The organism is Pseudomonas sp. TNT2022 ID642, assembly GCF_028656995.1.
Classification (GTDB): domain Bacteria; phylum Pseudomonadota; class Gammaproteobacteria; order Pseudomonadales; family Pseudomonadaceae; genus Aquipseudomonas.
Map to the genome: position 1 here is coordinate 57,672 of NZ_JAMDGW010000016.1, position 56,657 is coordinate 114,328.

Consider the following 56,657-nt stretch of genomic DNA (forward strand, 5'->3'; position numbering starts at 1 on the left):
TCGTAACCCCACTCGGAAAAAACGTTCTGGTTGTATTGCGATTTATGCAGTAATTCATCGGCAATGATCTGGCGCTTGCGCAAAAGCGCCAGTTTGCCCTTCAAGTATCCGGCGTTCGAACGATGTTGTTCGGGGGTGACCTGCGTCCTCGGCGGCATGTCGATCAATTTGCGCCGATCACCGGCCCGCATGATTCTGCAAAGCGTTTCGAATCGCCTTAGCTGAATCTTGAACAGATCTGCTTCGTAAGTGGTGATGCCTTGATAGAGCAGGAGTGAGATCTGTTCCCTCAGGTAGAAATCGAGGCATTTGTCCACAGCGGCCAGATGTCTGTGGTATTGAACTTCATATTTAACGATGGCAGTTCGTTCGCCCTCTTGACCGTTCAGCGCGTACCAGGCGCTTTGCAGCTCTCTGGCGAGAGCTGCAGACTCATCCATCATTTTCGTATGGCCATCCAGCTCCGCGTTCAGGTCATCGGCCGAGCGAAGGAGCAGCGTTTCTCCCGAGGCCGGTAGCGGCCTCCAGATCTTGCTTTGCGGGTCAAGCTGCAGCACCGGACCTGAAGGATCCCGCTCACTCGTCAACGTGGCTCGATAGAGGCCCATATCCGGATCAATCGCCACCAGGACGGAGTGACCGTCCGGCACATCGACGTAACGGCGTCCCTTGACGATGCGAAAACCCTGTGTGTCGGCAGCAGGCAGGCGGACGTCGGCGCAAATCCAGTAATCCTCCAGCGGTCGTCGTGCAGATTTCGACACCATGGCAGCCCCGGTCGGTGACCGGCTGACTGTTACGCGAGGCTGCAAATCGGTTCTGACCGGGGTGCCCGATGTTTCTCCAGGTCTGCTGGTGGATGAGCTTGCGACCACGGTTTGCGGGTTGTTGGGCGTCCGCGGATTCGAGCTGCTCGACTGTGTGGCTCGTGTTGGGGTGTTGCTGGTAAGGGTGCCTTTAGCAGGCAATTTTGGTGACATGTCTTCATCCTTGAAGGGGTGTCGTATCAGCAGTTCGAGCTGTGGACTGATGATTGGCGAGTTTGATCAGATGTTTTCTGGCATTTGACGTTTTGTCCGGTACGTGTGATGCAGCGTGAAGAGAAACCGACCGCCGTCGTCGGAATTGGTCAAAATTTGTGCTATATTCCGCGCCCGCGATTTTTCACTTCAACACCGGTCGTCGACATGCAAGCAGCCAAGCCGTTATTTGACTATCCAAAATATTGGGCCGAATGTTTCGGGCCAGCGCCATTCCTGCCGATGAGCAGGGAGGAGATGGATCAGCTTGGCTGGGATTCGTGCGACATCATCATCGTCACCGGTGATGCCTACGTCGATCACCCGTCGTTCGGCATGGCGATCATCGGCCGGCTGCTGGAGTCGCAAGGCTTCCGCGTCGGGATCATTGCGCAGCCGAACTGGCAGTCCAAAGACGACTTCATGAAGCTCGGCGAGCCGAACCTGTTCTTCGGGGTTGCGGCGGGCAACATGGACTCGATGATCAACCGCTACACCGCGGACAAGAAAATCCGTTCCGACGACGCCTACACGCCTGGCGGCATGGCCGGCAAGCGTCCGGATCGCGCGAGCCTGGTCTACAGCCAGCGCTGCAAAGAAGCCTACAAGCATGTGCCGATCGTACTCGGCGGTATCGAAGCCTCGCTGCGTCGCATCGCCCACTACGATTACTGGCAGGATCGCGTGCGTAACTCGATCCTGATCGACGCCAGCGCCGACATCCTGCTGTACGGCAACGCCGAACGCGCAATTGTCGAAGTCGCTCAGCGTCTGTCTTATGGCCACAAGATCGAAGACATCACCGATGTGCGCGGCACCGCGTTCATCCGTCGCGATACGCCGAAAGACTGGTACGAAGTCGACTCGACGCGTATCGACCGTCCGGGCAAGGTCGACAAGATCATCAACCCGTACGTGAACACCCAGGACACCCAGGCCTGCGCCATCGAGCAGGAAAAAGGTCCGGTTGAAGATCCGCAGGAAGCCAAGGTCGTTCAGATCCTGGCCAGCCCGCGCATGACCCGCGACAAGACCGTGATTCGTCTGCCGTCGGTTGAAAAGGTCCGTGGCGACGCCGTTCTGTATGCCCACGCCAACCGCGTGCTGCATTTGGAAACCAACCCGGGCAACGCCCGCGCGCTGGTGCAGAAGCATGGCGAAGTCGATGTCTGGTTCAACCCGCCGCCGATTCCGATGACCACTGAAGAAATGGACTACGTGTTCGGCATGCCGTACGCACGTGTTCCGCACCCGGCGTACGGCAAGGAGAAAATCCCGGCCTACGACATGATCCGTTTCTCGGTGAACATCATGCGTGGCTGCTTCGGTGGCTGCACCTTCTGCTCGATCACCGAGCACGAAGGCCGGATCATCCAGAACCGTTCCGAAGAGTCGATCATTCGCGAAATCGAAGAGATCCGCGACAAGGTTCCAGGCTTCACCGGGGTCATTTCCGACCTCGGCGGCCCGACCGCGAACATGTACCGCATCGCCTGCAAAACGCCGGAAATCGAATCCGCGTGCCGCAAGCCGTCCTGCGTGTTCCCGGGCATCTGCCCGAACCTGAACACCGACCACTCGTCGCTGATTCAGCTGTACCGCAGCGCCCGTGCGTTGCCGGGTGTGAAAAAGATTCTGATTGCCTCCGGCCTGCGTTACGACCTCGCGGTCGAGTCGCCGGAGTACGTCAAAGAGCTGGTGACGCACCACGTTGGTGGTTACCTGAAGATCGCCCCGGAACACACCGAGGAAGGTCCGCTCAACCAGATGATGAAACCGGGCATTGGCAGCTATGACAAGTTCAAGCGCATGTTCGAGAAGTACACCAAGGAAGCGGGCAAAGAGCAGTACCTGATTCCGTACTTCATCGCCGCCCACCCGGGCACGACCGACGAAGACATGATGAACCTCGCGCTGTGGCTCAAGGGCAATGGCTTCCGCGCTGACCAGGTGCAGGCGTTCTACCCGTCGCCGATGGCCACCGCCACCGCGATGTACCACTCGGGCAAGAACCCGCTGCGCAAGGTCACCTACAAGAGTGATGGCGTGACTATCGTCAAGAGCGAAGAGCAGCGTCGTCTGCACAAGGCGTTCTTGCGTTATCACGACCCGAAAGGCTGGCCGATGCTGCGTGAAGCGCTGATCCGCATGGGCCGTGGCGACCTGATCGGTTCGGGCAAGGATCAGTTGATCCCGACGCACCAGCCGGCTACCGACAGCTACCAGAGCGCCCGTCGCAAGAACTCGACGCCGGCCGGCAGCCATAAAGTGGCGAAGGAAGGCAAAGAGAAGACCACCAAGATCCTCACTCAGCACACCGGCCTGCCACCGCGTGCCAGTGATGGCGGTAATCCTTGGGACAAGCGTGAGCAGGCCAAGGCAGCGGCGTTTGCCCGCAACCAGCAGGCAGCCAAAGAGCGTAAAGACGCTGCGAAAGGCAAAGGGCCGAAGCCGACCCGCAAGCCGGTGGTACCGCGCTAAACATCGCTTGAGCTGAGCAGAACGCCAACCTTCGGGTTGGCGTTTTGCATTTCTGGGGCTGGATATTGCGTTGTCCGGGAGATCCATCCCCCTCACCCCAGCCCTCTCCCCCATGGGGGGCGAGGGGGAAGGGAGCCGATCGCTGTGCTTTTCAAAATCGAAGTTCGACTCAGGACTTTCACGTCGGCGTATCTCTAACAGCCACCTCGGTCAGTCCCCTCTACCTAGGGCGGTCCGACGTTTCGGGAGGGTCAGGGTGAGGGGCTCTTCACAGCAGATCTCCATGCTTCTCAAAATCCGGGGTCGACTCAGGACTTTCACGTCGGCGTATCTCCAACAACCACGTCGGTCAGTCCCCTCTCCCTATGGGCGGTCCGACGTTTCGGGAGGGCCAGGGTGAGGGGCTCTTCGCAACATTTACGTGCAATCAGCCCAAACCATTTCCCCGCATCGCCCGATTTTGGTGCTGTACTGCCCTAAGCATTCCGGGAAAGCGCCCAAGCCCTCTGCATGGCATAAGTCTTGCGCGCTTTCGAATACGCTTAGGCTCGCAGGAGGCACGCCGTGTCGATTCATGTCGCATTGCATCACGTCACGCATTACCGCTACGACCGCGCTGTCGAACTCGGCCCGCAGATCGTTCGCCTGCGCCCGGCCGCCCACAGCCGCACGCGGATTCTGTCGTATGCGCTGAAAGTCTCGCCCGAGCAGCACTTCATCAACTGGCAGCAGGATCCGCAAGGCAACTACCTTGCCCGATTGGTGTTCCCCGAGAAAACCAATGAGCTGCGCATCGAAGTCGATCTGCTCGCCGAGATGGCCGTGTTCAACCCGTTCGACTTCTTCCTCGAACCCTACGCCGAGAAAATCCCCTTCGCCTATGCCGCCGATGAGCGCAAGGAGCTGGCGCCGTACCTCGAAACCCTGCCGCTGACGCCGAAATTCAAGGCCTATCTGGACGGAATCGACCGCACGCCGTTACCTGCGGTGGATTTTCTGGTGGCGCTCAACCAGCGCTTGAGCGAAGACATCGGTTACCTGATCCGCATGGAGCCGGGCGTGCAGACGCCGGAACACACCCTCGAACATGCCTCCGGCTCCTGCCGCGACTCGGCGTGGCTGCTGGTGCAACTGCTGCGTAACCTTGGATTGGCCGCGCGATTTGTCTCCGGCTACCTGATTCAACTGACCGCCGACGTGAAAAGTCTCGACGGCCCGTCCGGCACTGACGTCGATTTCACCGACCTGCACGCCTGGTGCGAGGTGTATTTGCCAGGCGCGGGCTGGATCGGCCTGGATGCGACTTCCGGGCTGTTTGCCGGTGAAGGGCATATCCCGTTGGCCTGCAGTCCCGATCCGTCCTCGGCGGCACCGATCAGTGGCTTGGTCGAGCCGTGCGATTGTGTGTTCAGCCATGAGATGTCGGTGGAACGGATCTGGGAGGCGCCGCGCGTCACCAAACCCTACACCGATGAGCAGTGGCTGGCGATTCAGGCACTCGGCCGACAGATCGATGCCGACCTGCTGGCGGATGACGTACGCCTGACCATGGGTGGCGAACCGACTTTCGTTTCCATCGATGATCCGGACGGTGCCGAGTGGAATACCGCCGCGTTGGGCGCGGACAAGCGCCGGCTCTCTGCCGAACTGTTTCAGCGCATGCGCAAACACTACGCACCGAAAGGCCTGGTGCATTTTGGTCAGGGCAAGTGGTATCCCGGCGAGCAACTGCCGCGCTGGTCGCTCAACTGCTACTGGCGCCGCGACGGCGTGCCGATCTGGCACAACGATGCCTTGATCGCCGATGAGCAGCAGGATTACGGCGCCAATGGCGAATTGGCCGGGCGCTTCCTCGCCAGTGTCGCCGAGCGACTGAAGTTGCCTACGCGTTTTGTGTTTCCGGCCTACGAAGACAATTTCTATTACCTCTGGCGTGAGGGCACCTTGCCGAGCAACGTCAGCGCCGAAGATTCACGTCTGGAGGAACCGCTGGAGCGCGCACGCCTGCGTAAAGTCTTCAGTCAGGGCCTCAACAAAGTCATTGGCCAAGTGCTGCCGCTGGCGCGTACGGCCAAGGGCGATCAATGGCAGAGCGGGCGCTGGTATCTACGTGACGAGCACTGCCGACTGGTGCCCGGGGATTCGCCGCTGGGGTATCGCTTGCCACTGGGTTCGCAGCCGTGGGTGAAGGCTGCCGAATATCCGTTTATTCATCCGCAGGACCCGAATCAGGAGTTCCCTGAGCTTCCGGAAACCGCGCAGCTCAACCGTCACGGCGAACCGGCGGCGCCTGACGAACGCGCGCCGAAAATCGACGAGTCCGCTGACTGGCTGACCCGCACTGCATTCTGCGCCGAGGCTCGCGAGGGCCGCTTGTACCTGTTCATGCCGCCGCTGGAGCGCGTCGAGGATTATCTGGAACTGGTGGCCGCCATCGAAGCGACGGCTGAAGAACTGCATTGCCCGGTGTTGCTGGAGGGCTACGAGCCGCCGAGCGATCCGCGTCTGAGCAACTTCCGCATCACCCCGGATCCCGGTGTGATCGAGGTGAATGTGCAGCCGTCGGCGACCTGGGACGAATTGGTCGAACGCACCGGGTTTCTCTATGAAGAGGCACGGCAAACCCGACTGACCACCGAGAAATTCATGATCGATGGTCGCCACACTGGCACCGGCGGCGGTAACCATTTTGTGCTCGGTGGTGCGACGCCAGCGGATTCACCGTTTCTGCGTCGCCCGGATCTGTTACGCAGCCTGATCAGTTACTGGCACAACCATCCGTCGTTGTCGTATCTGTTTTCCGGATTGTTCATCGGCCCGACGTCGCAGGCGCCGCGTGTCGATGAGGCGCGCAATGATGCACTGTACGAACTGGAAATCGCTTTCGCGCAAATGCCGGAGCCGGGCGAGGAGTGCGCGCCGTGGCTGGTGGATCGTCTGCTGCGCAACTTGCTGATCGACGTCACCGGTAACACTCACCGAGCCGAGTTCTGCATCGACAAACTGTACTCACCGGATGGCGCCACCGGACGTCTCGGCTTGCTGGAACTGCGCGCCTTTGAAATGCCGCCGCACGCGCGCATGAGTCTGGCCCAGCAGCTGTTGCTGCGGGCGCTGGTCGCACGTTTCTGGCGTGAGCCTTATGCGCCGCCGAAACTGGCGCGTTGGGGCACCGAGCTGCACGATCGTTTCTTGCTGCCGCACTTTATCGAGCAGGACTTCGCCGACGTCATCGTGGAGCTGAACAACGCCGGTTATCCGCTGCGCGCGGAATGGTTTGCCGCGCATCTGGAGTTTCGTTTTCCCAAGGTCGGCGATTACGCCGTCAACGGCATCGAACTGGAGCTGCGTCAGGCGCTGGAGCCTTGGCATGTGCTGGGCGAGGAGGGCGCGGCAGGCGGCACGGTGCGTTACGTCGACTCATCTCTGGAGCGTCTGCAGGTCAAGCTCAAAGGGCTGCCGCCGCAGCGTTATTTGCTGACCTGTAATGGCATCGCGGTGCCGTTGCACCCGACCGGGCGCGTGGGCGAGTTCGTCGCGGGTGTGCGTTACCGTGCGTGGCAACCGGCCAACTGTCTGCAACCGACGATTCCCGTGCACGCACCGCTGGTGTTCGATTTGCTCGACACCTGGATGGGCCGTTCGCTGGGTGGATGTCAGTACCACGTCGCCCATCCGGGCGGGCGTAATTACGAGACGTTGCCGGTCAATGCCAACGAAGCGGAGAGCCGGCGCATGGCGCGATTCTTCCGCGTCGGACACACGCCGGGGAAACTTCCTGTACCCAACGTGGAAATCAGTGACGAGCTACCGATGACAATCGATTTGCGACGTTTCTAAGTCCTGCGCGACACGCGGATTTTTCGTATATCCGCGTGTCATGTGCCTGCGTTAGTCTGACCGTTCCTTGCTGTCTGCCGAGCTTTCCATGCCTGACCTGCTAGACCGCTACCCGCTCACGGCGGGCACTTATCACGAACTGCTCGATGGCAGTGGCGCGGTGCGCCCGCACTGGCGGCGGCTGTTCGATCAGTTGCAGCGCAGTACTCCGGCCCAACTGGTGCAGCGGCAGGCATTGCTGGCGCGGCAAATTCAGGAAAACGGTGTCACCTATAACGTTTACGCGGATCCCAAGGGAGCTGATCGTCCGTGGGAGCTGGATCTGCTGCCCCATGTGATTGCAGCAGATGAATGGCAACAGTTGTCGGCAGGCATCGCTCAACGTGCCCGACTGCTCAACGCTGTGCTGGCGGACTTGTACGGCCCGCAACGGCTGATCAGCGAAGGCTTGTTGCCGGCAGAGCTGGTCTTTGGTCACAACAATTTTCTCTGGCCGTGTCAGCGGATCGCGCCGCCGGAAGAGATATTTCTGCATCTGTACGCCGTGGATCTGGCACGCACGCCGGACGGACGTTGGTGGGTCACGGCGGATCGCACACAAGCGCCGTCGGGTGCCGGGTATGCCCTGGAAAACCGCACCATCGTGTCCCGTGCCTTTCCCGAGTTGTACCGGGATCTGAAGGTGCAGCATCTGGCGGGCTTCTTCCGCACCTTGCAGGAAACCCTCGCGCGGCAGGCGCCAAGTGACGATGACGCGCCGCTGGTGGTGCTGCTCACTCCGGGGCGTTTCAACGAAAGTTATTTTGAACATTTGTATCTGGCTCGCCAGCTGGGTTACCCGCTGGTCGAGGGCGGTGACCTGACGGTGCGCGATGCCACGGTCTACCTGAAAACCCTCAGTGGCTTGCGTCGGGTGCACGCAATCATGCGCCGGCTCGATGATGATTTCTGCGATCCGCTTGAGCTGCGTACGGATTCGGCGCTCGGCGTGCCCGGTCTGCTCGAAGCCGTGCGTCAGGGGCGAGTCCTGGTTGCCAACGCGTTGGGCAGCGGCGTTCTGGAGTCGCCGGGTTTGCTGGGTTTTCTGCCGAAGATCAACCAATACCTGTTCGGCGAAGAGCTGATCTTGCCGTCAATCGCGACGTGGTGGTGCGGCGAGCCACCGGTGCTGGCGCAGGCCTTGGAAAAACTACCTGAGCTGTTGATCAAACCGGCGTTTCCCTCGCAAAGCTTCACGCCTGTATTTGGCCGTGATCTGAGTGAAAAACAGCGTCACACGCTTGCCGAGCGCATGCAGGCGCGCCCTTATGCCTACGTTGCGCAAGAATTGGCTCAGCTATCGCAAGCGCCGATCTGGCAGGCCGAAAATGGTCAACTGCAACCGCGGGCGATCGGCATGCGCATGTACGCCGTGGCCGGTGGTGATGGCTATCGTGTGCTTCCCGGAGGTCTGACCCGGGTGGCCGCCGAGGCGGATGCCGAAGTGGTATCGATGCAGCGCGGTGGGGCGAGCAAGGACACTTGGGTGCTTGGCGATCGTCCACCCAGCGGCGAGCAATGGAAGAGCCAGCGTAATGTCGGGGTGCACGATCTGGTGCGGCGCGATCCGTATCTACCCTCGCGAGTGGTGGAGAACCTGTTCTGGTTCGGCCGTTACTGCGAACGCTGCGACGACAGTGCGCGGCTGCTGCGCATCATGCTTGCGCGGTATGTCGATGGTGATGACCCGCAAGCGTTGCAGGCGGCGGTCGATCTCGGTGAGCGCTTGACGTTGTTGCCGGATGAAGGAGAGCTGCCCGAGCGCTTGCTCGCTGCATTGCTCGGTGAAGACTGGTCGTTCAGCCTGCGTTCCAACCTGCAACGCTTGCAGTGGGCGGCCTCACAGGTGCGCGGCAAGCTTTCGCGGGAGAACTGGCAGGCGCTGGTGGAGTTGCAGCGCGAAGCGATGGAACTGGACACCGACGAGCCTGACTTCGGCGAACTGCTGGATTTCCTCAACCGGCTGGTGATGTCGCTGGCGGCGTTGTCCGGGTTTGCCCTGGACGACATGACCCGCGACGAAGGCTGGCGCTTTCTGATGATTGGCCGGCGTATCGAGCGACTGCAGTTTCTCAGCAGCAGCCTCGCGGCGTTTCTGCGTGGCGCTGGTGCTTTCGATCAGACGGGCCTGGAGTGGTTGCTGGAGTTGGGCAACAGCAGCATCACCTATCGCTCACGTTATCTGGCCGTGGCGCAATTGATTCCGGTGCTCGACCTGTTGCTGCTCGACGAGCAGAACCCGCACGCGGTGTTGTTCCAGTTGAAACTGGTCACGCGCACGTTGAAACGTTTGAACGATGATTTTGGCGTGCCACGGGAAGCGGGGTTGCCGCGACTGGTCGAGCGTCTGGCGCGATTCGATCTGGGTTGTCTGGAGAATCCATTGTTCGGTGAGTCCAGCGTACGAGCGGCTTTGAGCGGTCTGGCGGATCTGCTGCAAGAGATTGCCGAAGCCAGTGGGCAGGTCTCGGATCGCTTGGCTCTGCGTCATTTCGCTCATGTCGATGACGTTAGCCAACGCACGGTGTCCGTCTGATGAATGCTCGATACCAGATCTTCCACGACACCTGTTATCACTACGACAGCCCGGTTTCCCTGGCGCAGCAACTGGCGCACTTGTGGCCGCGAAAATGCGATTGGCAGCGTTGTACCGCACAGCAATTGCTGATCAGTCCGGACCCGACCGCACGGCGCGATGAGCTGGATGTGTTTGGTAATCCGTTGACCCGACTGGCCTTCGAGCGTCCGCATGACGAGTTGCAGGTCAATGCACAACTCACGGTGGAAGTGCTGGCGCGGCCTGTACTGGATTTCAATCAGTCGCCCGCCTGGGAGCTGACCCGCGATGCGCTGACCTACAGCAGCCAGCCGTTGTCCGCTGCGTTGCTCGAAGCCTGTCGCTACCGGTTCCAGTCACCGTACGTGCATTTGAAGCGCAGTTTCGTCGAGTTTTCGCAAAGCTGTTTTCCGCCTGGACGACCGTTGCTGTTGGGCGTGCAGGACTTGATGCAGAAGATCTTCAGCGAGTTCACCTTCGATGCTGAAGCAACCCAAGTGGCGACCCCGTTGGTGGAAGTGCTGGAGCGGCGACGCGGGGTGTGTCAGGACTTCGCGCACTTGATGCTGGCGTGCGTGCGCTCGCGAGGGCTGGCGGCGCGCTACATCAGTGGTTATTTGCTGACGCAGCCGCCGCCGGGGCAGCCACGCTTGATCGGCGCCGATGCGTCGCATGCGTGGGTGTCGGTATTTTGTCCGGTGCTGGGCTGGGTGGATTTTGATCCGACCAACAATGTGCAACCGGCGCTGGAGCACATCACGTTGGCGTGGGGGCGGGATTTTTCCGATGTGTCACCGTTGCGCGGGGTGATCCTCGGCGGCGGCAATCATGATCCGGAAGTGCGCGTCACGGTAATGCCGCTGGATTAACCTGATCAAAACTGTGGGAGCGAGCCTGCTCGCGAATGCTTTCTTTCAGTAAGTGATTTATCGACTGACACGACGCTTTCGCGAGCAGGCTCGCTCCCACATGGGAATTTGGGTGTGCTTGGGAAGGGGGAGGGCTGTGAGGGCCAGCAGTGAAACTGCCAGCCCCGTCACAAATCCGCAGGGTCTGATTCGATCATCAAACCCGGTGGGGTTCAGGCGTCGGGCGCCTGATCTTTCGGTTTTTCAGTCGCATCGGTTGCATCAACATCATCTTGCGTCGCCACTTCACCGTCAGGGTTCAGTGCTGCTTCTTCAGCGGTTTGTTTCTTGCGCTGAAGCTTTTCCTCTTTCTTCTGTTCCTTTGCCAGGTCTCGTTGACGTTTGGCGAAGGAGTAATTGGGTTTGGCCATGGGCGATCCTCTTGGGTCGAAGGTGAGGTTGAGCGGCGCATATTCTGCCCTGTATCGGTGCCTCGTGGTTAGCCGGGTTTTTGGTCGACCCACTTGGGCGTGATGGTCGGCTTCCAATTATCCAGGGCATCGAGCAGTGTTTGCGGCGATTCGCTCACTTGCAGCATGTCACGGTGTGGCGCGCGAACGAAGCCTTCACCGACGATATGGTCAAGAAATGCAGTGAGTTTGCTGTAGAAACCGTTCACTTCCAGCAGGCCCAACGGTTTGCCGTGGTAGCCGAGCTGGCCCCAGGTCCAGACTTCGAACAACTCTTCCAGTGTGCCGAGGCCGCCGGGCAGGGCGATAAACGCATCGCTGAGTTCAGCCATGCGCGCCTTGCGCGCGTGCATGCCGTCGACCACTTCCAGACGCGTCAGACTTTTGTGACCGATTTCCTTGTCCATCAGGCTCTGCGGGATGATGCCGATCACTTCGCCGCCAGCGGCCAGCGCCGCATCGGCGACAATGCCCATCAGACCCACAGCACCACCGCCGTAGACCAGGGTCAACTTGCGTTCAGCCAAGGCCCGGCCAAGGGCGATGGCGGCTTCGGTGTAAGCCGGATCAGTGCCCGCATTGGCACCGCAAAATACACAAACGGATTTCAGAGACATGCTTTTCTCCTGGGTCAATCCGACACAGGGTAATGGCTGGCACGCCTCGATCCAAGGGCTAAACTTCGCGTTCCGGCGATTCAAAGGTGCCGCTGGCGCCACAGGCGTAGGCGGCGAGCAAACTGCACAACAGACCGTTAAAGAACATGACAGACACTCCGTCTCAGTAGATGTGCCGATCATAGGGCCGGCCGGGGAATCTGGCCGTTAGATTGTCTCGATGAGTGTCATAGCCTGAAAGTTGTATACAATTTTTGACTCAAGTCATAGGAACTTGCGAAGATTTCAGGCAGTCTTTCCACCATTCGTGTTTTTGTTAACCCTGCCTTGGAGATTCACCATGTTTTCCAAAGTTGTTGCGGTATCCCTGCTGGCGCTGGCCAGCAGCCAATTGATGGCTGCCGAGTGCAAAACCACCGTTGACTCCACCGATCAGATGTCCTTCAACACCAAGGAAATCGTGATCGACAAGAGCTGCAAGACTTTCACCGTTGAACTGACTCACTCCGGCAGCCTGCCGAAGAACGTCATGGGCCATAACCTGGTAATCAGCAAAGAAGCGGACATGCAGCCAATCGCCACTGATGGCCTGGCTGCTGGCATCGACAAAAACTACCTGAAAGATGGCGATGCTCGCGTGATCGCGCACACCAAAATCATCGGTGCCAAGGAAACTGACTCGGTAACCTTCGACGTGTCGAAGCTGGCCGGCACTGATAAATACGGCTTCTTCTGCTCGTTTCCAGGCCACATCTCGATGATGAAAGGCACCATTACTGTCAAGTAAGCCGGTCAACCGCGTCATCGTTCTTCGCGAGCAGGCTCGCTCCCACAGGTTTGCGCCATCAATGTGGGAGCGAGCCTGCTCGCGAAGGGGCCATCCGTATCAATGAAAGCAATGGCCAAAGAAAAGCCCGCTGAGAATCACTCCTCAGCGGGCTTTTTCATTCCGTCAGCGCTTAAGGCGCAAACGGCATCACGCGTTTGTGATGAGTCTTGTTGTAGGTCGCGACGATGATGTCGAACGCTTCCTGACGCACCGGCTCACCGTGCAGGAACGCATCGATCTCGGCATAGGTCACGCCGTGCGATGCTTCATCCGGTTTGCCTGGCGACAGGTCTTCCAGATCCGCCGTTGGCACTTTCTCGACCAGCGACTCCGGCGCGCCAAAGCTGCGGGCAATCGCGCGCACCTGATTCTTCACCAGGCCGCTGAGCGGTGCCAGGTCGCAGGCGCCGTCACCAAACTTGGTGAAGAAACCCATCACCGCTTCCGCCGCATGATCAGTGCCGATCACCAGACCGTGCGCCGCGCCAGCGATGGTGTATTGGGCGACCATACGCATGCGTGCCTTGGTATTGCCGAGCACAAAGTCCACCGACACCGCGTGCTTGCCTTCAAACGCCGCCACTTCACTGGCCAGCGATTTCACCGCCGGGCCGATGTTGACAGTGTGACGTTCGTCCGGGGCGATGAAATCTACTGAGGCCTGGGCGTCGTGCTCGTCGAACTGGGTTTCGTACGGCAGGCGCACGGCGATGAATTTGTAGCTGTTGTCGCCGGTCTGGTCGCGCAGCTCGCGCATCGCGCGCTGGGCCAACAGGCCGGCGGTCAGCGAATCGACACCACCGCTGATGCCGAGCACCAGCGTCTTGAGCCCGGAATTGACCAGACAATCCTGAATAAAGGCAATGCGCCGGGCGACTTCGGCCTGCAGGGCCTGGTAGTCGGCGAACGGCGGTTGCACCTTGAGCTGTTCAGCAATCTCACGCTGTACGGCTTGCATGAATTCACTCCTTGCTAGATAGACTGGAATCGGCAGGAACCTGGAACACGTGTCGCAAATAGGCGACGAAATTCGGGTCTTTGCAGTGGGACTTGCCTGGCTCGTCGGAGATTTTCGCCACCGGTTGGCCGTTGCAGGCAGTCATTTTAAGCACGATGCTCATCGGTTCGACACCCGGAATGTCACAGGTGAGGTTGGTGCCGATGCCGAAGCTGACGTTGATCCGGCCGTGCAGCGCGCGGAAGATCTCCAGCGACTTAGGCAGGGTCAGGCTGTCGGAGAACACCAGGGTCTTGCTCATCGGGTCGATGCCGAGTCTGTGATAGTGGGCGATGCATTTTTCGCCCCACACCACTGGGTCACCGGAGTCGTGGCGCAGACCATCGAAAAGCTTGGCGAAGAACAGGTCGAAATCGCCGAGGAAGGCATCGGTGGTGATGCAATCAGTCAGGGCAATCCCCAGCAAGCCGCGGTATTCGCGGACCCAGCAATCGAGCGCGGCGATCTGGCTGTCGATCAGCCGTGGACCCAGTTGCTGGTGCGCCATGATCCACTCGTGGGCCATGGTGCCCAGCGGTTTCATGTCCAGTTCTCGCGACAGATGCACGTTACTGGTGCCGACAAAACGGCCGGGGAAGTCGTGCTTGAGCACATTCACAACTTCGGCCTGCACACCGTACGAAAAGCGGCGGCGGGTGCCGAAATCGGCGACCTGCAGTTGCGACAATTCGTCGGCCGAGGCGTTGGCGGTCAGCCAGTCGAACTTGCGGTAGAGCTGCTCGCGCGCTTGTTCGAGCACGGTTTCACGGTAGCGATAGCGGTTGCGTACTTCGCTGACGATCGCCAGCAACGGCACTTCGTAGAGGATTACGTGCAGCCATGGTCCACGCAGGCGGATGAACAACTCGCCGTTTTCGATCCCGGTGTGCAGATAGCGCAGGTTGAAGCGGAACAATCCGAGAAAACGCAGGAAATCCGGTTTGAGGAAGCTGATGCGCTCAAGAAAACTCAGTTGATCGGCGCTCAGGCTCAGCTCGGCCAGACGCTCGATCTGAAAACGGATCTCGGCCAGATAGGGGCGCAGATCCTCGCTGTTACGGCAACGGAACTCCCATTCGACTTCGACGTTGGGGTAGTTGTGCAGCACCGCCTGCATCATCGTCAGTTTGTAGAAGTCGGTGTCGAGCAGGTTCTGCACGATGCGATCGGCAAACACGCTCTCGCTCATAACGGGGTCTCCAGGTGCGCCGCGCCTGTGCGCGGTCTCAATCAATGGCGCTAGTGGCGCATATCAGCGGTGGGGATTGCCAGTGCTTTTTTGATTTCAGGTGAAAGATCCGCTGAGGCCATACACCTTAGCCCGCAAAAATTGTTCATTTTCGGTTGTACCTCAAGTGCGGCGTGAAGCACTTGTTCAAGACAGTCCCAGCTCTTTATATACTCGGCGAGCAGAGAGTGTCTTGGTATCAGCTTGGTTTCAACTGCTTTAATCATGGCCGCTCTTATCATTTCGTTGGTTGCAATTTTATACATGGATGAAGCTTCCCTTGAAGGAGATCTGTTCCAGCGTATCAACACCATCCTGAAGTAATACATAGGCAGGCAGTATTAGTCGATAGAAGTCAGAGTCGTTGGTTCCTTTAATAGTGACTGAGGTGAACGTCTCCAGGAGACTGGCGGCCGCGCGGATTCTGAAGCAGGCGTCTTCAAATAACTGATCAGGTGCGGCATGCGAGTCTATAAAGAAGGTGGGAATGTTAGTTGCGTTTGCTTTGAGCGGATGAAATCGATTCATGGGATAAGCTCTTTCAGATTGTTTTAGACGTGACAGGTCGAGGAATCTAATATTATTTTAGTTCGATGGTTGGATTTATTGGTTTGCCTTCTGCAGAGCCATTACTTGGTTTAATGGCTCTGCATCTGTTCTATCTAAGCCTGAGCAATCTGTTTGCTGATTCCCGGGGGGGCAGAGGGCTCGCCAAGTTTCATTGTGCTTGAGCGGCAAGCTAACGGTGGCCACGCCACAGGATCAAGATCCAGATCAAGAAATAATTTTGAATCGAAAATGGGTGTCTCGACTCCGGCGCGGCGTTGGTCATCGTAATCACGCAAGATGCGCAGGCATATCTTGAAAAGCAGGGCCATCGTTATCAGGTTGACGAGTGCCAGTAACGTCATGGTGATATCTGCAAAAGCCAAAACAGTGGAAAGATCTTCTATCGATCCCCAGAATACTAGAGTCAACACTAGCGCACGATAGAGAATCAGCACTTTACGCGGTTCGTCAAACATGAAGCGCAAACTGTTTTCTCCCAAGTAGTAGTTGTAAAGCATCGCCGTGAATACAAACAACGCAAGTACCACGCTGATAAACATCCGCCCCCATTCTCCTACAACGGCTGCCAACGAGTTTTGTGCCAGAGCGATCCCGTCACCTTCAAGGCCCTGAGTGTAGAAACCGGACAGCAAAATCATTAGTGCAGTGCATGTGCAGATTACGAATGTATCGATGAAAACACTCAGTGCTTGTACGACGCCCTGTGCAACCGGATGACTGACCTTCGCTACTGACGCAACGTTGGGAGCGCTACCCAGTCCTGCTTCGTTGGAAAATACACCGCGTCTGACACCCATGATAATTGCACTTCCAATCAAACCACCAAGCGCCTGATCCAGACCGAGTGCGCTTTTGATAATGGTCACTAGCATTGTCGGAACTTGATCGAACTGCAGAATCAACACGTAGCCCGTTACGCCGATATAGGCGAGGACCTTGATAGGAACCAAAAGGTCGGCTACTGCTGCTATGCGCTTTATCCCGCCGATGAGGACGACGCCCAGCATCAAGGAAAGTGCGAGTCCTGACCACATGGGGGGCAGACCAAACGCATCCTTTAGCGAGTGAGATACTGCATGGGACTCGAGTCCATTGATTGCAAAGCCGAAGGTCACCAGTATTAATACAGCCGCTATTATCCCGAGCCAGCGTTTGCCCAGACCGTGCTGGATGTACCAACACGGACCCCCTCGATAGAGACCGTTTTCGTCGTTGCGTTTATAGAGCTGGCCCAGCGTGCATTCGAAGAGGCTGCTTGACATACCCAAAAGTGCGGTCATCCACATCCAGAATACGGCGCCTGGCCCACCCATGCTGACGGCAATCCCGACCCCAACGATATTGCCGGTACCCACGCGTCCGGCAAGACTGAGTGTGAGCGCCTGAAATGAACTCAATTGATGGCTGCCTGCGCGCCAACTTCCGTGTAAAACACCGAACATGTGGCCGAAATATCTAATTTGAACAAATCCCGATCGGATAGTGAAATAGCTTCCCAATCCAAGAACTAAAGGTATTAATACCTTGCCCGACAAAAAATCGTTGATGACGTCTAGCATTCAAAGCTCCTTGCTATATAGAGTGCTGGCGAATTAATGGTGTCGTCAGTCCTGAAGGCTTTCAGGTGGCGTAATATCCAGCCATATTTCATTCGGCGCAATTTCGCAAGTTGCTTAAAAGTGATGCGAGTTGCTGCTATGGTTGCCTCTTCTTGATTTTTGTTGGGCTACTGTATGTGTGAGTTTCTTTCGGCAAACTTGAGACTGCTGTGCAGTCACTACCGATCTGTCGCGGAGGTTTGTAGGAAAGTTCGCATTAATCGTGGGCAATTCAATAAGTACCTTTGTGGGAAAAGCGTCCCCACACCTTTTAATCTCAAACGAATCTGCGACTTCTTTGGTGTGGAGGAGTTTGAGATTGGACTTCCAACGGAGCAATTCATCAGCCTGATTTGTGTGAAAGCCCGTAAGAATCAAGCCTTGGGCGAGGTAACTGCGCCACAGATAATGCATGAGCATCTGCGTCTGAAGTCTTCAGCGGAACTGAAAGCCCACATCGGTTATTACTACGAGTATTACCACGCAATGACTGACCCCGGCTCCATTCTGTGTTCGCTCGTCCATGTGCGGGGGGAGGGGGATGACGTCGTCTACGAGAGAAACGAGCGCTTACAGATAGCCGGGGCGGGGGAAGATTTTGAACGGTATCAATATCTGGGTGTTGCTTATTACCTGCGTGATCGCTTGTTTTTCATCGATTATGAGTCGCTTACCTCCAACGAAATCAGCCAGACCATTCTCATCCCAAGTTTTAAAAGCTGTATTACACGGCTCAATGGTTTGAAAATAGGGGTTTCAGCGGCTGATCATCGTGCTCCTGCGTGCTCGAGGGTTGTCTGGGAATATCTGGGACAGGAAATCAATCGCGTCGATGCCTATCGACGCGTTCGGTTGTACAAGCCTGATGATTGCGCTATCGATGACGATCTGCGCGCGCGTCTGGCTCAGACTCAGGTTGTTGAGGGCCTGTTTGTTATCGCCTGACAGAACCCATAGCAGGCTGCGATCTCTTGATGTTGGCTTTTTAAGATCAAAGGATCGCAGCCTCGTTGCACTCGACAACTCCTACAGGGCGATCGGTCAGGGATTGTCGATCTGTTCGAGCATCCACTTCACAAAGTCCCGTACCTTGGGCACTTCCGCCGCATGCTCCGGGTATGCCAGGTAATAGGCATCAGTGCTGGGCATGGCATGCTCAAAAGGAATGACCAGTTTGCCGTCGGCCAACTCCTCTTCAACCAGAAACCGCGGCAACAGCGCCACACCACAGCCAACCTGCGCGGCACGAATGCACATATAAAAGGTTTCGAAACGCGGCCCGTGGTAGCTGTGTTCGGTCTGGTAACCCTGACTGTCGAACCAGTCGTGCCACGCTTGCGGGCGCGAGGCATTTTGCAGGAGGACCAGATCGGTGAGTTGCGTCGGATCAGTGAATGGCTGGTCCGGCAGGCTGCCCGGCGCGCAGACCGGAACAAGCTCTTCGCCGAACAACTTCAGGCATTCAGTGCCGGGCCGCGAGCCTTGGCCGAAATAAAACGCCAGATCGCTGCGCCCTTGCAGCAGATCATCCGCTTCCTGCTCGTTGCACAGATCCAGATGGATCGAAGGATGGCGTAGCCGCCAGCCTTTCAGGCGCGGCACCAGCCAGCGCGCGCCGAAGGTTGATGGCGTAGACACGCGCAGGACTTCAGTCTCACCGCCGTAGGAGCGCAGGTAATGCGTCGACATTTCCACTTGGGTGAGGATTTTTCTTACTTCAACCAAGTACAAATCCCCAGCCGGGGTCATCTGCAAGCGCCGCCGCACCCGGCGGAACAACAAGTGCTGCAACAACTCCTCAAGCTGCGCGACCTGTTTGCTCACCGCGCTCTGGGTCAGGTTCAGTTCCTCGGCAGCGCGGGTGAAGCTCAAGTGCCGGGTCACGGCCTCGAAGCACTGCAACGCGGTGATCGAGGGCAAGTGGCGTTTGTTCAGCATGACCGATCCTTTTCTTGTCTTTCTAGCGCAGCATGAATAAACGGAATGATATCTCGCGTAAAGGTCGTTTGTTGCCTTGCCATTGTGACGCTACAACTAAAGGCCTGCCCGGTCGCGAAACAGTGGCCGCACACATTCAGTTTTTTGCTTGAGGAGTGACCCATGGTTGCCGCATTGCTTGATCGTCTTGGTGTGAACCCGGCCCTTTATCAGAACGGCAAAGTGCCGGTGCATTCGCCGATCGACGGCAGCCGCATTGCCGCCGTGAACTGGGAAGGCCCGGCCGAAGTCGAGCAGCACATCAGTCGCGCAGATCATGCGTTCGAGCAATGGCGCAAGGTGCCGGCCCCGCGTCGCGGTGAGCTGGTGCGTCAGTTCGGTGAAGTGTTGCGTGAATACAAGACCGACCTCGGCGAACTGGTCTCTTGGGAGGCGGGCAAGATCACTCAGGAAGGTCTGGGTGAAGTGCAGGAGATGATCGACATCTGCGATTTCGCCGTCGGTCTGTCTCGCCAGCTGTACGGTTTGACCATCGCCTCCGAGCGTCCGGGCCACCACATGCGTGAAACCTGGCATCCGCTGGGCGTGGTCGGGGTGATCAGCGCGTTCAACTTCCCGGTCGCAGTGTGGGCGTGGAACACCACGCTGGCGCTGGTCTGCGGCAACCCGGTGGTGTGGAAACCGTCGGAGAAAACTCCGCTCACCGCGTTGGCCTGTCAGGCGCTGTTCGATCGCGTGGTGAAGAACTTCACCGATGCCCCGGCGAACCTGTGTCAGGTGATCATCGGTGGTCGCGATGCCGGTGAAGCGCTGGTCGATGATCCGCGTGTCGCGCTGATCAGCGCCACTGGCAGCACGCGCATGGGCCGCGAAGTGGCGCCGAAAGTCGCCGCGCGTTTTGCTCGCAGCATTCTTGAATTGGGTGGTAACAACGCGATGATCCTCGGCCCGAGCGCCGATCTGGACATGGCCGTGCGTGCGATTCTGTTCAGCGCCGTCGGTACCGCCGGCCAGCGTTGCACCACCTTGCGCCGTCTGATCGCTCATGAGTCGGTCAAAGAAGAAATCGTCACCCGTCTCAAAGCTGCGTACTCGAAAGTGCGCATCGGCAACCCGCTGGAAGGCAATCTGGTCGGTCCGCTGATCGACAAGCACAGCTTCGAAAACATGCAGGACGCGCTGGAGCAGGCGTTGAGCGAGGGCGGCCGGGTGTTCGGTGGCAAGCGTCAGCTCGAAGATCAATTCCCTAACGCTTACTACGTCTCGCCGGCCATCGTTGAAATGCCGGAGCAAAGTGACGTGGTCTGCAGCGAAACCTTCGCACCGATTCTGTACGTGGTCGGTTACAGCGATTTCCAAGAGGCGCTGCGCTTGAATAACGCGGTGCCACAAGGCCTGTCGTCGTGCATCTTCACCACGGACGTGCGTGAAGCCGAGCAGTTCATGTCGGCGGTTGGCAGCGACTGCGGCATCGCCAACGTCAACATCGGTCCGAGCGGTGCGGAAATTGGTGGCGCGTTTGGTGGCGAGAAAGAAACCGGTGGTGGCCGTGAGTCGGGCTCGGACGCCTGGCGCGCGTACATGCGCCGTCAGACCAACACCGTGAATTATTCGCTGGAGTTGCCGCTGGCGCAGGGCATCACGTTCGACTGAGGATTGAGAGAAAGCGGAAAAGATCGCAGCCTTCGGCAGCTCCTACACAGGTGGCGCCAGGCTGCGGTTTTGTAGGAGCTGCCGAAGGCTGCGATCTTTTGGTGGCCCTGCAAGCGCATTTGGTTAGGTTTCTGTTGGAGTCTGGCAATGCCGTTACGCGAAGAATGTCTGTGGGAAAAACTCACGCCGCAAAGGCCGGATAACACCGCGCTCAGGGGCGAAGTCAAAGTCGATGTCTGCGTGATCGGCGCCGGGTTCACCGGGTTGTCGGCGGCGCTGCATCTGTTGGAAAAAGGCAAAAGCGTCTGCGTGCTGGAAGCTCATCGCGCGGGGCATGGCGGTTCCGGACGCAACGTCGGGCTGGTCAACGCCGGCATGTGGATTCCGCCGGACGAGATAGAAGCCGGTTTCGGCGAAGCGGTCGGCAGTCAGCTCAACCGCATGCTCGGGGCCGCCCCGGCGCTGGTCTTCAGCCTTGTGGACAAGTACAACATCGATTGCCAGTTACGCCGCGAAGGCACGTTGCACATGGCGCACAACGCCAAGGGCGAGGCGGATTTGCGCAGCCGCGAGCAACAATGGAAACGTCGCGGCGCACCGGTTGAACTGCTGACCGGCAAGGCCTGCGAGCAAGCCACCGGCACGCAAAAAATTGCCGCCGCATTGCTCGATCGCCGCGCCGGTACGCTCAATCCGATGGCGTATGTCACCGGGCTGGCCAATGCGGTGAAAGGTCTTGGCGGGCAGATGTTCGATCATTCGCCGGTCACTCGCCTTGAGCGTCAGGGCTCGAACTGGTCGGTGCAGACCGAGCACGGTTCGGTACTGGCCGGGCAAGTGGTCATCGCCTCCAACGCCTACACCGAAGGTGACTGGACCGAACTCAAGCGCAACTTCTTCCCCGGTTACTACTATCAGGTCGCGTCGGTGCCGCTGACCGAAGACGCCGCGCAGGAAATTCTCCCGGGCGGGCAGGGTTCATGGGACACCCGTCAGGTGTTGAGCAGCATCCGCCGCGACAAAGAAGGGCGCTTGTTGCTCGGCAGCCTCGGTAACGGCAATCAGAAACCGACGTGGTTTCTCAAGGCTTGGGCCGACCGCGTGCAGCAGCATTACTTCCCCAATCTGAAACCTGTCGAGTGGGAATGCACCTGGACCGGGCGCATTGCGTTTACACCCGATCACCTTATGCGCCTGTTCGAACCTGCACCGGGACTGGTGGCCGTCACTGGTTACAACGGTCGTGGCGTGACCACTGGCACGGTGGTCGGCAAAGCCTTCGCCGACTATTTGTGCAACGGTGATCCGCAAGCCCTGCCGATTCCCTTCGCACCGATGCAGCCCCTGGCCGGCGTCGGCTTGCGCAGTTGCCTGTACGAGGCCGGGTTCTCGCTGTATCACGCGGGCCAGTGCCTGCGCATTGTGATTTGAGTGTTGAAATATGTTGCCGGAAGCGGCGCTTTTCGATGTAGCGACTAGCCTGTAATGGTGCGGGTTGTAGCAGTCCCGCACCAGCAGTGTGCAGTTCGGTGACGCGGGCTGTTACAGGCTGGTTGCACGTCGTTTGGCGCCGCGGTTGCAATGATGGCGCGTGCGGGTTGCGCCTGAAAAAATAAATGGTTTCACCTTCCGCGGTTTAGACGGTTGCACGCCCAATGAAAATGGGAACGAAACAGTCGAAATAACAAGAAAGCAGCGACTTTTTGAAGAATAAAAAACCGATGGCACGGCCCTTGCTCTGAGCATTCAGTGAAGTGAAGTCGCAGTGCCAACTAAAAAAAACCTTGGAGCACCACCTCATGTCCCAGACGTTTTACAAGAAAGGCTTTCTGGCCCTCGCAGTGGCTACTGCATTGGGTGTTTCTGCGTTTGCTCAAGCTGATGTGAAAATCGGTGTAGCGGGTCCAATGACGGGCGCCAACGCAGCATTTGGCGAGCAGTACATGAAGGGTGCACAGGCAGCGGCTGACGCAGTCAACGCGGCGGGTGGCGTCAACGGGGAGAAAATCGTTCTGGTCAAAGGCGATGACGCCTGCGAGCCGAAGCAGGCCGTGACGGTCGCCAAGGACCTCACCAACCAGAAAGTCGCCGGCGTGGTCGGTCACTTCTGCTCCTCTTCGACCATTCCAGCGTCGGAAATCTACGACGAAGCCGGGATCATCGCGATCACCCCGGGTTCGACCAACCCGCAAGTCACCGAGCGCGGCCTCAGCGCCATGTTCCGTATGTGCGGGCGTGACGACCAACAGGGCATTGTGGCCGGCGACTACATCGTTGATGTGCTCAAGGGCAAGAAAGTCGTCGTGCTGCACGACAAAGACACCTACGGCCAAGGTCTGGCGGATGCCACCAAGGCACAACTGGTCAAGCGCGGCGTGACGCCTGTGTTGTACGAAGGCCTGACCCGTGGCGAAAAAGACTTCAGCACTATCGTCACCAAGATCCGTGGCGCCGGCGCCGATGTCGTCTACTTCGGTGGTCTGCACCCGGAGGCCGGCCCGCTGGTTCGCCAACTGCGTGAACAAGGCCTGAAAGACGTCAAGTTCATGTCCGATGACGGCATCGTGACTGACGAACTGGTGACCACCGCCGGTGGTCCGCAATTCACCGATGGCGTGCTGATGACCTTCGGCGCCGACCCGCGTCTGTTGCCTGAGAGCAAGACCGTAGTGGACGCATTCCGCAAGGCCGGTACCGAGCCTGAGGGTTACACCCTGTACGCCTACGCTTCGGTGCAGACCCTGGCTGCCGCGTTCAACGGTGCCAAGTCCAACAAGGGCGAAGAGGCTGCGGCCTGGCTGAAGAAAAATCCGGTGAAAACCGTGATGGGCGAAAAAACCTGGGATTCCAAGGGCGACCTGAAAGTCTCCGACTACGTGGTTTACCAGTGGGACAAGGACGGCAAATATCACCAGCTGGAAAAACAGAAGTAAGGGCTGACGCGACCCTTTGAACTCCGCAAATCCCTGTGGGAGCGGGCTTGCCCGCGATGACGGCCTGACAGTCGACAACTGTGTTGAATGTTCTACCGCTATCGCTGGCAAGCCAGCTCCCACAAGGTCCTGTGGTGATCGAACCGTTCGCGCTCTGACATTGCTCCGACGTAAATCTGTATTTTTCCTAGAAGAACCGCACATCACGGTGTGCAGGTTCTCACTGCGTGAGATTGCGTTATGGATGGTATTTTCCTGCAGCAACTGGTCAACGGCCTGACCCTCGGGTCGGTCTATGGCCTGATCGCCATCGGCTACACAATGGTCTACGGCATCATCGGCATGATCAACTTCGCCCACGGCGAGGTTTACATGATTTCTGCTTACCTGGCGGCAATCAGTCTGGCTCTGCTGGCGTACTTCGGTATCGAATCTTTCCCGCTGCTGATGCTCGGCACACTGATCTTCACCATCGTCGTCACGGCGGTGTATGGCTGGGTCATCGAGCGAGTCGCTTACAAACCCCTGCGCAACTCCACCCGACTGGCTCCGTTGATCAGCGCCATCGGTATCTCCCTGATCCTGCAAAACTATGCACAGATCGCCCAAGGCGCCAAACAACAGGGCGTTCCGACGCTGCTCACCGGCGCATGGCGGGTCGAAGTCGGCACCGGCTTCGTGCAACTGACGTACACCAAAGTCTTCATTCTGGTGGCCGCATTCGTCGGCATGGGCCTGCTGACCTACATCATCAAGTACACCAAGCTCGGCCGCATGTGCCGCGCTACCCAGCAAGACCGCAAGATGGCTTCGATCCTCGGCATCAACACCGATCGGGTCATTTCCTATGTGTTCATCATCGGTGCAGCCATGGCGGCGCTGGCCGGCGTGCTGATCACCATGAACTACGGCACTTTCGACTTCTATGCCGGCTTCATTATCGGCATCAAGGCGTTCACCGCGGCGGTGCTCGGCGGGATCGGTTCGCTGCCCGGGGCCATGCTCGGCGGGATCATTCTCGGCATTTCCGAGTCGCTGTTCTCCGGTCTGGTCAACTCCGACTACAAAGACGTGTTCAGCTTCTCGCTGCTCGTACTTGTTCTGGTCTTCCGGCCGCAGGGCCTGTTGGGCCGTCCTCTTGTGTCGAAGGTGTAAGCGATGTCTTCAACCACTCAAAAATCCATCGATATCAAAAAAAGCCTGGTTGAGGCGATTCTTGCCGGCCTGATTGCCCTGATCGTTTTCGGCCCGATTGTCGGCGTTGTGCTCGAGGGTTACAGCTTCAACCTCGAGCCGACCCGCGTGGCGTGGATCATCGGCATTGTCATGGTCGGTCGCTTTGCCCTCAGCCTGTTCCTGCAAACGCCCAAGGGCCTGAAAATTCTCGACGGATTCGAGAGCACCGGTTCCGGTGTGCATGTGTTGCCGTCCGATCACAAATCCTCACTGCGCTGGATCATCCCGCTGCTGATTGTGCTGGCCGTCATCGTGCCGTTTGTCTCCAACTCCTATCTGCTCGGTGTGGTTATCCTCGGGTTGATCTACGTGTTGCTGGGGCTGGGGCTGAACATCGTGGTCGGTCTGGCCGGTCTGCTCGACCTTGGTTACGTGGCGTTCTACGCCATCGGTGCCTACGGTCTGGCGCTCGGTTATCAGTATCTCGGTCTGGGCTTCTGGACGGTGCTGCCGCTGGCGGCGATCACTGCCGGGCTGGCCGGGTGCATCCTCGGCTTCCCGGTGTTGCGTCTGCACGGCGACTATCTGGCAATCGTGACCCTGGGCTTTGGTGAAATCATTCGCCTGGTCCTCAACAACTGGTTGTCGCTGACCGGCGGCCCGAACGGTATGCCGGCGCCACTGCCGACGTTCTTCGGTCTGGAGTTCGGCAAACGGGCGAAGGATGGCGGGGTGCCGTTCCATGAGTTCTTCGGCATCGCCTACAACCCGGACGTGAAGTACTACTTCATCTACGCGGTGTTGTTCCTCGTGGTCTTGGCCGTGCTGTACATCAAGCATCGTCTGGTGAAAATGCCGGTCGGTCGCGCCTGGGAAGCCTTGCGGGAAGATGAAATCGCCTGCCGCTCGATGGGGCTCAACCACGTGCTGGTCAAACTCTCGGCGTTCACCATCGGTGCGTCGACCGCAGGTCTCGCCGGTGTGTTCTTCGCGACCTACCAGGGCTTCGTCAACCCGACCTCGTTCACCTTCTTCGAATCGGCACTGATCCTCGCCATCGTCGTGCTCGGCGGTATGGGCTCGACCATCGGCGTGGTGATTGCGGCATTCGTACTCACCGTCGCTCCGGAATTGCTGCGCGGCTTCGCTGAATATCGCGTGCTGCTGTTCGGCATCCTGATGGTGTTGATGATGATCTGGCGACCACGCGGGCTGATTCGCATCAGCCGTACCGGGGTCACTCCACGCAAAGGTGCCATTCACTATGAGAGGACTGCGCCATGAGTGAAGTCGTACTCTCTGTTGAAAAACTGATGATGCATTTCGGTGGCATCAAGGCCTTGAGCGATGTCAGCCTGAAGGTCAAACGCAACTCGATCTTCGCCCTGATCGGCCCCAACGGCGCCGGCAAGACCACGGTGTTCAACTGCCTGACCGGGTTCTACAAAGCCTCGGGCGGCAAGATCGAACTCAATGTGCGCGGCCAGCAGACCAACGTCATCCAGTTGCTGGGCGAGTCGTTCAAACCGACCGATTTCGTCTCGCCGAAATCCTTCCTCAGCCGCATGTACTACAAGATGTTCGGCGGTACGCACCTGGTGAACCGTGCAGGCCTGGCGCGAACCTTTCAGAACATTCGCCTGTTCAAGGAAATGTCGGTGCTGGAAAACCTGCTGGTGGCCCAGCACATGTGGGTCAACCGCAACATGCTCGCCGGCATCCTCAACACCAAGGGCTACCGCAAGGCCGAAAGCGACGCGCTGGACTGCGCGTTCTACTGGTTGGAAGTGGTCGATCTGGTGGACTGTGCCAACCGTCTCGCCGGTGAACTTTCCTACGGTCAGCAACGCCGTCTGGAGATCGCCCGAGCCATGTGCACGCGGCCGCAGATCATCTGCCTGGACGAACCGGCCGCCGGCCTCAACCCTCAGGAAACCGAAGCGCTGAGCGCGATGATCCGGCTGCTGCGCGACGAGCACGATCTGACCGTGGTGCTGATCGAACACGACATGGGCATGGTTATGAGTATTTCCGACCACATCGTGGTGCTGGACCACGGCATCGTCATCGCCGAAGGCGGGCCTGAAGCGATCCGCAACGATCCGAAAGTGATCGCGGCCTACCTGGGCGCCGATGAAGAGGAAGTGGCATGACCCAACCGATCCTCGAACTCAAAGACCTCGACGTCTTCTACGGTCCGATCCAGGCCCTCAAAGGTGTTTCGCTGCAGATCAACGAAGGGGAAACCGTCAGCCTGATCGGCTCCAACGGCGCGGGCAAATCGACGTTGCTGATGTCGATCTTCGGCCAGCCACGGGCGGCGGGCGGGCAGATCCTTTATCAAGGCGTCGACATCACCCACAAGTCCTCGCACTACATCGCCTCCAACGGTATTGCGCAGTCGCCGGAAGGGCGGCGGGTGTTCCCCGACATGACCGTCGAGGAAAACCTGCTGATGGGCACCATCCCGATTGGCGACAAGTACGCGAAAGAGGACATGCAGCGTATGTTCACGCTGTTTCCACGGCTGGAAGAGCGACGTAACCAACGGGCGATGACCATGTCGGGTGGTGAACAGCAAATGCTCGCCATTGCCCGTGCGTTGATGAGCCGGCCGAAGTTGCTGCTGCTCGATGAGCCGAGCCTGGGCCTGGCGCCGATTGTGGTGAAGCAGATCTTTGCGACCCTGCGCGAATTGGCGAAAACCGGCATGACCATTTTTCTGGTCGAGCAGAACGCCAACCATGCGCTGAAGCTGTCGGACCGCGCGTATGTGATGGTCAACGGTGAGATTCGCCTGACCGGCACGGGTAAAGAACTGCTGGTGAACGAGGAGGTGCGTAACGCCTATTTGGGCGGGCACTGATTCCTCGACGTTATGCACAGCCCCGGCGACGAAAGTCCCGGGGCTTTTTCATTCCGCAAACATACCGCACGCCTGTGTAGGAGCTGCCGAAGGCTGCGATCTTTTGATGTTGTCTTTAAAGATCAAAAGATCGCAGCCTTCGGCAGCTCCTACAGGGAATTGATCAGTGATTTCAAGTCTTGCGTGGAATTGTGGAAAACAAATTCCCGAAGCTGCCAAAGCGCGACATATAGACGCTGCAAATGGCTGTTTTTGCGCAGTTTTGACTTGTCCCCGGTTACTGTGGAGCTGGCTGTGAATAACGTGGGTGTATCTGGCTGGACGCCTTGTAAACCGTGGCTTTCAAGTGTGTGGTTGTTTTTTGATCAGGCGTTTTTGAGAGGGCTGAAGACGTCGTTGTCAATCTTTTTCTAGACATTGCCAATCGGCCGGTTCCGGGTGAACAATCCTGTGGATAAGTCTGTGATTAAACTCTGGAAAGACCGCGCTGAGCGCCGTAATTACTGGCCTCGCGCAATCACTGTGCTAAACGTCCGTTCGTGCAAAATGCCATGTCCGGCACATCCGCCACTTCAGGGTCAAGCAAAAAACTTTCTATTTCGCCCGCAAAGCCTTGTGTGGCGCGGCTTTGCGCGTTTGCACTTGCCCCCGAAAACTGTGGAAGGGACTGTGGATAACATGCGTGCACATGGCTACAGGCCACGGTGGCTATAGCGTTGGTGCGGTTGGTCGTTTTTTGTACAGCTTGTGGGTGTTGCCCGTGAATGCGCGGGCGGGCATGCTGCCTGCTGATTTTCTATTCCAAGGGCTGCCCCGGCGGCCGAAGCAAGGAGAACACGATGTCCAACACCCTGTTTATCACCGGCGCGACGTCCGGATTTGGTGAAGCCTGTGCCCGCCGTTTTGCCGAGGCTGGCTGGAAACTGGTGCTGACCGGCCGTCGTGAAGAACGCTTGAATGCGCTGTGTGCGGAGTTGTCGAAGCAGGCTGAAGTGCACGGTCTGGTCCTCGATGTGCGTGATCGCAAGGCGATGGAGGAGGCGATTGCCAACTTGCCGCCATCGTTCGCCAAGCTGCGTGGCCTGATCAACAACGCAGGTCTGGCGCTGGGCGTGGACCCGGCGCCGAACTGCGATCTGGACGATTGGGACACCATGGTCGACACCAACGTCAAAGGCCTGATGTACGCCACGCGCCTGCTGCTGCCGCGCCTGATCGCCCATGGCCGTGGCGCCGGCATCGTCAACCTTGGTTCCATCGCTGGCAACTATCCGTATCCGGGCAGTCATGTGTACGGCGCGACCAAGGCGTTCGTTAAACAGTTCTCGCTGAACCTGCGCTGCGACTTGCAGGGTACCGGTGTGCGGGTGAGCAACATTGAGCCGGGGCTGTGCGAAAGCGAGTTTTCGCTGGTGCGTTTCGCGGGTGATCAGGAGCGTTACAACGCGACTTACGCCGGTGCCGAGCCGATCCAGCCACAGGACATCGCCGAGACGATTTTCTGGGTGATGAATGCGCCGGCGCATATCAACATCAATAGCCTGGAATTGATGCCGGTGAGCCAGACCTGGGCCGGGTTTGCCATTGAGCGCAATAAGGCCTGACACCGCGTTACGGCCAATCGCTGGCAAGCCAGCTCCCACAGGTTTATTGGCGTACACAAATCTTGTGAACGGCTCGATACTTGTGGGAGCTGGCTTGCCAGCGATGAGGCCAGAACAGGCAAAAAATGGCGATAAGGTAAACTCCCCTCGCAACAACCCAACCGCACCCCGCGGTTTTCAAGGTTTTTCGAGGAGTCAAAGTGAGTAACCGAGGTGAGCAGGCACTGCTCAAACAATCGACCATTCTGATGTTTGCCGTGGCGATTGCCGGGATCGTCACCGGTTTTGTTTCAGGTTCGCAATCCATCCTGTTTGATGGTTTTTTCTCGCTGATCGCAACGTTCATCAAAGTTCTGATGCTGATCACCGCCAAGCTGATCGCCAAGGAAAGCAACCACCGTTTCCAGTTCGGTTTCTGGCACCTGGAGCCGATGGTGCTGCTGATCGAAGGCAGCTTCCTGATGTTGATCGCGATCTACGCGTTTCTCAACGGAGTGTTCGGCATCATCAACGGTGGCCGCGACATCGAGTTAGGACTGGTGATCATTTATGCCGCGGTGTTTACCGTGGTCGAATTCGCCTACTTCTTCTACGTACGGCAGCGTAACCGCAAGCTCAAATCCAGCCTGATCCAGTTCGACAACATCAGTTGGCTGGTGGACGCGATGCTGTCGGTAGGCCTGTTGATCAGTTTCCTTGCGGCGTTGCTGCTCAAGTCCCAGGGTTATGGCCAGTGGGCGGTGTATGTCGATCCGCTGATTCTGATCGTGCTGGCGCTGACCATGTTGCCGCCGGCGTTCAAGATCCTTGGCCCGGCGCTGCGCGATGTGCTGGGGATTGCCCCGGACACGCTGGATGATCAGGTGCGCCAAGTGATGGACGCGGCGAAAACCGAGCATGGTTTCAACGATTACGTGTCGTACGTGCAGAAGCACGGGCGGGCGCGGTTTATCGAGATTCATGTGGTGTTGCCAGCGGATTATGCGCTGAGCCATGTCGGGCAACTGGATGCGTTGCGCGAGGAGATTTCGGCGAAGCTGGGCACGCCGGATGCGGCGCGCTGGCTGACGATCAGCTTTACCGGCGACAAGAAGTGGATCGTGTAGAGACCGCATAACGGCTAATCGTCGGATCGCCGCCCGGAGCAGGCTCACTCCTACATTTGGAATGCGTTCCCCTGTAGGAGTGAGCCTGCTCGCGAAAGCTATTTATAAATCAGCGAAGATATTCAGCAATGCCGCTATAGCAAGTCGCCAAGTGATACGGCGTAGTAGAAGGCATGTCCTTGCGGCTCACTTCGCCCAACTCATCCCGGCACTCATGCCAGCCACCGGCATGCAGAAACCGCTGCTGCAACGCCTGTAACTGGCGCAGCACCACCGCTTCACTGCCCTGACGCAAGGTCAGCGCGCGCAGATATTCCGCCTGAGCCCAGATCCGCTGGGTCGAGTCTCGCGGGCGTCCATTCGTTTCCAGATCGAGCATCGCCCGCACCGCGCCGGATGACTGCACCACACCGTATTGCTCGGTGAAGGCAAACGCGCGGTCGAGCGCGGCGTGCAATTTCGAACCGCGCAGCAACGGCGACGATTCGAGCAAGAAATACCATTCGAACTGGTGCCCCGGCTCATACCAGTTATCCACAGCGCCAAGCGGCTTTTCCATCAACACGCCATATTGCGGATCGACGAACTGCTTGTGCATGGCTGTGCATAACTCCAGCAATGCCTGCTGCGTCTGGGGATCTTCGCGAACCGCCAGGGTGGCCAGAAACGCTTCGGCCAGATGCATCAACGGGTTTTGCAGCGGACCGGTCTGCAGGGTGATCCAGTCGCGTTCCAGGCAGGCTTCGTACAAGCCATCACCGGTGGCAAAGCGTCGGCCGATGATTTCCAGCGCCGCATTCAACGTCGACTCAGCCAACGGATCGCCGGACTTCTCCCAGTAATGCGCGCAGGCGAACAGGATAAAGGCGTGGGTGTAGAGATCCTTGCGCTGATCCAGCGGCTTGCCCTGCGCATCGATGCTGTAGAACCAGCCGCCATGCTCGGCATCATGAAAGTGCCGCTGCAAGGAGCGGAACAGCGCCGCCGCGCGTACGTCAGCGTTATCCACAACCCCGATCAGACTGGAAAACAGGTACAGCTGTCGTGCGCAGGCCATTGCCCGGTAGCGCTGCGGTGGCAGCGGTTGGTGCGCGGCGTCCAGCGCCTCATAGGGCAAGGCCATGTCGGCGTTCCAGCCCGGGCCTTGCCAGAGGGGCACTATGACGTTGACGAAGTGCTGTTGCACAGCGCCGAACAGGGCGGTCAATTCAGGCAGGGAAGTGGAGCGGGAAGCGTGGGGCATGGGCGGACGTCGTCACGGGCTGGGGCGATTGCGCGACATGGTAGCAGAGCGGCGGGCTTTAGAGGTTTGGTGTCTGATCGGCCGTCATCGCTGGCAAGCCAGCTCCCACAGGTTATTGGGTAAGTCCACAATTGTGTGAACACCAAATATCCTTGTGGGAGCTGGCTTGCCAGCGATGAGGCCGGCTCAGGCGATAGAGATTAGCCTGCCAGCAGCCAAGCGCCTGTGACTGCCGAAGCAGCACCTGCAAGACGCACCAACGGAGCCGCCGCCTGAGGCAGGAAACGCACCACGCCATAACCCGCCGCATGCAGTGCAGCCGTCGCGGCGACGAAACCCGCCGCATACGCCCAAGGACTGCTCATGTCCGGCAGTTCCAAGCCATGCGCCACGCCATGGAACAACGCAAACACCGCCGTCGCCACCACCGCCATGACCAACGGCGGACGCACCGCCAATGCCACCGCCAGACCCAGCGCCAGCACCGACGCAGCAATCCCGCTTTCCAGCGCCGGCAGTTCCAGCCCTTCAAACCCGAGCATGCCACCAATCAGCATGGTGCCGACAAATGTGCACGGCAGTGCCCAGCGCGCCGCGCCTTGCTGTTGCGCAGCCCACAGGCCGACAGCGACCATTGCCAGCAAATGGTCGAGGCCGCCGATCGGGTGGCTGATGCCGGCGATCAAACCGCTGTCGCCATGCCCCGGGTGAGCGAAGGCCAATGCCGGAGTCAGCAGCAGCGCCACAGCGCCAAGAATGCGTTTGAGTGTCATGAATAAGCTTCCTTGTTGATAAGTGAATCAGGCTGCAGTCAGCAAGCCCTGGCGTTCGATGAAGGCGATGATGGCTTCAAGGCCCTGACCGGTTTTCTGGTTGCTGAAGACGAATGGCTTACCGTTGCGCATGCGCTGGGTGTCGCTGTCCATCATTTCCAGCGAGGCGCCCACCAGCGGCGCGAGGTCGATCTTGTTGATGACCAGCAGATCGGATTTGCAGATCCCCGGCCCGCCCTTGCGCGGCAGCTTGTCGCCGGCCGAAACGTCGATCACGTAGATGGTCAGGTCGGACAGCTCCGGGCTGAAAGTCGCCGAGAGGTTGTCACCACCGGATTCCACCAGGATCAGATCCAGCCCCGGAAAACGCCGGTTCAGTTGATCGACCGCTTCCAGGTTGATCGAGGCGTCTTCGCGGATCGCCGTGTGCGGGCAGCCACCGGTTTCCACGCCGATGATCCGCTCCGGCGCCAAGGCTTCGTTGCGCACCAGGAAATCGGCGTCTTCGCGGGTGTAGATGTCGTTGGTGACCACGGCGAGGTTGTAGCGCTCGCGCAGGGCCAGGCACAGGGCCAGGGTCAACGCGGTTTTGCCGGAACCGACCGGGCCGCCGATGCCGACGCGCAGAGGTTGTGTGTTCATCGAGTGTTTCTCCTAAGAACGGAAGAGTCGGCTGTACTGGCGTTCGTGGGCCATGCACGCCAGGGACAGACCAAACGCGGCGCTGCCCATGTGTTCGGGATTGATTCGGCTGGCGTCCTGCTGCGCCTGTTGCAGCAGCGGCAGCAGTTCGCTGGTCAGGCGTTGTGCGGCTTGCTGGCCCAGCGGCAGGGTTTTCATCAATACGGCGAGCTGGTTTTCCAGCCAGCTCCACAACCACGCGGCGAGCGCGTCCTGCGGGTTGATGCCCCAGGCACGCGCGGCCAGCGCCCAGCACAGGGCCAGATGCGGTTCAGTGCATTGATCAAGAAAGTTGCGGGCGGATGCGTCGAGTTCCGGCAAACCGTTGAGCAACTGCTGCAACGAATAGCCCATCTGCCGGCTCTCCAGGTGCAACTCGCGAGTCTCGCGACTGGCGCGATGGCTTTCGCCAAGGATCTGCAATTCAGCCCACTGTTCATCCGCCGCTGCCTGGCAATGCGCGAGCAATAGCGGCGCTTCGAAGCGAGCGAGGTTGAGCAGCAACTGATCGCTGATCCAGCGCCGCGCGCTGTCCGGGTTGTTGACGCGACCGTTATCCACCGCCATTTCCAGACCTTGCGAATAGCTGTAGCCGCCAATCGGCAGCTGCGGACTGGCCAGGCGCAGCAGCGCCCAGGCCGGATTCACAGGCGTACGCCGAACTGATGGAGTTTCGGCGCGTAATTGAAGTCTTCGTCGCCGTGGCGTGAGTGATGATGGCCGCCGCCATAAGCGCCGTGCTCGGGCTGGAATGGCGCTTCGATCGCTTCGACCTGCGCGCCCAGTTGTTCGAGCATCGCTTTGAGGACGTAATCGTCAAGCAAACGCAGCCAGCCATCGCCAACCTGCAAGGCGACGTGGCGGTTACCCAAGTGATAGGCAGCGCGGGTCAGTTCGAAGGCGTTGGCGCAGGTGACGTGCAACAGTTGCTCGGGACGGGCGCAGACGCGGACGATGCGGCCGTCTTCAGCCTGTAGGCATTCGCCGTCATACAGCGGCGGCTGACCGCGCTCCAAAAACAACCCGACGTCTTCGCCCTCGGCACTGAAACAGCGCAAACGGCTTTTGCTCCGCGCTTCGAAGGTCAGGTGCAACTCGGCGGCCCAGACGGGTTGAGGGTCGATTCTGCGGTGAATCACCAGCATCGGAAAGCTTCCAGCTATGGACAATACTCTGGCTAGAGCAAGGGCCTTGCCAATCGGACGAGATGTAGGAAATCCCTGTCGGAGCGTAGTGGATGTTTCAAGATGTTGCGGGGATTTGGAAGGTTTTGGTGCATGAAGGTTTTTACATGCACCAAATAGAGGCCGTGACGCATGACCCTTGTGGGAGCGAGCCTGCTCGCGAAAGCGGTGGGTCAGCAATATAGATGTTGGCTGATACGACGCTTTCGCGAGCAGGCTCGCTCCCACAGGGGGGATATGGTGTGTCAGTGATAGAGGGGAGTTACTCGGTACTGCCGAGGCCTTGCCAATGCTTCAGGCCGATAAAGATAAAACGCAGTTGCTGGGTGATCTTCGCCTGTGGCGTGAGATGCTCCGGCAGGGCTTCAGCGGGCGGGTCGATGATGTCGGGAAGGGTGGCAAACACCGATTTGACGATCAGGTCAGCCATCACGCTCAAACCAGCGGCGTCCAGATGCTGAAGCTTGGGCATCATCGTCAGGTCAGCCGCCAGGTCGGAACTGATGTTCTCGCGCAACCGCCCGATCGCCTGACGCACCGGCAGTGAACCGCCGTACTGCTCACGCGCCAGAAACAGGAATTGCGAGCGATTGGCGCTGACCACGTCGAGGAAGATCCGCACCGAAGCATCAATAATGCCGCCCATGACGAATTCGTTGTGTCGTACCAAACGGATGGTCTCGCGGAAGGTCTGGCCGACTTCGCTGACGAGCACCAGGCCTAACTCGTCCATATCGGCAAAATGCCGGTAGAAACCAGTGGGCACGATCCCGGCGGTTTTGGTCACTTCGCGCAGGCTCAGGCTGCCGAATCCTCGGCCGCTTTCCATCAGGTGGCGGGCAGCGTCCATCAAGGCGTTGCGGGTCTGTTGTTTCTGTTCGGCGCGGGGCAGCATCGCAGGGTGTGTTCTTTGGCAGGACAAGCGCCGCACTCTAGCAAATCGGCTTTATCGGCGTCGAACGGCAGCGGGGGAGGCAGCGGGAAATTGACATCTCATTTGTAGCGATGGTGCATAAAGTCAAAAGCCCAATCGGCGGATCGGGCTTTTTTTCAGGGCCGCCATGGGCTCAGCTCACAGCGCTGTTGCGTTCGATAACACGGTCACCACCACCTTCGGCAACAGCCTGGCCTTGTGGGGTTCTGTCGTAGCCGTCTTCAACCAGGCCTTTTTCTTCCAGGCGATTACGGCCGTTTTCAGCGACAGCCTGGCCTTGTGGGGTTCTGTCGTAGCCGTCTTCGACCAGACCTTTTTCTTCCAGACGATTGCGACCGTTTTCTGCTACCGACTGACCCTGTGGGGTTTTGTCGTAGCCATCTTCAGCCAGGGTCTGACCTTGTGGAGTTCTGTCATAGCCATCTTCGGCGAGGGTTTGGCTGAACACCGAGTGGCTGTCTTTGACTTGCGGAGTGGCTTGGTCGGCAGCGGGCAGGGCGAAAGCAGTGCTGGCTAGCATCGACAGGGTAAGGCTGAGCAGTAATTGGCGTTTCATGATGGGTTGCTCCTTGGGAGGGCGATAAAGTGGGTACGAGGGCAATGCTACTCTCGATAAGTCGATATAAAAGTTCATAAACGCAATGGTAATAATCAACAGAATTGATTGTTCTGCCAGGAGGCTCTAGATCGCGGCTTTCCGGGCGATGGTTTTGCACCTGGGTGGGTATTTCCGACTCACTCGCGCCTCGCAAAAGTGCGGGTCGCGGTAACACTGTTCGACTGATCGGTCAGAATTCGCGCGACTTTTTGCGCCCTAATCGACCTTTCGATTAAACCTGCGGCTGGTTTGCCAGTCGTAGATTTCATGAGGGCCGCTTTGGCCCGCCGTTTCAGCCGTACGCCGCAGTCTTGCGTGCGGTCGTGATCAGGAGCTTTGTGCATGACGCGCACTGGAAAAATCTTCAGCTGGACCTTCGCCATCCTCGTGCTGCTACTCGCCGTGCTGGTGTTGATCATCGTGTTCTTCGACTGGAACCGGATCAAACCGCCGCTCAACGCCAAAGTCTCGGAAGAACTGCACCGACCGTTTGCTATTAACGGCAACCTCGCGGTGATCTGGCAGCGCGAGCCGGACGAGGGTGGCTGGCGTGCGTGGGTGCCGTGGCCGCATGTGGTCGCTGAGGATTTGAGCCTGGGCAACCCTGACTGGTCGAAGAAACCGCAGATGGTCACGCTCAAGCGTGTCGAACTGCGTATCTCGCCGCTGGCGTTGTTGGCGCAACGGGTGGTGATTCCGCGCATCGACCTGACCGAACCCAATGCCGAGTTGCAGCGTCTGGCCGATGGCCGCGCCAACTGGACGTTCAAGTTCGACCCGAAAGATCCGAACGCTGAGCCGTCGAATTGGGTCGTCGACATCGGCGCCATCGGTTTCGACAAGGGCCATGTCACCCTCGACGATCAAACGCTCAAGACCAATCTCGATGTGCTGATCGATCCGCTGGGCAAGCCCATTCCGTACAGCGATATCGTCGGTGCCAAAGCAGCGAAAACCGCCCAGGACAAGGGCGGTGCACCGCAGGATTATGCGTTCGCCTTGAAGGTCAAAGGCCAATACCACGGCCAGAACCTCACCGGCCAGGGCAAGATCGGCGGGCTGCTCGCTTTGCAGGATGCGCGCAAGCCATTCCCGTTGCAGGCGCAGGCGAAGATCGGCGACACCAGCATCGAACTCGCCGGCACGTTGACCGATCCGCTCAACCTCGGCGCCCTCGATCTACGTCTGAAACTGGCCGGTGCCAGCCTCGGCAATCTGTATCCGCTGACTGGCGTGACCCTGCCGGATACGCCGCCGTATGCCACCGACGGCCATTTGATCGCCAAGTTGCATGATGAGGCCGGGGCGAAATTCACTTATGAGCAGTTCAACGGCAAGATCGGCAGCAGTGACATCCATGGCGACCTGACCTACGTCGCCAGCCAGCCACGGCCAAAGCTCAGCGGTGCGTTGCTCTCCAATCAACTGTTGTTCGCTGACCTCGCACCGCTGATCGGCGCCGACTCCAATGACAAGCAAAAGGCTCGCGGCGGCGAAAGCAAACAGCCAGCGGATAAAGTGCTGCCGGTGGAAGAGTTCAAGACCGATCGCTGGCGCGCGATGGACGCTGATGTCGAGTTCACCGGCAAGCGCATCGTCCATAGCGAGAAACTGCCCTTCAACGACCTCTATACCCACCTGAAACTCAACGACGGCGAACTGAGCCTGGAGCCGCTGCGCTTCGGCGTCGCTGGCGGCAATCTCGATGCACAGATTCGCCTCAACGGTCGCACCGAGCCGCTGGAAGGTCGCGCCAAATTGACCGCTCGCAGGTTCAAGCTCAAGGAACTGTTCCCGACGTTCGAGCCAATGAAGACCAGTTTCGGTGAACTCAACGGCGACGCCGATATCACTGGTCGCGGCAACTCGGTGGCCAAATTGCTGGGCGGAGCCAACGGCAAATTGAAGATGCTGATCAACGATGGCGCGATCAGCCGTGAGCTGATGGAACTGGCCGGTCTCAACGTCGGTAACTACGTGGTCGGCAAGATCTTTGGCGACAAGGAAGTGAAGATCAACTGCGCGGCGGCGGACTTCGACATCAAGAGCGGTCTGGCCACCACGCAGCTGTTTGTCTTCGATACCGAGAACGCGATCATCTATATCGACGGCACCGCGAACATGGCCACCGAGCAACTGGATCTGACGGTGACGCCGGAATCCAAGGGCTGGCGTTTGATTTCCCTGCGTTCGCCGCTGTATGTGCGGGGCAAGTTCATCAAGCCGGATGCGGGCGTGAAGGCCGTGCCGCTGCTGCTGCGCGGGGCGGGGATGGTTGCTCTAGGTGTGATTGCAGCGCCGGCGGCGGGGCTGTTGGCGCTGGTGGCGCCGAGTGGTGGTGAGCCGAATCAGTGTGCGCCATTGCTGGAGCAGATGAAGGCGGGCAAGGCGCCGGTCACCGTTAAACCCACTAAATAAGAGCCAGATCAAAAGATCGCAGCGTTCGGCAGCTCCTACCTTGGAATGCATTTCCATGTAGGAGCTGCCGAAGGCTGCGATCTTTTTGTTTCTGTTGCGGCCCCTTCGCGAGCAGGCGGTTTTGAAGGGTTACAGGTCGTTCAGGATGTCGGCCATGTCATCGGCGTGTTCTTCTTCCTGCGCCAGGATATCTTCGAAGATACGCCGGGTAGTCGGGTCTTTCTCGCCGATGTACTGGATGATCTCGCGATAGCTGTCGATGGCGATCCGCTCGGCAACGAGGTCTTCGTAGACCATCTCTTTGAGGGTGTTGCCGGCCACGTATTGCGCGTGGGACATTTTCGACAGCAGGTCGGGGTTGAACTCCGGTTCGCCGCCCAATTGCACGATGCGCTCGGCCAAGCGGTCGGCGTGCTGGGCTTCCTGGGTGGCGTGTTCGAGGAACTCTTCGGCGGCCACATGGGCTTTCACGCCATTGGCCATGAAGTAGTGGCGCTTGTAGCGCAACACGCAGACCAGTTCAGTGGCCAGCGATTCATTGAGCAAGCGCAGCACCTCTTCACGGTCGGCGCTGTAGCCCTCGGTGACGGCGCCGTTCTCGACGTGTTGGCGCGCACGTTCGCGCAAGGTTTGAACATCTGACAGATGCAGGTCGTCGCTCATTTCGATCTCCTGGAGGCTAATCCGATGGGCGCCACGTTCTGCGGACGCGGTCGCTTCCTAAGCTGTGAGTCATGAGCGTTGCAAAAAGTTTTATCGGTTTACGCAACCCCTGTAGGAGCTGCCGAAGGCTGCGATCTTGGCGCCAGCCCGGACAAAACTGCCTCCCCCCGCAACCAGGCAAAAAACGCCCGCACCGGCGGATGCCGCTCACGTCCCGGGACACACAACGCGCTGTAGCCGGCGCCATCGACTTGAATCTGGCCCATGAACGGCACCAACAGACCGCTGGCGACACTCTCCGACACCAGAATGTTGCTCGCCAGCACCAGTCCTTGCCCGGCGATCGCCGCTTGCAGGGCGTAATGCTCTTCATCGTATTCACGGATGGCCGGTGGCTGGTTCAACCAGTTTGCGCCGGCCTTGGCGCACCACGCTTCCCAGCCATGGGCATACAGTTTCGAGTTGTGCCAGCGCACGCTGATCAGCGTCGGCGTGCGCCGCGCGGCCAGCGCCACTTGCTCGGGCGAGCCGTACACACCGAAAGATTCATCGAAAAGGCACAGACCGTAGAGATTCGGGTAATCGTCGAGGCTGTAGCGCAACACCAGATCGACACTGGCGTCCTGATGCAGATCGATGACTTCGCAGTGGGTATCGAGGCGCACGTTGATGTTCGGATGCTGCGCATAAAAGCGCCCGAGGCGCGGCACCAGCCACAGCGCAGCGAAGGCGGCGGTGGTCGATAGCGTCAGCGTGCTGGCGTTGCGCTGTGGGCGTAGGGTGTCGACGCTTTGCGCCACCTCCAGCAATGCGCCGTGCAGGCTGCGAAACAGGCGCTCGCCACCCTCGGTCAGGCGCACCTGGCGTGGCAGGCGTTCGAACAGCGCGACGCCGAGCCAGTCTTCCAGCGAACGGATCTGGTGGGAAATCGCCGTGGGTGTGACTGACAGCTCTTCGGCGGCAGCCTTGAAGCTCAGAAGGCGTGATGCCGATTCAAAGGCGCGCAGAGCGGTGAGAGGCAGCGAGGCAAACATTGAAAGCTCCATAGATGAAATCAATTCATCCAGAGTGATTTTTGCTCATTTGAGAAGAAGCAGTGGCGAGCTTCAAGCTGCAAGCCAAAAGCAGTTTGATTCTAGTCCGGAGGATTTACAGATGAGTAGAATTCTTGCGATTCATGCCAGCCCACGCGGCGACCGTTCCCACTCGCGGCGTCTGGCGGAAAGTTTTCTCAATGCCTGGCAGGTGCGTCACCCGCAGGCGCAAGTGACTCGCCGCGAGGTCGGTCGGGCGTTGATTCCGGCGGTTAACGAAGCCTTTGTCGCCGCGGCGTTTTATCCACAGCCTGAAGCACGTCCGCTGTCGATGCAGGCCGATCTGGCCCTGAGCGATCAATTGGTCGACGAGTTGTTCGATCACGACCTGCTGTTGATTTCTACGCCCATGTACAACTTCAGCGTACCCAGCGGCCTCAAGGCCTGGGTCGATCAGATCGTGCGCCTGGGCCTGACCTTCGACCACACACTGGACAACGGCGTCGCCCAATACACCCCGCTGTTGCAGGGCAAGAAGGCACTGATCGTCACCAGTCGCGGCGGTTTCGGTTTCGGCCCGGGTGGTGAACTGGAAGCCTTGAACCACGCCGATCCATGGTTGCGCACGGCGCTGGGTTTCATCGGCATCAACGACGTCAGCGTGGTCGCGGCCGAGGGCGAAGAGTCCGCCGAACGCACCTTCGCGGTGTCGGTGACCGAGGCCGAGCAGCGTTTGTTCGACCTGGCCAGGGAGTTCTAGATGGCCTGGTTGTTACTGCTGATCGCCGCCGGGTTTGAAGTGACCTTCGCCATGGGCATGAAGTACGCCGAGGGCTTTACCCGGCTCTGGCCTTCTGTGATTACGGTGATTGCAGCGGTTGGCGGGATCTACTTCCTGACACTGGCGATGCGCGAGTTGCCGGTGAGCATCGCCTACCCGATCTGGACCGCGATCGGCTCACTGGGCACGGTGTTCCTCGGTTTCGCCTTGCTCGGCGAGAGCCTGACGCTGGTCAAACTGCTGTCAGTCGGGCTGATTGTGGCGGGGGTGGTGGGCCTGAAGTAGGCTGGTCGTTGAGTTGTCATCATCAGGGAGGATGCTTGGCGGGCGTTTTGCACGTCTGGCATCCACTCACCGACCACAAGGATGTTTGCCCATGTCGACGCGTTATCCATTGGTGCTGGTGCCCGGCATGCTCGGGTTTATCCGGCTGGTGCTCTATCCGTACTGGTACGGCATCATCAAGGCGCTGCGCCGTGGTGGTGCGACGGTGATTGCGGTGCAGGTGTCGCCGCTCAACTCGACTGAGGTGCGCGGCGAGCAGTTGCTGGCGCGCATCGATGAGATCTTGCGCGAGACCGGGGCACAAAAGGTCAACCTGTTCGGCCACAGTCAGGGCTCGCTGACGGCGCGCTATGCGGCGGCGAAACGGCCGGATCTGGTGGCTTCGGTGACATCGGTGGCCGGGCCGAATCATGGCTCGGAGCTGGCTGACTATCTGCAAAAAAACTACCCGGCGGACAGCGCCAAGGGGCGGCTGCTGGAAGCGTTGCTGCGTTTTGTCGGCTGGCTGATGGCGCTGCTGGAGACCGGTTACCACGGGCCGAAACTGCCGGTGGATATTCACGCCTCGCACCAATCGCTGACCATTGAGGGCGTGGCGCTGTTCAATCAGCGTTATCCACAGGGCTTGCCCGAGACGTGGGGCGGGCACGGGCCGGAAGAGGTCAACGGCGTGCGCTATTACTCGTGGTCGGGGACGTTGCAGCCGGGCAAGACCGATCGCGGTGGCAATCTGTTTGATGGGACGAATCGCAGCTGTCGCTTGTTTGCGAAAACCTTCGTGCGTGAGCCGGGGCAGTGCGACGGGATGGTCGGACGGTACAGCTCGCATCTGGGCACGGTGATTGGCGATGACTATCCGCTGGATCACTTCGACATTGTTAACCAGTCGCTGGGGCTGGTGGGTAACGGCGCGGATCCGGTGCGGTTGTTTGTCGAGCATGCGGCGCGGCTTGAGGCTGCCGGCCTTTAGGATCAAAAGATCGCAGCCTGCGGCAGCTCCTACAGGTTCGGTGTCGAACACAAATTTTGTGAACGCCCCGAACTCATGTAGGAACTGCCGCAGGCTGCGATCTTTTCCATCAGGCAACGCTGATGCGGCGGCCCAACACGGTGGTCCAGCGCTCGGACAGAATCACCCCGCCCAACGTCAGCAACCCGCCCACCAAGTGATACATCGCCAGTTGCTCCCTCAACACCACCGCCGCAATCAGCGCGGTAATCAACGGCAGCAGATTGAAAAACAACGTCGTGCGGCTCGGCCCCAGGCGCTGCACCGCCTGCATCCACGCCAACGGCGCGAGCATCGATGCCAGCAGACACGCATACAGCACCAGCGGAATGTTCTGCAGAGTCAGCCCGGTCTTCGGCGAAGCGGCATACAACGGAAACAACACGACAATCGCCACCAATACCTGCAAATACAGCAACACCAGCGGCGGCAGGCGTAGCTGCCATTTTTTCAGCAGTGTGCTGTAGATCGCATAGGCCAGGGTCGCGATCAACATCATCGCATCGCCCATGTTCACCCCGTGTTGCAGCAACGCGCCGAGGCTACCGGACGACACCACCACCAGCACGCCGGCGAATGACAGCACCGCACCGACCAGCGCCCCAGCGGTGAGACGCTGACCGAGACTGATGATCGCCATGGCCAGCGACATCAACGGCATCAGCGACAGGATGATGCCCATGTTGGTGGCGGTGGTCAGGGTTGCGGCGAAGTAGGCGAGGCTTTGATACACCGCCATGCCGAGTACGCCGAGGATGAAAATCTTGCCCAGGTTCGGGCGGATCTGCGGCCAGTGCGCAATCACCGCTTTGAGCATGAACGGGGTGAACAGCAAACCGGCGAGCAGCCAGCGGTAGAAACCAATCTCGGCGGGGAAAATCGCCCCGACCGCGAGTTTGTTGATCACGGTATTGCCGGCCCAGATAAAAATCGCCAGCAGCGGAAACGCGTATTGCATGAGTTGAAACCATTACATTGATGAAGGGCAATTATCCCTTGTCTGGATGCAAGCCTATACTGCGAACCGGACAACCTGCCTCTGAAACCGGACAGCATGAACAGTAAACATATCGATCTGCTGGATTTCAGCGAACTGCCGTCGGCGGTTTACTTTCGTTATGCCGATTTCAACGCCCATGAATTTGCCGCGCCGCATCGCCATCCGTGGGGCACGCTGGAGTACGCCGCGCACGGCGTGCTGCACATGGACGTCGACGGCAGCCGCTTCATGTCGCCGCCGCAGTACGCGGTGTGGGTGCCGCCGCAGGTCGAGCACAGTTTCTACAGCCATCAACCGGTCAACTATCGCGCGGTGTGCCTTGATCCCAAGGTCTGCGCCGAACTGCCGAAGCGTGCCTGTACCTTGGCGATCAGCGACATCCTCAAGGCGATTCTCAAGGATTTCGCCGCCCGCGACGTGAAGATTCCCGAACTCGATGCCGATCAGCGGCTGGCGCAGGTGTTGGTCGATCAACTGCAACAGGCCCCAGTGCATGAGTGTTATCTGCCCTATGCGAGCAGCCCGGGTTTGCTGGCGATCCTCGAAACCTTGCAGGCCGAACCGGGCAACAATCAGCCGCTGGCGCATTGGGCGCTGCAAGTGCACGTCAGTGAGCGCACGCTGGCCCGGCAATTCGTTCGGGAGCTGGGGATGAGTTTTGGCGAGTGGCGCCAGCGTCTGCGTTATCTCGCCGCGATCGAGGCGCTGGAAACTTCACGCAGCGTGCAGGAAATCGCCTTCGACCTCGGTTACAGCAGCGGCTCGGCATTTATCGCCATGTTCGCGCGGCAGGCCGGGTGTACGCCGGAGCAGTATCGCCGTAGCCATCTGGAAGGCAGGAAGGTGTAACAGGATTTGGCTACACTCCAGCAGAGGCCGTGCCCATCGGTGCGGCGACAAGGAGAAAACTCCATGAAGATGTTGCGTGTGCCGTTGTTGATGATTGGTTTGCTCCTGTGTTCCCAGGGTTTCGCCGCCACGGCGCAACAGAACAAGATGACCACCTGCAATGCCGATGCGACCGCCAAGAGTCTGAAAGGCGATGAGCGCAAAACCTTTATGAGCACCTGCCTCAAGGCAACGCCAGCGGCCAACGATGCCAAGGCCCTGACCCCGCAGCAGCAGAAAATGAAAACCTGCAACGCCGATGCCGCCACCAAAGCCCTGACCGGCGATGCGCGCAAGACGTTCATGAGTGATTGCCTGAAGAAAAAATAACCCGGTTCTGTGGAGTGCGCCCTCACCCTAACCCTCTCCCGGAGGGAGAGGGGACTGACCGCGTTGTCTGAAGACATTCGTCGACCTGAAAAACCGGTCGATCATGGATTCCACGGCGCGCTCTCAGGTCACTGGAAATCCAGAGCATCCCCCAATCGGTTCCCTCTCCCTGAGGGAGGGGGGACTGACCGCAGTGTTTCAAGATATTCGTCGACCGGAAAAACCGGTCGATCATGGATTCCATGGCGCTGTTTCAGGTCACTGGAAATCCAGAGCATCTCCCAATCGGTTCCCTCTCCTTCTGGGAGAGGGCTAGGGTGAGGGCTGGATCTAAAGCCGGGCACCAAAAGCTGAAGCACCGCATATTTCTAGTGCTCACCCCGGAACGCTGGCAGACTGCCAATCCTTTTACGCCGTTCGTTTTGAGGCTGTATGCCAACGTTTTCTGAGCGTCATGTAGTGTTCTGGGTCAGTTGCATCATCATTTTCGGCGGTTTGCTGCTGGTGCTGCCGCTGCGCTTGTTGCCGAGCCTGCTGGCCGGGTTGCTGGTATTCGAACTGGTCAACATGCTCACCCCGCAACTGCAACGGCTGATCGAAGGCCGCCGCGCGCGATGGCTGGCGGTGGCGTTGCTGGGCACGTTGGTGGTGAGCGTGCTGGCGTTGCTATTTGCTGGCGCCATCAGCTTCTTACTGCACGAAGCGGAAAACCCTGGAGCTTCCCTCGACAAATTCATGGGCGTGGTCGACCGCGCACGCGGGCAGTTGCCGCCGTTCATCGATGCCTATCTGCCGGCCAGTGCTGCGGAATTCCGTGTGGCGATTGGCGAGTGGATGGGCAAACATCTTTCCGACCTGCAACTGGTCGGCAAAGACGCGGCACATATGTTCGTGACGCTGCTGATCGGCATGGTGCTCGGCGCGATCATCGCCTTGCAGCGCATCCCCGACGTCACTAAGCGCAAACCGCTGGCGGCGGCCCTGTTTGATCGCTTGCACCTGCTGGTGCAGGCCTTCCGCAACATCGTCTTCGCGCAAATCAAGATTTCCCTGCTCAACACCTTCTTCACCGGGATCTTCCTCGCGGTGATCCTGCCGATGTTCGGCATCAAGCTACCGCTGACGAAAACCCTGATCGTGCTGACCTTCCTGCTCGGCCTGTTGCCGGTGATCGGCAATCTGATGTCGAACACGCTGATCACCATCGTCGGCCTGTCACTGTCAATCTGGGTGGCGATTGCCGCGCTGGGTTATCTGATCTTTATCCACAAGCTCGAGTACTTCCTCAACGCGCGGATTGTCGGCGGGCAGATCAGTGCCAAGTCATGGGAGTTGCTGCTGGCGATGCTGGTGTTCGAGGCCGCGTTCGGCTTGCCGGGAGTGGTGGCGGGGCCGATTTATTATGCGTACCTGAAGAGTGAGTTGAAGCTGGGCGGGATGGTTTGATCCAAGCCTTGTAGCGACTGAACGGACCCCTTCGCGAGCAGGCTCGCTCCCACATTTTGACCGCATTCCTTCAGTTGAGATGCAATCCAGTGTGGGAGCGAGCCTGCTCGCGAAAGGCGCGACGCCGATTTCAGGTCAGTTCATGGCGCCGTAGCGCTTCATCGCTTCAATCGCCAATCCGCTACCAATGCTGCCGAAGATATTCCCTTCAACATGCCGCGCATTCGGCAGCATCGCCGAAACACTGTTACGCAGCGCCGGAATACCGCTCGAACCACCGGTGAAGAACACCGTATCAACCTGCTCCACCGCCACGCCCGCATCGTTCAGCAATTGCGTGACACTGCCGCGCACTCGCTCCAGCAGCGCATCGATTGCCGATTCAAACAGCGCTCGGGTCAGCTCAACACTCAAACCGGCTTCGATCCGGTCCAGCGGCACATGGCGGCTGTCGGTGTGGGTCAGCTGGATCTTGGTTTCTTCGACTTCCATCGCCAGCCAGTGCCCGGCACGCTGTTCGATCAGCTTGAACAAGCGATCGATGCCGCCAGTGTCTTCGATGTCGTAGCGCATGCTGCCCAGCGCCAGGCTGGATTTCTGCGAGTACACCGAGTTGATGGTGTGCCAGGTCGCCAGGTTCATGTGGTGGCTGGTCGGCATGTAGGCGCCGCTCTTCATGCGGCTGCCGTAGCCAAACAGCGGCATCAGGCCTTGCAGGCTCAGCTGTTTGTCGAAGTCGGTACCGCCGATGTGCACGCCGCCAGTGGCGAGGATGTCATCGTGACGGTTATCCAGGCCACGACGCTCAGGCGACAGGCGCACCAGCGAGAAGTCGGACGTACCACCGCCGATGTCGACGATCAGTACCAACTCTTCTTTCTCGATGGTCGACTCGTAGTCGAAGGCTGCCGCAATCGGTTCGTACTGGAAGGAAACTTCTTTGAAGCCGATCTTCTTCGCCACGTCGACCAGGGTGTCTTCAGCTTCCTGGTCCGCCAGCGGATCGTCATCGACGAAGAACACCGGACGGCCGAGCACCACTTGCTCGAATTCCCGACCGGCGGCGGTTTCCGCACGGCTCTTCAACTGGCCGATGAACAGGCCGAGCAAGTCCTTGAACGGCATCGCGGTGCCGAGCACGCTGGTGTCGTGCTTGATCAGCTTGGAACCGAGCAGGCTCTTCAGCGAGCGCATCAGCCGGCCTTCGTAGCCTTCCAGGTACTCGTGCAGCGCCAGACGACCGTACACCGGGCGGCGTTCCTCGATGTTGAAGAAGACCACCGACGGCAGGGTGATCTTGTCGTCTTCCAGCGCGATCATCGTTTCCATGCCGGGGCGCAGCCAGCCGACGGTGGAGTTGGACGTGCCGAAGTCGATGCCGCAGGCACGGGCTGGAGAGGCGTCTTTCATGTCTTTCGGTTCCGGTCAAAAAAACGGCCGCGCAGTGTATGTCAGTGCGCGCCAGATTCGAAGGCCGGTCATCAGCTATTTCGCGACTAGACTGGGTTGAAAGCGCGGACTTTGCCCCCAACTTGCTGGCATGGGCCGGCAGAACCACCGGCGGTCGCAAGAACCGCCGTCCACTGCCGATAAACTTCTGCTGCGCCACCCGGTCACAACCTTGAGATCGGTCAACCCGGCACGCGCGAATTGGCGCATGCTGGCATCGGCGCGAAATCGATAACGGATGGTGATTCCTTCGATGGACTTCAAAGACTATTACAAGATACTCGGCGTGGAGCCGACAGCAGACGACAAGGCAATCAAGGCTGCCTATCGCAAGCTGGCGCGCAAATACCACCCTGATGTCAGCAAGGAAAAGGACGCTGAGGCCAAGTTCAAAGACGCCTCGGAAGCCTATGAAGCGCTGAAGAGCGCCGACAAACGCGCCGAATATGACGAACTGCGCCGTTATGGCCAGCACGGTCAGCCGTTCCAGGGGCCACCGGGCTGGCAGAGCCGCGGCGGCTTTGGCGGTGGCGGTGGCGACACCGGCGACTTCTCGGACTTCTTCAGTTCGATCTTCGGCAATCGCGGCCCCGGTTTCGGTGGCGGCGATGGTCGACAACAACGCAGTGCAGGACGCCGGGGACAAGACGTGGAAATGGAACTGCCGATCTTCCTCGAAGAGACGCTGGCGAACGAGTCGAAGAAAGTCACCTTCCAAGTGCCGCAGTACAACGCCAACGGCCAGCACGTCAGTAACACCAGCAAGAGCCTGAACGTGAAGATCCCGGCGGGCGTGACCGACGGCGAGCGCATCCGCCTCAAGGGCCAGGGCGCACCGGGCGTCGGTGGCGGGGCGAATGGCGATCTGTACCTGACCATTCGTTTTGCGCCGCACCCGAAATTCGATGTGGAAGGCGAAAACCTGATCATCACCTTGCCGCTGGCACCGTGGGAACTGGCGTTGGGTGCCGAAGTGGCGGTGCCGACCCTGACCGGCAAGATCAACTTGAAGGTGCCGGCCGGCAGCCAGAACGGCCAACGCATGCGCGCCAAAGGTCATGGCCTGAAAAACAAGGCGGGCGAGCGCGGTTACCTGTTCGTGCAACTCAAAGCGGTGATGCCGAAAGCGTCCGACGATGAGGTCAAGGCACTGTGGCAGGAACTGGCGAAGAAAGCCGCGTTCAACCCGCGCGAGAACTTCTGAATTCGACGACGGAGTAGCCCATCATGAGCAGCCCCCTGATCGTTCAACTGGACCTGGCAGAATTCTGTGAGGCGGCCGATTTGTCGGACGTCTACGTGATCGAAATCGTCGAGCACGGCATCCTCGAACCTCAGGGCGCGCAGCCCCGGGAATGGCGCTTCACCGATTACGAATTGGCCTTGGCCAAGCGTGCGGCAAAGTTGCGCCGTGATCTGGAGCTGGAGTGGGAAGGCGTTGCCCTGGCGCTGGATCTGCTGGAAGAGGTGCGCGAGCTACGCGCCGAGAACCGCATGTTGCGCCAGCGCTTGGGGCGGTTGGTGGTCGAGTAGTGTTTGCAGGTGTTTCCTCGTGTTTTAACCGGCAAGTCTGTCTGATAGTTTTCCCGGCAAGGATCGGCAATGGACGCCGGTCTTCGTAGCACCCGCCATGCCGGCGGGCACTGCGCAACGCTTACAAGGAAAAGTATTCATGCCTGTCAAACCCAAACCGCCAACACCCGGTGCTGGCGCTGTCGATGTACCCACACGCCCGCGCACACCCTCTGAATCAACCCGGTCAGAATTGGGATCGCTGCATCTCACGTCAGACCCGTTCGCCCGCAGAACTCCTGGCGACACGGCTGAAGACGGTAGCCGTGCACTTGAAGTCGAGGTGGCGACGTCGATCCCGAAAGTGCGCGCTTATGAACCGACGTCCACCTCCTCGACTGTTTCTGCTGCTGACGCCGCGCCGCTGCAGCATTACCTGATTCCATCGGCAAGCGCTTTACCTGACGCGGACGCGCAAGGATTACGCACGTTCAAGGGGCGTCACTACGCCGATGTGCAGGGTGGCGGCACCGTACTGATCGGCGTGGATGCCGAAACCGGCCTGCACAAGGCCCGGTTGGCGAGCGAGCTGCAACCTTCCGGACCCGAACTGGCTCACGATCCGTCGAGCAACCATTGGTATCCGCTGGAGGATTTCACCGTATTCGGCACAGACGGCGCGGTCATGCCGCGCAAGAGTCGCAAGGTTGACCGGCACAGTGATGATGAGTTCGAGTGGGCGCTGGAAGAGCTGCCCAGAGAGGCGGAGGAACGCTTCTATCTGGCGTCCGAATCGATGCCGGTCAAACCTTACACGGCAGAAGAGTTGAGCATGATGCGCGAGGAAACGCGTTACTCGTTCCTCGCCAACCAATTGGGCACCTACAATCGCGCAAACAACGGCAAGTATCCGCTCAGGGACACCGCCGGACGGCCGATCCGCATTCGAAAGTTGCAGAGCAAAGTGCGCTTTGAAAACGGCGATCAATATACCTCTGAGCAGATCAAGCCCTATATCAAGTTTGAAGGGCATGAACAGGTCGCGTTGCTGTATGAGGAGAAGCTGCAATTGCGCACGTTCACCGAGGCCGATGCCAAAGTCCCCGGGGAGAAATCGCTGATCGGGCAGTCCATGGTGGTGGCCAACAGGCGCATCGCCAAAGGTGAGGCAATCGGTGTCTACGGTGGTGCGATTACGCCAGCAAGACTTGTCCGGCCCAATGAGCAGACCTTCACCATGCTGGCGGGGATGCGTTTGAAACCTGGCCCGGGCGTATTGCTGCCTGATCCGTTGGCGATCCTTGGGGACACGATCATCTCCCGGATCAATTCCAATTTTGAATACGACAATGCGGGCAAGCCGATTCGTCAGGCACCGGATGGCTACAATGTCGAAACCGTGCCGTTCGACGTCGAAGCGCAACAATGGCTGGGCAAACAGCTGGTGACCAAAAACTTTATCCTTAACGCCATCTTTGCCACGCAGGACATACCGGCAGGGACTGAGTTGCGCCTGGATTACAACTACAGCGAACAGCAAATGTCGTGGGCATTTCCATAAATCGTTAACCGCTTCTGAATACGGACCTCGACGTCCGTATTCAGACCATGAGGTTTGTCAGAACAGGAAATACCGCTGCGCCATTGGCAATGTTTCGGCAGGCTCACACCACAGCAACACGCCGTCAGCCTTGACCTGATAGGTCTGCGGGTCGACATCGATGTTCGGCAGATAATCGTTGTGGATCAGGTCGGTTTTCTGCACGTCGCGGCAACCTTTGACCACGGCGATTTTCTTCTTCAGCCCCAGCGTTTCGGGCAATCCCGCTTCTTGCGCCGCCTGACTGATAAAGGTCAGGCTGGTGGCGTGCAACGAACCACCGTAGCTGGCGAACATCGGACGGTAGTGCACCGGTTGCGGCGTTGGAATCGAGGCATTGGCATCACCCATCAGGCTCGCGGCAATCGCGCCGCCCTTGAGTATCAGCGTCGGCTTCACACCAAAAAACGCCGGGCGCCAGAGCACCAGATCGGCCCATTTGCCGACTTCGATCGAACCGACTTCATGGCTGATGCCATGGGTGATCGCCGGGTTGATCGTGTACTTGGCGATGTAACGTTTGGCGCGGAAGTTGTCGTTGCCTGCGCCGTCCTGCGGCAGTGGGCCGCGCTGTTTTTTCATCTTGTCGGCGGTCTGCCAGGTGCGCGTGATGACTTCGCCAACGCGGCCCATGGCCTGGCTGTCGGAGCTGATCATCGAGAACGCGCCGAGGTCGTGAAGAATGTCTTCGGCGGCAATCGTTTCGCGGCGGATGCGGCTTTCGGCGAACGCGACGTCTTCGGCAATGCTTGGGTCGAGGTGGTGGCAGACCATCAGCATGTCGAGGTGTTCGTCGATGGTATTGCGGGTGAACGGCCGGGTCGGGTTGGTCGAACTCGGCAATACGTTCGGGAAACCGCAAGCCTTGATAATGTCCGGCGCGTGACCGCCGCCGGCACCTTCGGTGTGATAGGTGTGAATGGTGCGGCCCTTGAACGCGCCAAGGGTGGTTTCGACGAAACCGGATTCGTTGAGGGTGTCGGTGTGGATCGCCACCTGCACGTCGAACTGATCGGCGACGCTCAGGCAGTTATCGATGCTCGCTGGCGTAGTGCCCCAGTCTTCGTGCAGTTTCAGGCCGATCGCGCCAGCCTTGACCTGTTCGATCAGCGGCTCCGGCAGGCTGGCGTTGCCTTTGCCGGTGAGGCCGATGTTCATCGGGAAGGCGTCGGCGGCCTGGAGCATGCGCGCCAGGTGCCACGGCCCGGAGGTACAAGTGGTGGCGTTGGTGCCGGTGGCCGGGCCGGTGCCGCCGCCGATCATGGTGGTGACGCCGCTCATCAGTGCTTCTTCGATCTGCTGCGGGCAGATGAAGTGGATGTGCGTGTCGATGCCCCCAGCAGTGAGGATCATGCCTTCGCCGGCAATCACTTCGGTGCCGGCGCCGATGGCGATGGTCACGTTGGGCTGCACGTCGGGGTTGCCGGCCTTGCCGATCGCGGCAATGCGCCCGTCCTTGAGGCCGACGTCGGCTTTGACGATGCCCCAATGATCGATGATCAGCGCGTTGGTGATCAGCGTGTCGACCACTTCGGCGGCGAGTAACTGGCTCTGGCCCTGGCCATCGCGGATGACCTTGCCGCCACCGAACTTCACTTCTTCGCCGTAGGTGGTGAAGTCTTTTTCGACTTCGATCCACAGCTCGGTGTCGGCCAGGCGCACCTTGTCGCCGACGGTGGGACCGAACATGTCGGCGTAGGCTTGACGGGAAATCTTCATGCTGCGTCCTTCAAGAAAATAGTGGTGAGCCATTGACCCTCACCCTAGCCCTCTCCCAGAGGGAGAGGGGACTGATCGCGGGTTTCTTTCGACAGACATCGACCTGAAATATCGAGTCGAACTCAGGATCGGAAAAGCCCCCATTCGGCTCCCTCTCCCTCGGGAGAGGGCTGGGGTGAGGGGCTGCGGTGCACGCAGATGTCAGAGATCGCCCATGACCCGTCCGGCAAACCCGAACACCCGCCGATGCCCGGCATAATCCACAAGCTCAACCTCACGACTCTGCCCCGGTTCGAAGCGCACCGCGGTGCCCGCCGGGATATTCAGGCGCATGCCACGGCTCGCTGCGCGATCAAAGGTCAGCGCGTCGTTGGTTTCGAAAAAGTGATAGTGCGAGCCAACCTGAATCGGCCGGTCGCCGCTGTTGGCGACTTTCAGGCTGAGGGTGCGACGGCCGACGTTGAGTTCGATGTCGCCGGGCTGGATCTGGTACTCGCCAGGAATCATCACTGGGCTCCTTGCAGAATCTTGTAATAGAGGGCGGTCGGCCGATAGGTGCCGTGCGGGTCGCAGGCGTAATCAGGAATCTGGCCCGCGCGGGTGTAACCCAGTGCCTTGTAGAAATCTTCGGCGGGGGAGCCGGCCTCGGTGTCGAGGTACAGCATGCCGCGCTTGTGTTTGGGCGCTTCGAGTTCCAGCGCACTCATCAATTGCTGGCCGAGGCCGCGCCGCCGTGCGTGTTCGCGCACCAGCAGTTTCTGCACCTCGGCGCGATTGAGACCGTTAGCCTTCTGACACAGGCCCAGTTGCACACTGGCCAGCACCTGCTCGTCCTTGACCACTACCCAGAGCAGCACGCTGCCCTTGTTGACGTTGTCCTGCACCTCATCGAAATAGGCGCGCGCCTGAGCCGCATCGAGGTCGGCCATGAAGCCGACACTGGCGCCGTAACCGACCGCATCAAGCAGCAGATCAATCAGGCCCTGACGGTAGTGGGCAAAACTTTCAGCATTGACGCGGCGCAGTTGGGCGGCGTTCATCGGTGTCACTCCTTGTTGGCGTCAGGCGGCTCCGCGCCGGGGTTGAGGGTCAGTTGCATAAACGTCAGGTCGAGCCAGCGACCGAACTTGGTACCGACTTGCGGCATCTGCCCGGTGATGCTGAAACCGGCGCGTTCATGCAGACGAATCGAGGCGGCATTGCCGCTTTCAATGGCGGCCACCATGACGTGCTTGCCGCAGGTCTTCGCCCGTTCGATCAGCGCCGTCATCAGTTGCGGGCCGAGGCCGTTGCCACGCTGGTCGCTGCGCACGTAGACCGAGTGCTCGACGGTGTGGCGAAAACCGTCGAACGGCCGCCAGTCACCGAACGAAGCGTAGCCGAGCACGCTGTTGTCGCCGTCGACGATCACCAGAATCGGATAAGCCTGGGCCTGACGGGCGCTGAACCACGCCTGACGGTTGCCGAGGTCGACGGCTTGTTCATTCCAGATCGCCGTGGTGTTGAGTACGGCATCGTTGTAGATGTCGCGGATCGCCGGCAGATCGGCGTGAATGGCATCGCGAATGGTGTAAGTCATGGCGCTGCCTCAGACGATCGGTTGGTGGACGGTGACCAGTTTGGTGCCGTCGGGGAACGTCGCTTCGACCTGGATCTCCGGGATCATTTCCGGGATGCCTTCCATCACTTGTTCGCGGCTGAGCAGGGTGGTACCGAAGTGCATCAGCTCGGCCACGGTCTGGCCGTCACGCGCGCCTTCGAGCAGTGCGGCGGAGATGTAAGCCATGGCTTCCGGGTAATTGAGTTTCACACCGCGGGCCAGACGCCGCTCGGCAACGAGGCCGGCGGTGAAGATCAGCAGCTTGTCTTTTTCGCGTGGGGTCAGGTCCATTGTGGGGTTCCATCAGGGCAGATTTGTGAGGTTTTTGCCGGCGTGGGGTGCCAGTTGGAGCAGCCCCTCACCCTAGCCCTCTCCCGAGGGAGAGGGGACTGATCTCGGTTGTTTGCAATGGCCGGTTCAGTCAGCAGTATTCGTTCAGTCAGTTAAATTCATTTCAAACGACCCGGTCAGACTCTCTCTTTCGAGGGAGAGGGGACTGATCTCGGTTGTTTGCAATGGCCGGTTCAGTCAGCGGTATTCGTTCAGTCAGTTAAATTCATTTCAAACGACTCGGTCAGGCTCTCTCTTTCGAGGGAGAGGGGACTGATCTCGGTTGTTTGCAATGGCCGGTTCAGTCAGCGGTATTCGTTCAGTCAGTTAAATTCATTTCAAGCGACTCGGTCAGGCTCCCTCTCCCTCTGGGAGAGGGCGGGGGGTGAGGGGCGCTTTTCAGGTGTTCCATATTCTCGGTGACACCGCCTCGCGATCCAGAAGCACCGGACGCAGCAAGCGCCATAAATCGATGAGCCAGGCGCGGGCAAGCAACGCTTCACTGGCCAGACAACGGGCAACCAAAAGTCCCGGCAATTGCGTCAAATCTCCACGCACCTCATGGCCCAGCGAGCGACAACGCTCCAGCAACTCAGCATCAATCTCACCGGTGACCAACAACGTCGCAAACACCGGATTGCCATCCAGCCCGATCGGCGAATCAAGCAAACCATCGTTCCCGACAATGCGCTGGCGTTCATGCCAGAGCAATCGACCATCGCGGCGGATGTCCAGATGCGCCTGAAAATGCCCGCGGTCAAAACGCTCGCCACTGGCCGGGCGACCCAGCGCCACCACATCCCAGTAGAACAGCCGCGCATCACCCTCAAGATCAATCGAAGTGGTCAGCTCGGCCTGCGCGGCGCTGTAGACGATGGTTTCCTGCGGCAGCCATTCCAGCGTCGCCCCGGCAGCCACTTTCAAGTCGAGCTTCTGATAAGCCGGCCCACCCGCGCGATACCACTTGGCCGCGCCGGGGCTGGTGATCTGCGCCCAGGCGTCGGCTTCGACGCGCGCGCGGATGTCCAGCCGATCACCGCCGGCAATCCCGCCTGGCGGGTGGACGATGATGTGCTGACAGACTTCAGGGCCTTCGGCGTACAGGTGCTTTTGCACCCGCAGCGGCCCGAGATGGCGGCGCAAAACCGGACGCGTGCAATCGCCGAAGCGGGCATAAGCCAGTTCCAGCGCGGCGTGCCAGCTCGGGGTAAACAGGGCAGGTGCAACAGTCGAATTCATGGTTTGTAATTATCGTTAGGAAGCTACAGATTAATTCGTTGTACTAGATCGTTACCAGCCCGCGTACACCCTCGGCCTCCATATTTTCACCGCGACCCTGCTGGACGATTTCGCCCCGGGACATCACCAGATACTGATCGGCCAGTTCCGCGGCGAAATCGTAGAACTGCTCGACCAGCAAAATCGCCATATCACCGCGCGCCGCGAGTTTCTTGATCACCGCGCCGATCTCCTTGATCACCGAAGGTTGAATGCCCTCGGTAGGCTCGTCGAGGATCAGCAAGCGCGGGCGGCTGGCCAACGCGCGGCCAATTGCCAACTGTTGTTGCTGACCACCGGAGAGGTCACCGCCGCGACGCTGCTTCATTTGTAGCAGCACCGGGAACAATTCGTAGATGAAACCTGGGACTTCTTTGGCTTCGCTGCCGGGAAACCGCGACAGACCCATCAACAGATTCTCTTCCACGGTCAGGCGTCCGAAGATTTCCCGGCCCTGTGGCACGTAGGCGATCCCGGCGTGAACGCGCTGGTGTGGCTTGAAGGTGGTGATCGGTTTGCCTTCCCAATTCACCACGCCTTCTTTGGCCGGCAGCAGACCCATCAGGCACTTGAGCAGAGTGGTTTTACCGACGCCGTTGCGGCCAAGCAGGCAGGTGACTTCGCCGACTTTCACGTCGAACGAGAGGCCGCGCAGGATGTGGCTACCGCCGTAGTACTGGTGCAGCTTGTCGACTTGCAGCATTTCCAGATCTCCTCAAATCCCCCTGTAGGAGCTGCCGAAGGCTGCGATCTTTTGATCTTTTTTTTGAAGAGCAAGATCAAAAGATCGCAGCCTTCGGCAGCTCCTACACAGGGCAAAATCTTCAGCGGCCGAGGTAAACCTCGATCACGCGCTCGTTTTCCTGCACTTGCTCAAGTGAGCCTTCGGCCAGCACGCTGCCCTGGTGCAACACGGTCACGTGGTCGGCAATCGAGCCGACAAAGCCCATGTCATGCTCCACCACCATCAACGAATGCTTGCCCGCCAGGCTCTTGAACAATTCAGCGGTGAATTCGGTTTCTGCATCAGTCATGCCCGCCACCGGTTCATCGAGCAGGAGCAATTGCGGGTCCTGCATCAGCAACATGCCGATCTCGAGAAACTGCTTCTGCCCGTGGGAGAGCAACTCCGCCTGACGATTGACCGAGGTGGTCAGGCGAATCGTCTCCAGCACTTCGCTGATTCGATCTTTTTGCTCGCCGCTCAAGCGCGCACGCAAACTGGCCCACACCGACTTGTCGGTTTTCTGCGCCAGCTCCAGGTTTTCAAACACGCTCAGCGCTTCGAACACCGTCGGCTTCTGGAACTTGCGACCGATGCCAGCCTGGGCGATCTGCACTTCGCTCATTTGCGTCAGGTCCAGCGTTTCGCCGAACCAGGCCTTGCCGTGGCTTGGCCGGGTCTTGCCGGTGATCACGTCCATCAGCGTGGTTTTGCCCGCGCCGTTGGGGCCGATAATGCAGCGCAATTCGCCGACGCCGATGTACAGGTTGAGATTGTTCAGCGCACGGAAGCCATCGAAGCTGACGCTG

The 56,657-nt window shown here is 59.2% G+C and carries 53 protein-coding genes (2 of these 53 cut by a window edge); 25 read left to right on the plus strand and 28 right to left on the minus strand.

What is annotated here, in order from left to right:
- A protein-coding gene (locus M5G26_RS16685) for a hypothetical protein (protein WP_273915988.1) crosses the window boundary here: on the minus strand, window positions 1–980 show its start. 1,246 nt of this gene lie to the left of the window's left edge; only the first 980 of its 2,226 coding nucleotides appear in the window; it begins with the start codon at window positions 978–980; its stop codon lies beyond the left edge, outside the window.
- 207 nt (window positions 981–1,187) lie between these two features.
- Between M5G26_RS16685 and M5G26_RS16690 the strand changes: the two genes are divergently transcribed.
- The 4 genes from M5G26_RS16690 to M5G26_RS16705 all read left to right on the plus strand — a co-directional run bounded on the left by M5G26_RS16690 (window position 1,188) and on the right by M5G26_RS16705 (window position 10,805).
- Window positions 1,188–3,500 (plus strand): YgiQ family radical SAM protein, encoded by a 2,313-nt coding sequence (locus M5G26_RS16690; protein ID WP_007915855.1) that lies wholly within the window; start codon window positions 1,188–1,190, stop codon window positions 3,498–3,500.
- A gap of 564 nt (window positions 3,501–4,064) precedes the next feature.
- A complete protein-coding gene (locus M5G26_RS16695; protein WP_273915989.1) occupies window positions 4,065–7,340 on the plus strand; it encodes a transglutaminase family protein in 3,276 nt (1,091 codons plus the stop codon).
- A gap of 88 nt (window positions 7,341–7,428) precedes the next feature.
- Window positions 7,429–9,915, plus strand: coding sequence for a circularly permuted type 2 ATP-grasp protein (locus M5G26_RS16700; protein WP_273915990.1), 2,487 nt, complete (start codon window positions 7,429–7,431; stop codon window positions 9,913–9,915).
- Window positions 9,915–10,805, plus strand: coding sequence for a transglutaminase family protein (locus M5G26_RS16705; RefSeq protein WP_134175833.1), 891 nt, complete (start codon window positions 9,915–9,917; stop codon window positions 10,803–10,805). Before M5G26_RS16700 ends, M5G26_RS16705 begins: the two co-directional genes overlap by 1 nt.
- A gap of 212 nt (window positions 10,806–11,017) precedes the next feature.
- On the opposite strand, the gene M5G26_RS16710 is transcribed toward M5G26_RS16705, so the two are convergent.
- Window positions 11,018–11,215: a hypothetical protein gene (locus tag M5G26_RS16710; protein ID WP_273915991.1), complete on the minus strand. Its 198-nt coding sequence runs from the start codon at window positions 11,213–11,215 to the stop codon at window positions 11,018–11,020.
- Window positions 11,216–11,283: 68 nt separating this feature from the next.
- On the minus strand, window positions 11,284–11,871 hold the full coding sequence (locus M5G26_RS16715) for a TIGR00730 family Rossman fold protein (RefSeq protein ID WP_134175831.1): 588 nt from the start codon (window positions 11,869–11,871) through the stop codon (window positions 11,284–11,286).
- A gap of 340 nt (window positions 11,872–12,211) precedes the next feature.
- Here M5G26_RS16715 and azu point away from each other — a divergent pair, with 340 nt between their 5' ends.
- Complete coding sequence (gene azu / locus M5G26_RS16720) at window positions 12,212–12,658, plus strand: azurin (RefSeq protein WP_007915878.1); 447 nt, start codon at window positions 12,212–12,214, stop codon at window positions 12,656–12,658.
- A gap of 172 nt (window positions 12,659–12,830) precedes the next feature.
- Here azu and nadE read toward each other — a convergent pair whose 3' ends face one another.
- From nadE to M5G26_RS16745, 5 genes are all read right to left on the minus strand, one after another.
- On the minus strand, window positions 12,831–13,658 hold the full coding sequence (gene nadE, locus M5G26_RS16725) for an ammonia-dependent NAD(+) synthetase (protein WP_122599297.1): 828 nt from the start codon (window positions 13,656–13,658) through the stop codon (window positions 12,831–12,833).
- A gap of 4 nt (window positions 13,659–13,662) precedes the next feature.
- Window positions 13,663–14,886 carry a nicotinate phosphoribosyltransferase gene (pncB, locus tag M5G26_RS16730; protein WP_108224408.1) on the minus strand — a complete coding sequence of 408 codons (1,224 nt, stop codon included), beginning with the start codon at window positions 14,884–14,886 and terminating at the stop codon, window positions 13,663–13,665.
- Between the two features lie 50 nt (window positions 14,887–14,936).
- Window positions 14,937–15,191 (minus strand): hypothetical protein, encoded by a 255-nt coding sequence (locus M5G26_RS16735; RefSeq protein WP_038360419.1) that lies wholly within the window; start codon window positions 15,189–15,191, stop codon window positions 14,937–14,939.
- A complete protein-coding gene (locus tag M5G26_RS16740; RefSeq protein WP_038360420.1) occupies window positions 15,184–15,453 on the minus strand; it encodes a hypothetical protein in 270 nt (89 codons plus the stop codon). Before M5G26_RS16740 ends, M5G26_RS16735 begins: the two co-directional genes overlap by 8 nt.
- 134 nt (window positions 15,454–15,587) lie before the next feature.
- Window positions 15,588–17,054, minus strand: coding sequence for an alanine/glycine:cation symporter family protein (locus M5G26_RS16745; protein WP_273915992.1), 1,467 nt, complete (start codon window positions 17,052–17,054; stop codon window positions 15,588–15,590).
- 342 nt (window positions 17,055–17,396) lie between these two features.
- Between M5G26_RS16745 and M5G26_RS16750 the strand changes: the two genes are divergently transcribed.
- The gene (locus M5G26_RS16750) at window positions 17,397–18,038 is read left to right on the plus strand and encodes an XRE family transcriptional regulator (protein ID WP_337993673.1); all 642 of its coding nucleotides are present in this window, start codon (window positions 17,397–17,399) and stop codon (window positions 18,036–18,038) included.
- Between the two features lie 96 nt (window positions 18,039–18,134).
- Here M5G26_RS16750 and M5G26_RS16755 read toward each other — a convergent pair whose 3' ends face one another.
- Window positions 18,135–19,031: a LysR family transcriptional regulator gene (locus M5G26_RS16755; protein ID WP_273915994.1), complete on the minus strand. Its 897-nt coding sequence runs from the start codon at window positions 19,029–19,031 to the stop codon at window positions 18,135–18,137.
- 162 nt (window positions 19,032–19,193) lie between these two features.
- Between M5G26_RS16755 and amaB the strand changes: the two genes are divergently transcribed.
- The 9 genes from amaB (at window position 19,194) to M5G26_RS16800 (ending at window position 30,369) form a co-directional block, all read left to right on the plus strand.
- Window positions 19,194–20,684, plus strand: a complete 1,491-nt coding sequence (gene amaB / locus M5G26_RS16760) for an L-piperidine-6-carboxylate dehydrogenase (RefSeq protein WP_273915995.1) — start codon at window positions 19,194–19,196, stop codon at window positions 20,682–20,684.
- 147 nt (window positions 20,685–20,831) lie between these two features.
- Complete coding sequence (amaA, locus tag M5G26_RS16765) at window positions 20,832–22,115, plus strand: L-pipecolate oxidase (RefSeq protein ID WP_273915996.1); 1,284 nt, start codon at window positions 20,832–20,834, stop codon at window positions 22,113–22,115.
- A gap of 368 nt (window positions 22,116–22,483) precedes the next feature.
- Window positions 22,484–23,617, plus strand: coding sequence for an ABC transporter substrate-binding protein (locus M5G26_RS16770; protein ID WP_038360427.1), 1,134 nt, complete (start codon window positions 22,484–22,486; stop codon window positions 23,615–23,617).
- Between the two features lie 240 nt (window positions 23,618–23,857).
- Entirely contained in the window at window positions 23,858–24,772 is a 915-nt protein-coding gene (locus tag M5G26_RS16775) for an ABC transporter permease subunit (RefSeq protein WP_042557415.1), read from the plus strand.
- A 3-nt stretch (window positions 24,773–24,775) separates the two neighbouring features.
- On the plus strand, window positions 24,776–26,077 hold the full coding sequence (livM, locus tag M5G26_RS16780) for a high-affinity branched-chain amino acid ABC transporter permease LivM (protein WP_273915997.1): 1,302 nt from the start codon (window positions 24,776–24,778) through the stop codon (window positions 26,075–26,077).
- Entirely contained in the window at window positions 26,074–26,946 is an 873-nt protein-coding gene (locus M5G26_RS16785) for an ABC transporter ATP-binding protein (protein ID WP_127925633.1), read from the plus strand. Before livM ends, M5G26_RS16785 begins: the two co-directional genes overlap by 4 nt.
- A complete protein-coding gene (locus M5G26_RS16790) occupies window positions 26,943–27,659 on the plus strand; it encodes an ABC transporter ATP-binding protein (RefSeq protein WP_007915900.1) in 717 nt (238 codons plus the stop codon). Before M5G26_RS16785 ends, M5G26_RS16790 begins: the two co-directional genes overlap by 4 nt.
- Before the next feature lie 839 nt (window positions 27,660–28,498).
- Window positions 28,499–29,263 (plus strand): SDR family oxidoreductase, encoded by a 765-nt coding sequence (locus M5G26_RS16795; RefSeq protein WP_273915998.1) that lies wholly within the window; start codon window positions 28,499–28,501, stop codon window positions 29,261–29,263.
- Between the two features lie 200 nt (window positions 29,264–29,463).
- Complete coding sequence (locus M5G26_RS16800) at window positions 29,464–30,369, plus strand: cation diffusion facilitator family transporter (RefSeq protein WP_273915999.1); 906 nt, start codon at window positions 29,464–29,466, stop codon at window positions 30,367–30,369.
- 109 nt (window positions 30,370–30,478) lie between these two features.
- On the opposite strand, the gene M5G26_RS16805 is transcribed toward M5G26_RS16800, so the two are convergent.
- From M5G26_RS16805 to M5G26_RS16835, 7 genes are all read right to left on the minus strand, one after another.
- A complete protein-coding gene (locus M5G26_RS16805) occupies window positions 30,479–31,612 on the minus strand; it encodes an AGE family epimerase/isomerase (protein WP_273916000.1) in 1,134 nt (377 codons plus the stop codon).
- 200 nt (window positions 31,613–31,812) lie between these two features.
- Window positions 31,813–32,385, minus strand: coding sequence for a HupE/UreJ family protein (locus M5G26_RS16810; protein ID WP_273916001.1), 573 nt, complete (start codon window positions 32,383–32,385; stop codon window positions 31,813–31,815).
- A 27-nt stretch (window positions 32,386–32,412) separates the two neighbouring features.
- Window positions 32,413–33,027, minus strand: a complete 615-nt coding sequence (gene ureG, locus M5G26_RS16815) for an urease accessory protein UreG (RefSeq protein WP_007939066.1) — start codon at window positions 33,025–33,027, stop codon at window positions 32,413–32,415.
- Between the two features lie 12 nt (window positions 33,028–33,039).
- Window positions 33,040–33,714 (minus strand): urease accessory protein UreF, encoded by a 675-nt coding sequence (locus M5G26_RS16820; RefSeq protein WP_273916002.1) that lies wholly within the window; start codon window positions 33,712–33,714, stop codon window positions 33,040–33,042.
- Window positions 33,711–34,211 carry an urease accessory protein UreE gene (ureE, locus tag M5G26_RS16825; RefSeq protein WP_008087160.1) on the minus strand — a complete coding sequence of 167 codons (501 nt, stop codon included), beginning with the start codon at window positions 34,209–34,211 and terminating at the stop codon, window positions 33,711–33,713. The genes M5G26_RS16820 and ureE overlap by 4 nt, the downstream gene beginning before the upstream one ends.
- A 301-nt stretch (window positions 34,212–34,512) precedes the next feature.
- Entirely contained in the window at window positions 34,513–35,145 is a 633-nt protein-coding gene (locus M5G26_RS16830) for a TetR family transcriptional regulator (protein WP_007915913.1), read from the minus strand.
- A gap of 172 nt (window positions 35,146–35,317) precedes the next feature.
- Window positions 35,318–35,740 (minus strand): hypothetical protein, encoded by a 423-nt coding sequence (locus tag M5G26_RS16835; protein ID WP_122606559.1) that lies wholly within the window; start codon window positions 35,738–35,740, stop codon window positions 35,318–35,320.
- Window positions 35,741–36,124: 384 nt separating this feature from the next.
- On the opposite strand from M5G26_RS16835, the gene M5G26_RS16840 reads away from it, so the two are divergent.
- On the plus strand, window positions 36,125–38,200 hold the full coding sequence (locus M5G26_RS16840) for an AsmA family protein (RefSeq protein ID WP_273916003.1): 2,076 nt from the start codon (window positions 36,125–36,127) through the stop codon (window positions 38,198–38,200).
- A 129-nt stretch (window positions 38,201–38,329) separates the two neighbouring features.
- On the opposite strand, the gene M5G26_RS16845 is transcribed toward M5G26_RS16840, so the two are convergent.
- Complete coding sequence (locus M5G26_RS16845) at window positions 38,330–38,863, minus strand: ferritin-like domain-containing protein (RefSeq protein ID WP_134175811.1); 534 nt, start codon at window positions 38,861–38,863, stop codon at window positions 38,330–38,332.
- 98 nt (window positions 38,864–38,961) lie between these two features.
- Window positions 38,962–39,909, minus strand: coding sequence for a LysR substrate-binding domain-containing protein (locus tag M5G26_RS16850; protein WP_191625146.1), 948 nt, complete (start codon window positions 39,907–39,909; stop codon window positions 38,962–38,964).
- A 109-nt stretch (window positions 39,910–40,018) separates the two neighbouring features.
- Here M5G26_RS16850 and M5G26_RS16855 point away from each other — a divergent pair, with 109 nt between their 5' ends.
- From M5G26_RS16855 to M5G26_RS16865, 3 genes are all read left to right on the plus strand, one after another.
- Window positions 40,019–40,657, plus strand: coding sequence for an FMN-dependent NADH-azoreductase (locus M5G26_RS16855; protein WP_273916004.1), 639 nt, complete (start codon window positions 40,019–40,021; stop codon window positions 40,655–40,657).
- Complete coding sequence (locus tag M5G26_RS16860; RefSeq protein WP_273916005.1) at window positions 40,658–40,963, plus strand: DMT family transporter; 306 nt, start codon at window positions 40,658–40,660, stop codon at window positions 40,961–40,963.
- A 91-nt stretch (window positions 40,964–41,054) separates the two neighbouring features.
- Entirely contained in the window at window positions 41,055–41,933 is an 879-nt protein-coding gene (locus M5G26_RS16865; protein ID WP_273916006.1) for an esterase/lipase family protein, read from the plus strand.
- Between the two features lie 109 nt (window positions 41,934–42,042).
- On the opposite strand, the gene M5G26_RS16870 is transcribed toward M5G26_RS16865, so the two are convergent.
- A complete protein-coding gene (locus M5G26_RS16870) occupies window positions 42,043–42,930 on the minus strand; it encodes a DMT family transporter (protein ID WP_273916007.1) in 888 nt (295 codons plus the stop codon).
- Between the two features lie 96 nt (window positions 42,931–43,026).
- Between M5G26_RS16870 and M5G26_RS16875 the strand changes: the two genes are divergently transcribed.
- The 3 genes from M5G26_RS16875 to M5G26_RS16885 all read left to right on the plus strand — a co-directional run bounded on the left by M5G26_RS16875 (window position 43,027) and on the right by M5G26_RS16885 (window position 45,636).
- Window positions 43,027–43,821 carry an AraC family transcriptional regulator gene (locus M5G26_RS16875; RefSeq protein ID WP_093430359.1) on the plus strand — a complete coding sequence of 265 codons (795 nt, stop codon included), beginning with the start codon at window positions 43,027–43,029 and terminating at the stop codon, window positions 43,819–43,821.
- Window positions 43,822–43,884: 63 nt separating this feature from the next.
- A complete protein-coding gene (locus tag M5G26_RS16880) occupies window positions 43,885–44,190 on the plus strand; it encodes a PsiF family protein (RefSeq protein ID WP_038360460.1) in 306 nt (101 codons plus the stop codon).
- Between the two features lie 432 nt (window positions 44,191–44,622).
- The gene (locus M5G26_RS16885) at window positions 44,623–45,636 is read left to right on the plus strand and encodes an AI-2E family transporter (RefSeq protein ID WP_122606540.1); all 1,014 of its coding nucleotides are present in this window, start codon (window positions 44,623–44,625) and stop codon (window positions 45,634–45,636) included.
- 135 nt (window positions 45,637–45,771) lie between these two features.
- Here M5G26_RS16885 and M5G26_RS16890 read toward each other — a convergent pair whose 3' ends face one another.
- Window positions 45,772–47,046 (minus strand): Hsp70 family protein, encoded by a 1,275-nt coding sequence (locus M5G26_RS16890; RefSeq protein WP_122599275.1) that lies wholly within the window; start codon window positions 47,044–47,046, stop codon window positions 45,772–45,774.
- Between the two features lie 292 nt (window positions 47,047–47,338).
- On the opposite strand from M5G26_RS16890, the gene M5G26_RS16895 reads away from it, so the two are divergent.
- From M5G26_RS16895 to M5G26_RS16905, 3 genes are all read left to right on the plus strand, one after another.
- Window positions 47,339–48,289 (plus strand): DnaJ C-terminal domain-containing protein, encoded by a 951-nt coding sequence (locus tag M5G26_RS16895; RefSeq protein WP_150693051.1) that lies wholly within the window; start codon window positions 47,339–47,341, stop codon window positions 48,287–48,289.
- Window positions 48,290–48,312: 23 nt separating this feature from the next.
- Window positions 48,313–48,618, plus strand: coding sequence for a chaperone modulator CbpM (locus M5G26_RS16900; RefSeq protein WP_016984795.1), 306 nt, complete (start codon window positions 48,313–48,315; stop codon window positions 48,616–48,618).
- A gap of 97 nt (window positions 48,619–48,715) precedes the next feature.
- Window positions 48,716–50,158: a hypothetical protein gene (locus M5G26_RS16905; protein ID WP_273916008.1), complete on the plus strand. Its 1,443-nt coding sequence runs from the start codon at window positions 48,716–48,718 to the stop codon at window positions 50,156–50,158.
- 57 nt (window positions 50,159–50,215) lie between these two features.
- Here the strand turns inward: M5G26_RS16905 and ureC are convergent, their stop codons facing one another.
- From ureC to urtD, 8 genes are all read right to left on the minus strand, one after another.
- Window positions 50,216–51,916, minus strand: a complete 1,701-nt coding sequence (gene ureC, locus M5G26_RS16910; protein ID WP_134175797.1) for an urease subunit alpha — start codon at window positions 51,914–51,916, stop codon at window positions 50,216–50,218.
- A 201-nt stretch (window positions 51,917–52,117) separates the two neighbouring features.
- Entirely contained in the window at window positions 52,118–52,423 is a 306-nt protein-coding gene (locus tag M5G26_RS16915) for an urease subunit beta (protein ID WP_034151594.1), read from the minus strand.
- Window positions 52,423–52,956, minus strand: coding sequence for a GNAT family N-acetyltransferase (locus tag M5G26_RS16920; protein ID WP_016984790.1), 534 nt, complete (start codon window positions 52,954–52,956; stop codon window positions 52,423–52,425). The genes M5G26_RS16915 and M5G26_RS16920 overlap by 1 nt, the downstream gene beginning before the upstream one ends.
- Window positions 52,957–52,961: 5 nt before the next feature.
- Window positions 52,962–53,495 (minus strand): GNAT family N-acetyltransferase, encoded by a 534-nt coding sequence (locus M5G26_RS16925; protein ID WP_273916009.1) that lies wholly within the window; start codon window positions 53,493–53,495, stop codon window positions 52,962–52,964.
- A 9-nt stretch (window positions 53,496–53,504) separates the two neighbouring features.
- The gene (ureA, locus tag M5G26_RS16930; RefSeq protein ID WP_007915951.1) at window positions 53,505–53,807 is read right to left on the minus strand and encodes an urease subunit gamma; all 303 of its coding nucleotides are present in this window, start codon (window positions 53,805–53,807) and stop codon (window positions 53,505–53,507) included.
- Window positions 53,808–54,245: 438 nt separating this feature from the next.
- Window positions 54,246–55,085, minus strand: a complete 840-nt coding sequence (locus tag M5G26_RS16935) for an urease accessory protein UreD (protein WP_273916010.1) — start codon at window positions 55,083–55,085, stop codon at window positions 54,246–54,248.
- Window positions 55,086–55,128: 43 nt separating this feature from the next.
- Complete coding sequence (gene urtE, locus M5G26_RS16940) at window positions 55,129–55,827, minus strand: urea ABC transporter ATP-binding subunit UrtE (protein WP_122599494.1); 699 nt, start codon at window positions 55,825–55,827, stop codon at window positions 55,129–55,131.
- Window positions 55,828–55,948: 121 nt separating this feature from the next.
- Window positions 55,949–56,657, minus strand: partial view of an urea ABC transporter ATP-binding protein UrtD gene (urtD, locus tag M5G26_RS16945; RefSeq protein ID WP_443218391.1) — the 3' portion only. It continues 161 nt past the right edge of the window; only the last 709 of its 870 coding nucleotides appear in the window; the start codon falls outside the window, past its right edge — the gene reads right to left on this strand; the stop codon is at window positions 55,949–55,951.

What these genes read in the sequence shown, in the direction of transcription:
- M5G26_RS16690 (WP_007915855.1), top strand. Translation starts at nt 1,188, where the DNA reads ATGCAAGCAGCCAAGCCGTTATTTGACTATCCAAAATATTGGGCCGAA.
- M5G26_RS16700 (WP_273915990.1), top strand. Translation starts at nt 7,429, where the DNA reads ATGCCTGACCTGCTAGACCGCTACCCGCTCACGGCGGGCACTTATCAC.
- M5G26_RS16705 (WP_134175833.1), top strand. Translation starts at nt 9,915, where the DNA reads ATGAATGCTCGATACCAGATCTTCCACGACACCTGTTATCACTACGAC.
- M5G26_RS16710 (WP_273915991.1), bottom strand. Translation starts at nt 11,215, where the DNA reads ATGGCCAAACCCAATTACTCCTTCGCCAAACGTCAACGAGACCTGGCA.
- M5G26_RS16715 (WP_134175831.1), bottom strand. Translation starts at nt 11,871, where the DNA reads ATGTCTCTGAAATCCGTTTGTGTATTTTGCGGTGCCAATGCGGGCACT.
- azu (WP_007915878.1), top strand. Translation starts at nt 12,212, where the DNA reads ATGTTTTCCAAAGTTGTTGCGGTATCCCTGCTGGCGCTGGCCAGCAGC.
- nadE (WP_122599297.1), bottom strand. Translation starts at nt 13,658, where the DNA reads ATGCAAGCCGTACAGCGTGAGATTGCTGAACAGCTCAAGGTGCAACCG.
- pncB (WP_108224408.1), bottom strand. Translation starts at nt 14,886, where the DNA reads ATGAGCGAGAGCGTGTTTGCCGATCGCATCGTGCAGAACCTGCTCGAC.
- M5G26_RS16735 (WP_038360419.1), bottom strand. Translation starts at nt 15,191, where the DNA reads ATGTATAAAATTGCAACCAACGAAATGATAAGAGCGGCCATGATTAAA.
- M5G26_RS16740 (WP_038360420.1), bottom strand. Translation starts at nt 15,453, where the DNA reads ATGAATCGATTTCATCCGCTCAAAGCAAACGCAACTAACATTCCCACC.
- M5G26_RS16745 (WP_273915992.1), bottom strand. Translation starts at nt 17,054, where the DNA reads ATGCTAGACGTCATCAACGATTTTTTGTCGGGCAAGGTATTAATACCT.
- M5G26_RS16755 (WP_273915994.1), bottom strand. Translation starts at nt 19,031, where the DNA reads ATGCTGAACAAACGCCACTTGCCCTCGATCACCGCGTTGCAGTGCTTC.
- amaB (WP_273915995.1), top strand. Translation starts at nt 19,194, where the DNA reads ATGGTTGCCGCATTGCTTGATCGTCTTGGTGTGAACCCGGCCCTTTAT.
- amaA (WP_273915996.1), top strand. Translation starts at nt 20,832, where the DNA reads ATGCCGTTACGCGAAGAATGTCTGTGGGAAAAACTCACGCCGCAAAGG.
- M5G26_RS16770 (WP_038360427.1), top strand. Translation starts at nt 22,484, where the DNA reads ATGTCCCAGACGTTTTACAAGAAAGGCTTTCTGGCCCTCGCAGTGGCT.
- M5G26_RS16775 (WP_042557415.1), top strand. Translation starts at nt 23,858, where the DNA reads ATGGATGGTATTTTCCTGCAGCAACTGGTCAACGGCCTGACCCTCGGG.
- livM (WP_273915997.1), top strand. Translation starts at nt 24,776, where the DNA reads ATGTCTTCAACCACTCAAAAATCCATCGATATCAAAAAAAGCCTGGTT.
- M5G26_RS16785 (WP_127925633.1), top strand. Translation starts at nt 26,074, where the DNA reads ATGAGTGAAGTCGTACTCTCTGTTGAAAAACTGATGATGCATTTCGGT.
- M5G26_RS16790 (WP_007915900.1), top strand. Translation starts at nt 26,943, where the DNA reads ATGACCCAACCGATCCTCGAACTCAAAGACCTCGACGTCTTCTACGGT.
- M5G26_RS16795 (WP_273915998.1), top strand. Translation starts at nt 28,499, where the DNA reads ATGTCCAACACCCTGTTTATCACCGGCGCGACGTCCGGATTTGGTGAA.
- M5G26_RS16805 (WP_273916000.1), bottom strand. Translation starts at nt 31,612, where the DNA reads ATGCCCCACGCTTCCCGCTCCACTTCCCTGCCTGAATTGACCGCCCTG.
- M5G26_RS16810 (WP_273916001.1), bottom strand. Translation starts at nt 32,385, where the DNA reads ATGACACTCAAACGCATTCTTGGCGCTGTGGCGCTGCTGCTGACTCCG.
- ureG (WP_007939066.1), bottom strand. Translation starts at nt 33,027, where the DNA reads ATGAACACACAACCTCTGCGCGTCGGCATCGGCGGCCCGGTCGGTTCC.
- ureE (WP_008087160.1), bottom strand. Translation starts at nt 34,211, where the DNA reads ATGCTGGTGATTCACCGCAGAATCGACCCTCAACCCGTCTGGGCCGCC.
- M5G26_RS16830 (WP_007915913.1), bottom strand. Translation starts at nt 35,145, where the DNA reads ATGCTGCCCCGCGCCGAACAGAAACAACAGACCCGCAACGCCTTGATG.
- M5G26_RS16835 (WP_122606559.1), bottom strand. Translation starts at nt 35,740, where the DNA reads ATGAAACGCCAATTACTGCTCAGCCTTACCCTGTCGATGCTAGCCAGC.
- M5G26_RS16840 (WP_273916003.1), top strand. Translation starts at nt 36,125, where the DNA reads ATGACGCGCACTGGAAAAATCTTCAGCTGGACCTTCGCCATCCTCGTG.
- M5G26_RS16845 (WP_134175811.1), bottom strand. Translation starts at nt 38,863, where the DNA reads ATGAGCGACGACCTGCATCTGTCAGATGTTCAAACCTTGCGCGAACGT.
- M5G26_RS16850 (WP_191625146.1), bottom strand. Translation starts at nt 39,909, where the DNA reads ATGGAGCTTTCAATGTTTGCCTCGCTGCCTCTCACCGCTCTGCGCGCC.
- M5G26_RS16855 (WP_273916004.1), top strand. Translation starts at nt 40,019, where the DNA reads ATGAGTAGAATTCTTGCGATTCATGCCAGCCCACGCGGCGACCGTTCC.
- M5G26_RS16860 (WP_273916005.1), top strand. Translation starts at nt 40,658, where the DNA reads ATGGCCTGGTTGTTACTGCTGATCGCCGCCGGGTTTGAAGTGACCTTC.
- M5G26_RS16865 (WP_273916006.1), top strand. Translation starts at nt 41,055, where the DNA reads ATGTCGACGCGTTATCCATTGGTGCTGGTGCCCGGCATGCTCGGGTTT.
- M5G26_RS16870 (WP_273916007.1), bottom strand. Translation starts at nt 42,930, where the DNA reads ATGCAATACGCGTTTCCGCTGCTGGCGATTTTTATCTGGGCCGGCAAT.
- M5G26_RS16875 (WP_093430359.1), top strand. Translation starts at nt 43,027, where the DNA reads ATGAACAGTAAACATATCGATCTGCTGGATTTCAGCGAACTGCCGTCG.
- M5G26_RS16880 (WP_038360460.1), top strand. Translation starts at nt 43,885, where the DNA reads ATGAAGATGTTGCGTGTGCCGTTGTTGATGATTGGTTTGCTCCTGTGT.
- M5G26_RS16885 (WP_122606540.1), top strand. Translation starts at nt 44,623, where the DNA reads ATGCCAACGTTTTCTGAGCGTCATGTAGTGTTCTGGGTCAGTTGCATC.
- M5G26_RS16890 (WP_122599275.1), bottom strand. Translation starts at nt 47,046, where the DNA reads ATGAAAGACGCCTCTCCAGCCCGTGCCTGCGGCATCGACTTCGGCACG.
- M5G26_RS16895 (WP_150693051.1), top strand. Translation starts at nt 47,339, where the DNA reads ATGGACTTCAAAGACTATTACAAGATACTCGGCGTGGAGCCGACAGCA.
- M5G26_RS16900 (WP_016984795.1), top strand. Translation starts at nt 48,313, where the DNA reads ATGAGCAGCCCCCTGATCGTTCAACTGGACCTGGCAGAATTCTGTGAG.
- M5G26_RS16905 (WP_273916008.1), top strand. Translation starts at nt 48,716, where the DNA reads ATGCCGGCGGGCACTGCGCAACGCTTACAAGGAAAAGTATTCATGCCT.
- ureC (WP_134175797.1), bottom strand. Translation starts at nt 51,916, where the DNA reads ATGAAGATTTCCCGTCAAGCCTACGCCGACATGTTCGGTCCCACCGTC.
- M5G26_RS16915 (WP_034151594.1), bottom strand. Translation starts at nt 52,423, where the DNA reads ATGATTCCTGGCGAGTACCAGATCCAGCCCGGCGACATCGAACTCAAC.
- M5G26_RS16920 (WP_016984790.1), bottom strand. Translation starts at nt 52,956, where the DNA reads ATGAACGCCGCCCAACTGCGCCGCGTCAATGCTGAAAGTTTTGCCCAC.
- M5G26_RS16925 (WP_273916009.1), bottom strand. Translation starts at nt 53,495, where the DNA reads ATGACTTACACCATTCGCGATGCCATTCACGCCGATCTGCCGGCGATC.
- ureA (WP_007915951.1), bottom strand. Translation starts at nt 53,807, where the DNA reads ATGGACCTGACCCCACGCGAAAAAGACAAGCTGCTGATCTTCACCGCC.
- M5G26_RS16935 (WP_273916010.1), bottom strand. Translation starts at nt 55,085, where the DNA reads ATGAATTCGACTGTTGCACCTGCCCTGTTTACCCCGAGCTGGCACGCC.
- urtE (WP_122599494.1), bottom strand. Translation starts at nt 55,827, where the DNA reads ATGCTGCAAGTCGACAAGCTGCACCAGTACTACGGCGGTAGCCACATC.